The 57173-nt window shown below is 46.2% G+C and carries 61 protein-coding genes, 11 tRNA genes, 1 pseudogene and 1 other annotated feature (1 of these 74 running past the window's edge); of the genes and pseudogenes, 21 read left to right on the top strand and 52 right to left on the bottom strand.

What is annotated here, in order from left to right; translation table 11 throughout:
- On the top strand, nt 1–112 hold the end of the coding sequence (locus M3661_RS17410) for a toprim domain-containing protein (RefSeq protein ID WP_065290695.1). The gene continues 239 nt to the left of window position 1, outside the view; the window shows 112 of its 351 coding nt (coding positions 240–351); the start codon falls outside the window, past its left edge; it ends in the stop codon at nt 110–112.
- Between the two features lie 4 nt (nt 113–116).
- Here M3661_RS17410 and M3661_RS17405 read toward each other — a convergent pair whose 3' ends face one another.
- The 3 genes from M3661_RS17405 to M3661_RS17395 form a co-directional block, all read right to left on the bottom strand.
- Nucleotides 117–716, bottom strand: a complete 600-nt coding sequence (locus tag M3661_RS17405; protein WP_065290668.1) for an SCO family protein — start codon at nt 714–716, stop codon at nt 117–119.
- 70 nt (nt 717–786) lie between these two features.
- Entirely contained in the window at nt 787–1719 is a 933-nt protein-coding gene (gene cyoE, locus M3661_RS17400) for a heme o synthase (RefSeq protein WP_251487029.1), read from the bottom strand.
- Nucleotides 1720–1885: 166 nt separating this feature from the next.
- Nucleotides 1886–2170, bottom strand: coding sequence for a hypothetical protein (locus M3661_RS17395; protein WP_065290670.1), 285 nt, complete (start codon nt 2168–2170; stop codon nt 1886–1888).
- A gap of 113 nt (nt 2171–2283) precedes the next feature.
- On the opposite strand from M3661_RS17395, the gene M3661_RS17390 reads away from it, so the two are divergent.
- Nucleotides 2284–3267 carry a metal-dependent hydrolase gene (locus M3661_RS17390; protein ID WP_251487027.1) on the top strand — a complete coding sequence of 328 codons (984 nt, stop codon included), beginning with the start codon at nt 2284–2286 and terminating at the stop codon, nt 3265–3267.
- 158 nt (nt 3268–3425) lie between these two features.
- Here the strand turns inward: M3661_RS17390 and M3661_RS17385 are convergent, their stop codons facing one another.
- The gene (locus M3661_RS17385) at nt 3426–3644 is read right to left on the bottom strand and encodes an alpha/beta-type small acid-soluble spore protein (protein ID WP_005551143.1); all 219 of its coding nucleotides are present in this window, start codon (nt 3642–3644) and stop codon (nt 3426–3428) included.
- Between the two features lie 119 nt (nt 3645–3763).
- On the opposite strand from M3661_RS17385, the gene M3661_RS17380 reads away from it, so the two are divergent.
- Complete coding sequence (locus tag M3661_RS17380) at nt 3764–3964, top strand: DUF5325 family protein (protein WP_021254259.1); 201 nt, start codon at nt 3764–3766, stop codon at nt 3962–3964.
- A gap of 29 nt (nt 3965–3993) precedes the next feature.
- Here the strand turns inward: M3661_RS17380 and trpS are convergent, their stop codons facing one another.
- Nucleotides 3994–4980 carry a tryptophan--tRNA ligase gene (trpS, locus tag M3661_RS17375; RefSeq protein ID WP_065290672.1) on the bottom strand — a complete coding sequence of 329 codons (987 nt, stop codon included), beginning with the start codon at nt 4978–4980 and terminating at the stop codon, nt 3994–3996.
- 78 nt (nt 4981–5058) lie between these two features.
- Nucleotides 5059–5353 (bottom strand) — a binding site (T-box leader).
- 214 nt (nt 5354–5567) lie between these two features.
- Between trpS and M3661_RS17370 the strand changes: the two genes are divergently transcribed.
- Nucleotides 5568–6533, top strand: a complete 966-nt coding sequence (locus M3661_RS17370) for an aldose 1-epimerase (protein WP_251487025.1) — start codon at nt 5568–5570, stop codon at nt 6531–6533.
- Between the two features lie 149 nt (nt 6534–6682).
- On the top strand, nt 6683–6916 hold the full coding sequence (locus M3661_RS17365) for an alpha/beta-type small acid-soluble spore protein (RefSeq protein ID WP_005551150.1): 234 nt from the start codon (nt 6683–6685) through the stop codon (nt 6914–6916).
- A gap of 147 nt (nt 6917–7063) precedes the next feature.
- Here the strand turns inward: M3661_RS17365 and M3661_RS17360 are convergent, their stop codons facing one another.
- Nucleotides 7064–7471, bottom strand: coding sequence for an O-methyltransferase (locus M3661_RS17360; RefSeq protein ID WP_251487023.1), 408 nt, complete (start codon nt 7469–7471; stop codon nt 7064–7066).
- Nucleotides 7472–7699: 228 nt separating this feature from the next.
- Here M3661_RS17360 and M3661_RS17355 point away from each other — a divergent pair, with 228 nt between their 5' ends.
- Nucleotides 7700–8956, top strand: coding sequence for a methyl-accepting chemotaxis protein (locus M3661_RS17355; protein ID WP_251487021.1), 1257 nt, complete (start codon nt 7700–7702; stop codon nt 8954–8956).
- 146 nt (nt 8957–9102) lie between these two features.
- Here the strand turns inward: M3661_RS17355 and M3661_RS17350 are convergent, their stop codons facing one another.
- Together M3661_RS17350 and M3661_RS17345 are read right to left on the bottom strand one after the other, a co-directional pair.
- Nucleotides 9103–10290, bottom strand: coding sequence for an MFS transporter (locus M3661_RS17350; protein ID WP_251487018.1), 1188 nt, complete (start codon nt 10288–10290; stop codon nt 9103–9105).
- Nucleotides 10291–10353: 63 nt separating this feature from the next.
- Entirely contained in the window at nt 10354–12144 is a 1791-nt protein-coding gene (locus tag M3661_RS17345; protein ID WP_021254265.1) for a M3 family oligoendopeptidase, read from the bottom strand.
- A 133-nt stretch (nt 12145–12277) separates the two neighbouring features.
- Here M3661_RS17345 and M3661_RS17340 point away from each other — a divergent pair, with 133 nt between their 5' ends.
- Nucleotides 12278–12457: a YycC family protein gene (locus M3661_RS17340; protein ID WP_021254266.1), complete on the top strand. Its 180-nt coding sequence runs from the start codon at nt 12278–12280 to the stop codon at nt 12455–12457.
- A complete protein-coding gene (locus M3661_RS17335) occupies nt 12454–12684 on the top strand; it encodes a hypothetical protein (protein ID WP_065290677.1) in 231 nt (76 codons plus the stop codon). Before M3661_RS17340 ends, M3661_RS17335 begins: the two co-directional genes overlap by 4 nt.
- Before the next feature lie 91 nt (nt 12685–12775).
- Here M3661_RS17335 and M3661_RS17330 read toward each other — a convergent pair whose 3' ends face one another.
- Together M3661_RS17330 and M3661_RS17325 are read right to left on the bottom strand one after the other, a co-directional pair.
- Nucleotides 12776–13480 carry a DUF2225 domain-containing protein gene (locus M3661_RS17330; protein ID WP_251487016.1) on the bottom strand — a complete coding sequence of 235 codons (705 nt, stop codon included), beginning with the start codon at nt 13478–13480 and terminating at the stop codon, nt 12776–12778.
- 101 nt (nt 13481–13581) lie between these two features.
- Nucleotides 13582–13971, bottom strand: a complete 390-nt coding sequence (locus tag M3661_RS17325; RefSeq protein ID WP_065290679.1) for a globin domain-containing protein — start codon at nt 13969–13971, stop codon at nt 13582–13584.
- Between the two features lie 533 nt (nt 13972–14504).
- On the opposite strand from M3661_RS17325, the gene ylbJ reads away from it, so the two are divergent.
- Nucleotides 14505–15794, top strand: a complete 1290-nt coding sequence (gene ylbJ, locus M3661_RS17320) for a sporulation integral membrane protein YlbJ (RefSeq protein WP_251487013.1) — start codon at nt 14505–14507, stop codon at nt 15792–15794.
- A gap of 121 nt (nt 15795–15915) precedes the next feature.
- Nucleotides 15916–16752: an NAD kinase gene (locus tag M3661_RS17315; RefSeq protein WP_021254271.1), complete on the top strand. Its 837-nt coding sequence runs from the start codon at nt 15916–15918 to the stop codon at nt 16750–16752.
- 141 nt (nt 16753–16893) lie between these two features.
- Here M3661_RS17315 and M3661_RS17310 read toward each other — a convergent pair whose 3' ends face one another.
- Entirely contained in the window at nt 16894–17580 is a 687-nt protein-coding gene (locus tag M3661_RS17310) for a YutD family protein (RefSeq protein ID WP_285853078.1), read from the bottom strand.
- Nucleotides 17581–17766: 186 nt separating this feature from the next.
- Nucleotides 17767–18669, bottom strand: a pseudogene (lipA, locus tag M3661_RS17305) (lipoyl synthase); the annotation flags it as partial.
- Between the two features lie 157 nt (nt 18670–18826).
- On the opposite strand from lipA, the gene M3661_RS17300 reads away from it, so the two are divergent.
- Nucleotides 18827–19924, top strand: coding sequence for a M23 family metallopeptidase (locus M3661_RS17300; RefSeq protein ID WP_251487010.1), 1098 nt, complete (start codon nt 18827–18829; stop codon nt 19922–19924).
- A gap of 202 nt (nt 19925–20126) precedes the next feature.
- On the opposite strand, the gene yunB is transcribed toward M3661_RS17300, so the two are convergent.
- The 11 genes from yunB to M3661_RS17250 all read right to left on the bottom strand — a co-directional run bounded on the left by yunB (nt 20127) and on the right by M3661_RS17250 (nt 30476).
- Nucleotides 20127–21137, bottom strand: coding sequence for a sporulation protein YunB (gene yunB, locus M3661_RS17295; RefSeq protein ID WP_065290682.1), 1011 nt, complete (start codon nt 21135–21137; stop codon nt 20127–20129).
- Between the two features lie 236 nt (nt 21138–21373).
- Nucleotides 21374–22975, bottom strand: coding sequence for an S-layer homology domain-containing protein (locus M3661_RS17290; protein WP_251487007.1), 1602 nt, complete (start codon nt 22973–22975; stop codon nt 21374–21376).
- A gap of 93 nt (nt 22976–23068) precedes the next feature.
- Entirely contained in the window at nt 23069–23374 is a 306-nt protein-coding gene (locus tag M3661_RS17285; RefSeq protein ID WP_260612441.1) for a DMT family transporter, read from the bottom strand.
- Between the two features lie 126 nt (nt 23375–23500).
- The gene (locus M3661_RS17280; RefSeq protein ID WP_065290684.1) at nt 23501–24310 is read right to left on the bottom strand and encodes an alpha/beta fold hydrolase; all 810 of its coding nucleotides are present in this window, start codon (nt 24308–24310) and stop codon (nt 23501–23503) included.
- A gap of 1045 nt (nt 24311–25355) precedes the next feature.
- On the bottom strand, nt 25356–27113 hold the full coding sequence (locus M3661_RS17275) for an ATP-dependent nuclease (protein ID WP_251487004.1): 1758 nt from the start codon (nt 27111–27113) through the stop codon (nt 25356–25358).
- A gap of 83 nt (nt 27114–27196) precedes the next feature.
- A complete protein-coding gene (locus M3661_RS17270) occupies nt 27197–27784 on the bottom strand; it encodes a hypothetical protein (RefSeq protein ID WP_065294295.1) in 588 nt (195 codons plus the stop codon).
- Nucleotides 27785–28308: 524 nt separating this feature from the next.
- The gene (locus tag M3661_RS17265) at nt 28309–29217 is read right to left on the bottom strand and encodes a hypothetical protein (RefSeq protein ID WP_065294294.1); all 909 of its coding nucleotides are present in this window, start codon (nt 29215–29217) and stop codon (nt 28309–28311) included.
- Between the two features lie 84 nt (nt 29218–29301).
- Nucleotides 29302–29520 carry a hypothetical protein gene (locus tag M3661_RS17260; protein WP_065294293.1) on the bottom strand — a complete coding sequence of 73 codons (219 nt, stop codon included), beginning with the start codon at nt 29518–29520 and terminating at the stop codon, nt 29302–29304.
- 133 nt (nt 29521–29653) lie between these two features.
- Nucleotides 29654–29872, bottom strand: a complete 219-nt coding sequence (locus tag M3661_RS17255) for a hypothetical protein (RefSeq protein ID WP_065294292.1) — start codon at nt 29870–29872, stop codon at nt 29654–29656.
- Nucleotides 29872–30150, bottom strand: coding sequence for a TnsD family Tn7-like transposition protein (locus tag M3661_RS30805; RefSeq protein WP_397376528.1), 279 nt, complete (start codon nt 30148–30150; stop codon nt 29872–29874). The genes M3661_RS17255 and M3661_RS30805 overlap by 1 nt, the downstream gene beginning before the upstream one ends.
- Nucleotides 30147–30476, bottom strand: a complete 330-nt coding sequence (locus M3661_RS17250) for a TnsD family Tn7-like transposition protein (protein ID WP_251487001.1) — start codon at nt 30474–30476, stop codon at nt 30147–30149. The genes M3661_RS30805 and M3661_RS17250 overlap by 4 nt, the downstream gene beginning before the upstream one ends.
- A gap of 422 nt (nt 30477–30898) precedes the next feature.
- On the opposite strand from M3661_RS17250, the gene M3661_RS17245 reads away from it, so the two are divergent.
- From M3661_RS17245 to M3661_RS17230, 4 genes are all read left to right on the top strand, one after another.
- Nucleotides 30899–31078 (top strand): transposase, encoded by a 180-nt coding sequence (locus M3661_RS17245; protein WP_251486999.1) that lies wholly within the window; start codon nt 30899–30901, stop codon nt 31076–31078.
- A 183-nt stretch (nt 31079–31261) separates the two neighbouring features.
- Nucleotides 31262–31708 carry an IS3 family transposase gene (locus M3661_RS17240; RefSeq protein ID WP_139070789.1) on the top strand — a complete coding sequence of 149 codons (447 nt, stop codon included), beginning with the start codon at nt 31262–31264 and terminating at the stop codon, nt 31706–31708.
- Nucleotides 31709–32080 (top strand): IS3 family transposase, encoded by a 372-nt coding sequence (locus tag M3661_RS17235; protein WP_139070788.1) that lies wholly within the window; start codon nt 31709–31711, stop codon nt 32078–32080.
- 193 nt (nt 32081–32273) lie between these two features.
- Nucleotides 32274–32786: a DUF4145 domain-containing protein gene (locus tag M3661_RS17230; protein ID WP_065294290.1), complete on the top strand. Its 513-nt coding sequence runs from the start codon at nt 32274–32276 to the stop codon at nt 32784–32786.
- A gap of 451 nt (nt 32787–33237) precedes the next feature.
- Here the strand turns inward: M3661_RS17230 and M3661_RS17225 are convergent, their stop codons facing one another.
- Together M3661_RS17225 and M3661_RS17220 are read right to left on the bottom strand one after the other, a co-directional pair.
- Complete coding sequence (locus M3661_RS17225) at nt 33238–34098, bottom strand: TrmH family RNA methyltransferase (RefSeq protein ID WP_251486996.1); 861 nt, start codon at nt 34096–34098, stop codon at nt 33238–33240.
- Entirely contained in the window at nt 34095–34763 is a 669-nt protein-coding gene (locus tag M3661_RS17220; protein ID WP_021254279.1) for a potassium channel family protein, read from the bottom strand. The genes M3661_RS17225 and M3661_RS17220 overlap by 4 nt, the downstream gene beginning before the upstream one ends.
- Before the next feature lie 158 nt (nt 34764–34921).
- On the opposite strand from M3661_RS17220, the gene sspI reads away from it, so the two are divergent.
- From sspI to M3661_RS17205, 3 genes are all read left to right on the top strand, one after another.
- Nucleotides 34922–35149 carry a small acid-soluble spore protein SspI gene (gene sspI, locus M3661_RS17215; RefSeq protein WP_028533687.1) on the top strand — a complete coding sequence of 76 codons (228 nt, stop codon included), beginning with the start codon at nt 34922–34924 and terminating at the stop codon, nt 35147–35149.
- 184 nt (nt 35150–35333) lie between these two features.
- The gene (locus M3661_RS17210; RefSeq protein WP_065293726.1) at nt 35334–36410 is read left to right on the top strand and encodes a MerR family transcriptional regulator; all 1077 of its coding nucleotides are present in this window, start codon (nt 35334–35336) and stop codon (nt 36408–36410) included.
- A 5-nt stretch (nt 36411–36415) separates the two neighbouring features.
- The gene (locus M3661_RS17205) at nt 36416–37291 is read left to right on the top strand and encodes a class I SAM-dependent methyltransferase (protein ID WP_251486993.1); all 876 of its coding nucleotides are present in this window, start codon (nt 36416–36418) and stop codon (nt 37289–37291) included.
- 29 nt (nt 37292–37320) lie between these two features.
- Here the strand turns inward: M3661_RS17205 and M3661_RS17200 are convergent, their stop codons facing one another.
- The 9 genes from M3661_RS17200 to M3661_RS17160 all read right to left on the bottom strand — a co-directional run bounded on the left by M3661_RS17200 (nt 37321) and on the right by M3661_RS17160 (nt 48057).
- On the bottom strand, nt 37321–38907 hold the full coding sequence (locus M3661_RS17200) for a peptide chain release factor 3 (RefSeq protein ID WP_021254283.1): 1587 nt from the start codon (nt 38905–38907) through the stop codon (nt 37321–37323).
- A gap of 251 nt (nt 38908–39158) precedes the next feature.
- The gene (locus tag M3661_RS17195) at nt 39159–39614 is read right to left on the bottom strand and encodes a hypothetical protein (protein WP_021254284.1); all 456 of its coding nucleotides are present in this window, start codon (nt 39612–39614) and stop codon (nt 39159–39161) included.
- A gap of 127 nt (nt 39615–39741) precedes the next feature.
- Nucleotides 39742–40731 (bottom strand): ABC transporter ATP-binding protein, encoded by a 990-nt coding sequence (locus M3661_RS17190; RefSeq protein ID WP_251486991.1) that lies wholly within the window; start codon nt 40729–40731, stop codon nt 39742–39744.
- Complete coding sequence (locus M3661_RS17185; RefSeq protein WP_036667646.1) at nt 40724–41737, bottom strand: ABC transporter ATP-binding protein; 1014 nt, start codon at nt 41735–41737, stop codon at nt 40724–40726. Before M3661_RS17185 ends, M3661_RS17190 begins: the two co-directional genes overlap by 8 nt.
- Nucleotides 41738–41855: 118 nt before the next feature.
- Nucleotides 41856–42701: an ABC transporter permease gene (locus M3661_RS17180; RefSeq protein WP_021254287.1), complete on the bottom strand. Its 846-nt coding sequence runs from the start codon at nt 42699–42701 to the stop codon at nt 41856–41858.
- Nucleotides 42702–42706: 5 nt separating this feature from the next.
- On the bottom strand, nt 42707–43657 hold the full coding sequence (locus M3661_RS17175) for an ABC transporter permease (protein WP_072730716.1): 951 nt from the start codon (nt 43655–43657) through the stop codon (nt 42707–42709).
- Between the two features lie 80 nt (nt 43658–43737).
- Nucleotides 43738–45336 carry an ABC transporter substrate-binding protein gene (locus M3661_RS17170; RefSeq protein ID WP_021254289.1) on the bottom strand — a complete coding sequence of 533 codons (1599 nt, stop codon included), beginning with the start codon at nt 45334–45336 and terminating at the stop codon, nt 43738–43740.
- A gap of 243 nt (nt 45337–45579) precedes the next feature.
- Nucleotides 45580–47124 (bottom strand): glucose-6-phosphate dehydrogenase, encoded by a 1545-nt coding sequence (zwf, locus tag M3661_RS17165; RefSeq protein WP_065293732.1) that lies wholly within the window; start codon nt 47122–47124, stop codon nt 45580–45582.
- 159 nt (nt 47125–47283) lie between these two features.
- The gene (locus M3661_RS17160) at nt 47284–48057 is read right to left on the bottom strand and encodes a YwmB family TATA-box binding protein (RefSeq protein ID WP_251486989.1); all 774 of its coding nucleotides are present in this window, start codon (nt 48055–48057) and stop codon (nt 47284–47286) included.
- A gap of 142 nt (nt 48058–48199) precedes the next feature.
- Here M3661_RS17160 and M3661_RS17155 point away from each other — a divergent pair, with 142 nt between their 5' ends.
- The gene (locus M3661_RS17155; RefSeq protein WP_251486987.1) at nt 48200–48556 is read left to right on the top strand and encodes a hypothetical protein; all 357 of its coding nucleotides are present in this window, start codon (nt 48200–48202) and stop codon (nt 48554–48556) included.
- Nucleotides 48557–48630: 74 nt separating this feature from the next.
- On the opposite strand, the gene M3661_RS17150 is transcribed toward M3661_RS17155, so the two are convergent.
- The 7 genes from M3661_RS17150 to M3661_RS17120 all read right to left on the bottom strand — a co-directional run bounded on the left by M3661_RS17150 (nt 48631) and on the right by M3661_RS17120 (nt 53394).
- Nucleotides 48631–49275: a response regulator transcription factor gene (locus tag M3661_RS17150; protein WP_174807476.1), complete on the bottom strand. Its 645-nt coding sequence runs from the start codon at nt 49273–49275 to the stop codon at nt 48631–48633.
- Nucleotides 49259–50362 carry a sensor histidine kinase gene (locus M3661_RS17145; RefSeq protein ID WP_021254294.1) on the bottom strand — a complete coding sequence of 368 codons (1104 nt, stop codon included), beginning with the start codon at nt 50360–50362 and terminating at the stop codon, nt 49259–49261. Before M3661_RS17145 ends, M3661_RS17150 begins: the two co-directional genes overlap by 17 nt.
- Nucleotides 50363–50397: 35 nt before the next feature.
- Entirely contained in the window at nt 50398–51048 is a 651-nt protein-coding gene (liaF, locus tag M3661_RS17140) for a cell wall-active antibiotics response protein LiaF (protein ID WP_065293735.1), read from the bottom strand.
- 109 nt (nt 51049–51157) lie between these two features.
- A complete protein-coding gene (locus M3661_RS17135) occupies nt 51158–51847 on the bottom strand; it encodes a PspA/IM30 family protein (protein ID WP_021254296.1) in 690 nt (229 codons plus the stop codon).
- Between the two features lies 1 nt (nt 51848).
- On the bottom strand, nt 51849–52349 hold the full coding sequence (locus tag M3661_RS17130) for a PspC domain-containing protein (protein WP_021258624.1): 501 nt from the start codon (nt 52347–52349) through the stop codon (nt 51849–51851).
- Between the two features lie 8 nt (nt 52350–52357).
- Complete coding sequence (locus M3661_RS17125) at nt 52358–53032, bottom strand: PspA/IM30 family protein (RefSeq protein WP_021254298.1); 675 nt, start codon at nt 53030–53032, stop codon at nt 52358–52360.
- A gap of 53 nt (nt 53033–53085) precedes the next feature.
- On the bottom strand, nt 53086–53394 hold the full coding sequence (locus M3661_RS17120; protein ID WP_021254299.1) for a LiaF transmembrane domain-containing protein: 309 nt from the start codon (nt 53392–53394) through the stop codon (nt 53086–53088).
- A 259-nt stretch (nt 53395–53653) separates the two neighbouring features.
- Between M3661_RS17120 and M3661_RS17115 the strand changes: the two genes are divergently transcribed.
- Both M3661_RS17115 and M3661_RS17110 read left to right on the top strand, forming a co-directional pair.
- Nucleotides 53654–54193: an NfeD family membrane protein gene (locus M3661_RS17115; protein WP_251486985.1), complete on the top strand. Its 540-nt coding sequence runs from the start codon at nt 53654–53656 to the stop codon at nt 54191–54193.
- Nucleotides 54194–54310: 117 nt separating this feature from the next.
- The gene (locus M3661_RS17110; RefSeq protein ID WP_285853077.1) at nt 54311–55831 is read left to right on the top strand and encodes a flotillin lipid rafts scaffold protein FloT; all 1521 of its coding nucleotides are present in this window, start codon (nt 54311–54313) and stop codon (nt 55829–55831) included.
- A gap of 329 nt (nt 55832–56160) precedes the next feature.
- Here M3661_RS17110 and M3661_RS17105 read toward each other — a convergent pair.
- The 11 genes from M3661_RS17105 to M3661_RS17055 form a co-directional block, all read right to left on the bottom strand.
- Nucleotides 56161–56243 (bottom strand) — tRNA-Leu (locus M3661_RS17105).
- Nucleotides 56244–56255: 12 nt separating this feature from the next.
- Nucleotides 56256–56332, bottom strand: a tRNA-Arg gene (locus tag M3661_RS17100).
- A gap of 10 nt (nt 56333–56342) precedes the next feature.
- A tRNA-Cys gene (locus M3661_RS17095) sits at nt 56343–56417 on the bottom strand.
- A 5-nt stretch (nt 56418–56422) separates the two neighbouring features.
- Nucleotides 56423–56497: transfer RNA gene (locus M3661_RS17090), tRNA-Gly, on the bottom strand.
- Nucleotides 56498–56500: 3 nt separating this feature from the next.
- Nucleotides 56501–56575: transfer RNA gene (locus M3661_RS17085), tRNA-Gln, on the bottom strand.
- A 9-nt stretch (nt 56576–56584) separates the two neighbouring features.
- Nucleotides 56585–56660, bottom strand: a tRNA-His gene (locus M3661_RS17080).
- Nucleotides 56661–56680: 20 nt separating this feature from the next.
- Nucleotides 56681–56754: transfer RNA gene (locus tag M3661_RS17075), tRNA-Trp, on the bottom strand.
- Between the two features lie 3 nt (nt 56755–56757).
- Nucleotides 56758–56843, bottom strand: a tRNA-Tyr gene (locus tag M3661_RS17070).
- Nucleotides 56844–56847: 4 nt separating this feature from the next.
- Nucleotides 56848–56923: transfer RNA gene (locus M3661_RS17065), tRNA-Thr, on the bottom strand.
- 10 nt (nt 56924–56933) lie between these two features.
- Nucleotides 56934–57009 (bottom strand) — tRNA-Phe (locus M3661_RS17060).
- Between the two features lie 40 nt (nt 57010–57049).
- A tRNA-Asp gene (locus tag M3661_RS17055) sits at nt 57050–57126 on the bottom strand.
- Between the last annotated feature and the right edge of the window lie 47 nt (nt 57127–57173).

Below are 57173 nucleotides of genomic sequence, written 5' to 3'. Positions count from 1 at the left end.
CCGAGGGTATGCTGGAGTAGAAGGCACGCCAGATGAGTATTTAATCCAACAATTAGAAAAAGCGGGGTTAGACGAATACATCGTGTATCCGGATCTTCCCCCGCTTAACTAATCTTTTATTTAATTAATTTCATGACATCTTCGGCAATGATTTCAGGCGTTGTTCGCTCCCGATCATTCGCGTTATACGCTTTGCGAATATTGCCCTTCTGATCGACCAGGGTAATGACATTGAGATGTGTAAAGTTGCCATCCTGATCCTTCATCACAGCAGAGTCCAGCGCTGGCATCATGTTGGCCACATCCTCTTCTTTTCCGCGAAGGAAATACCAGCCTGAGTAGTCAGCGTTGAATTTCTGCGACCACGTCTTAATCGCATCCATCGTATCCCGCTCCGGATCGAAGGAGATGGATACGATACCTGCCTCTTTACCAAATACGCCTTTCTCCTGCAGTAAAGTCTGTACTTCAGACAGCATAAATGTCGTCGGCGGACAGACGTCCGGACAATTCGTGAAATAGAAATAGAAGAGCCTTACCTTCCCGTTCGTACTATCAAGACTTACTGTGCTTCCATCCACATTTTGCATTGAAAAATCCGGTGCCTTCTTGAAATCTTCACGCGGCCAGTATAACCAAGCAGCAATAATTGCAAATACCACAACCAGTGACATTAAGAAGATTTGCAAAGAATACTTCTTCGCCCATTGAGACATCGTCTGTTCCTCCCGTTACACTCCCTTTAGTGGTCAGGCTGAATTCCAATTAATTCGATTTGATGCGATATTACATTTTCCCCATCGTATCCAAGACAAGAATGAACAAGTGCAGCAATAACCAGTTAATCGAAAACAAGAAGTTGCGCTTCGCCCAAGCTTCATTGTCCTTCGCCTTGAAGCCCGAGATGCAAATATACAGCCAAATCACATTAAGAATGGTTCCTAATACCCCGTAAATCCAGCTTACATAGCCATACGAATAGAACAGCCAAGTAACCGGCAGAAGCAGCACAACATACGGGATCATTTGCTTCTTCGTCCGCTCGATTCCTTTGACTACGGGAAGCAGCGGGTATCCAGCGGCACGATATTCTTCAACACGTCGAATGCCTAGCGCCCAGAAGTGAGGCGGCTGCCACAGGAATAGAATGAGGAACAACAGGATAGCCCCTTCATCCACTTGACCTGTCACAGATGTATACCCCATAACGGGTGGCATTGCTCCCGAAATGGCTCCAACAGAGGTGCTCCATGTCGATGTTCGCTTCAACCACAGTGTATAAATGACTACATAAACAAACATGCCCAGAACGCCAAACCATCCTGTCAATGGATTGGTCATCAGGAACAAGACCGACAGACCTGCAATACCAAGAATAATGGCATACCAGAGCACAATATTCGGCTGTAAACGACCCGTAGGAAGCGAGCGATTGCACGTACGTTCCATTTTCATATCGAAATCTCGATCAAAATAGTTGTTGAACACGCATGAGGACGACATCGTAAGTGCTGTACCAATTATCATCCACAGCAAGGTCATCCAAGGAATATCCCATTTGGCTGCCACCCAAAACCCTGTGAATGCAGCCATTAAGTTGGAGCGAATAATACCCGGCTTCGTTAACTGAACAAACTCTTTCCATAATTCGACCCGCACCGGTTCCGGCGATAGCGGGATAGAGTCGGAAGGAGCCTGGTACGTATATTGTTTATCCAAAATGACCTGTTCCTCCTTGTGTTGTACAAACAAGAGCAGAAACTTTGTGTTTCCGCTGTAATTTTCATCATATCAAAAACGTCCAATTGCTGACAATGTCTCGTAGCATCGTTCATCATTTTGACAATCTATTGGATCTTCCTCACAATAGCGTGTGTGGCTATACTTATTTGGAAATTGATGCGAACTCCCAGATATGCAATTTGGATCTGCCGCCAGGAATGCAAGCGGTAATAACGTCCCATTCACTTGTTTCCTCCAGACGAATCCGTCTTAGCTGCAAATACTCTTCGTGTGTGGTATCCATCCACTGCTCCACGAATACGTTAGGTTGGTCAGTTCCTTCATATAATACGACTTGAGGAAAAGGCCGCAGGCGCTCTGTAATCTGTTCTAAATATGCTTCTCGCTTGTCCGGATCAATTCGATACTCGACAAATATAATGTTCATGGTTGATTCCCCCTCTTTCTTATGTTGCCCCCACTGAATCCTTCTTGTGAATTGTACTCATGAGTCATATTCTGGTACATAATTGCTCACAATACAAGAGGGTGATTACGAATATGGATACAAGCACACATGCTGTTATTGGATTGGGGCTTGCCGGACTCTCACACATTGATCCTGCCGTCATGACCCATCCTGCTACGGCTTCGGCCGTCTTCTTCAGTGTTCTGCTCGGATCACAGGCTCCAGACGCGGATGTTGCACTCAAGCTGAAGGACAACACCACCTATATTCGTCAGCATCGAGGCATCTCACATTCCATCCCAATGCTGCCAATATGGGCACTGCTTATCGCAGGTCTAATGACTTTGCTGAACAAGGGTGCCTTGTTCTGGCACGTTCTGCTCTGGACCGCTCTCGCCGTAGTCATACACGTCATTACTGATCTGTGTAATGCCTATGGAACCCAAGCGGCGTGGCCTGTTACAGACAAATGGCTGTCCTTTGACTTCATCTCGCTGTTCGATCCGATTATTTTCTCTTCCCACCTCGTAGCTGTAGCATTGTGGGGATTGGGTGTCTTGTCACCAAGAATAGTATTTCCCGTGCTGTATGCGCTGCTCCTTGTGTACTTCTTATGGAGGGCATCTGTACACAAGAAGCTCAAGGATCAGATGCTGCTCTTCGATGAAGAGTACGTCCATTCGGACACGTATACACTTATTCCGACCGTATCGCTATCCAGATGGAATGTAGTCAAGCCTCTTCCAGAAGGGGCATACCGAATCGGGAACTGGAATCACAATCGTCTCCATTGGACAGAGACGGCCTACTGCGATAAGCATCCAGCAGTAGAAGCTTCCAAGGAGCACCCTGCTGTAGAAGCGCTCCTGTACATTTCACGCTACGCTTGTGCAACGGTAGAGCCAACCGGTTATGGATATGCCGTTCGCTGGGCCGATGTCAGGTATAGGCATCGCAAGCAATTCCCCCTCGTTGCTGTCGTCATGATGAACGCCAAGTATGAGACGCTTGATTATTTCGTAGGCTGGCTGAACAAAACTCACTCCGGCAAGCAATTTGGATTGGAATACGAATAGAAACGGCGTGTAAGGGCACTTAGAAGAAGAAGGTACAGGGAATCTGTGAAGACAGGATCCACTGTACCTTCTTTTTTGACCAAATGCTGTTGATGCTCACTTATCATAATAAAAGGCTACCCCGCGCGCAGGGTAGCCAAATCATTAGTGCATTTCGATTAGCGGGAACCGCCGGAAAGCGATTGTTGTGCCATTTGCACCAAACGCTTCGTCATGTATCCCCCGATAGAACCGGTATCACGGGAAGTGTAGTTCCCGTAGTAGCCGTCTTGTGGAATTGGAACGCCCAACTCCTGAGCAATTTCGAATTTCATTTGCTGCAATGCAGCAGTAGCCTGAGGAACAACCAAGTTGTTGGAACCAGAACGATTAGACATAGGTGAATCTCCTTTCGCAATTGGCGCTTCTAGTTGTGCAAGCTTGCAAACTTATTTTATCCGGCCTGCAAAATGTTATACTTATCTGTAACATTATTTTGCGAAAAGGAGTCTTCCCCATGAACAAATGGTTATCACTATGGTTCGCATGCTCTTCCATCGCCCTGCTGATCGCAACAGCGATCTCCATCAGCCAAAGTGTCTGGCTTGCTCTTCTCTTTACCATACTTGCTATCGTGAATATGGGATGCGGCTTCATTGTGAAGGCCAAGCTTCGTCGGCGAAGCTTAGCCCAACAAGATCATACATCAGGCCAGTAGGCAAGCAGGCTTAACAAATCGTCCTAGATTTATTGCGGGAGCACGAAGCCCATCCGGCGTTTCACTTCCGTCAATGTCTGCTCTGCCGCTTCACGTGCTCGCTCAGCACCACGACGCAGCGCCTCGTGATGTTCACCTGTGCGTCTTACTTCATGATAGCGGGCCTGAAGCGGCTCGATGAGCGCAGCGACATGCTCAGCCAAATCTTTCTTGAACGGCCCGTACATTTGGCCTTCGTATTTCGCTTCAATTTCAGTTATGGACATACCAGCGGCATGTGCATAAATGCTCATCAGGTTGCTGATTTCCGGCTTATTCGCAGGATCATACTTCACAAGTGCCTCTGAGTCTGTCTTGGCACGACTGATTTTCTTGCGAATGACAGCAGGATCATCTAGCAAGGCAATATAGCTTCCAGGGTTCGGGTTGCTCTTGCTCATCTTCTTGGAGGCATCATCCAATGACATAATCCGTGCGCCGACTTCCGGGATATACGGTTCTGGAACAGTCAGGAAGTCGCCGAAGCGCCCGTTGAAGCGTGCAGCCAAGTCCCGAGTAAGCTCCAAATGCTGCTTCTGATCATCGCCAACGGGAACAAGATCTGCTTGATATAATAAAATATCTGCAGCCATAAGAGATGGATATACGAACAAGCCCGATCCAACTGACTGCTTCCCTTCCGACTTATCCTTAAATTGCGTCATCCGCTCCAACTCACCCATATAGGTGAGTGTGGTCATCAACCATCCAAGCTCTGCATGCTGATGAACATGAGATTGGAGGAAGATGTTCGACTTGCTTGGGTCGAGGCCTGCCGCAATATACAAGGCAGCTACAGATTCTGTCTGCTCACGCAATTTTTCCGGATCCTGCGGTACAGTAATGGCATGCAGGTCTACCACCATGAAGAAGCACTCATGTTCTTCCTGCAGCTTCACGAAGTTTTGGATTGCTCCGATGTAGTTGCCAAGTGTCAATTGACCGCTTGGCTGAATACCAGATAGTACGCGTTTCATCACGCAACACTTCCTTTTCCACAAATATCATTATTCTTGTATCGTCATACTCGAGAACGCAAAAAAGGCCCTTCATCCGCAAGGGACGAAGAACCGTGGTGCCACCCTAATTCGCCTGCATAATCGTATGGCTGTGATTTCTTACAAGCACAATCCTACGAATGTTAGGAAGCATCAGCAAACTATGCTGACTCCCTCATTGCAAGCCTTGACCTCTGTAACGCAGAGCTGCGGCTATGTCTACTTCATGCACTTCACCGGTTCAACACAGCACTCCGAGGCCCATTCCAACTATGCATTCGCGCCGGTTCACAGCGACCACCGACTCTCTGGAGCTACCGCATAGCGTACTTATCCTCATCATCATTTTACACGAATTCAATTATATCCTATCACTTATGCGAGCTCTACATAACTAGGAATTAGCCATAAGGATAGCGAAGATCATTGTATTTGTCAATCTATCTCGTGCCCTTTATCACCCGCTTGAATTAGACCTTGTGTGCTTCAATGACTTTAATGCGTGAATTTGCTATCATGAAAATAACAAACCATTACATAACTTCACGAGCAAAGGGGCAATTCGCATGTATCAGATTACGAGAGGCAAATGGAACGATCATGAGACAGTTATTCTTCACAGTGACACGCTTGAGGCAACATTGCTGCCTTCCCTAGGCGCTAATCTCATTCGTCTGTGGGACAAAGTGCTTGAACGCGATATTTTGCGTACGCCAGCTGAGAGCGATCTGGATTATTATATGACCAAACCTTACCACTTCGGCATCCCTATGCTTATGCCGCCTGGACGGATACGCCGCGGACAATTCCAATATGCAGGAGTGTCCTATCAGTTTGATCAGAACACAGCCAACAACAATCACATTCACGGCTTGCATCGTTTGCAATCGTGGCAAGTTACATCTGCCGAAGCAACCGAAGATCACGCTATCGTCACGGTTCAGTTCCATTCTTCAGAAGATAAGCACTGGATGGAGCAATATCCAACACCTCTCCAATTCGAGCTTACTTACGAATTGAAGGGAAGCCAACTGACACAACAATTGCAAGTAACCAACGTTGGTGGGCAGACTGCACCATTTGGCTTCGGAACACATACGTGGTTACAACTTGATGGCGAACCGAACCGCTGGACCCTGCAGGTTCCTGTTACAGGTGTGTATGAGCTGGACGAAGAGCTTATTATGACAGGAAATACGTTGCCTCTAGGTGATAACGAGAAGCTGCTCACCGGAATGAACTTAGAAGGAACCGACTTCGATACGGTATTCAGCATAGGCGAGCATAAGCCTGAAGCTTGGCTGTCCCGCGAAGACGGTTATCGTATCCGCTATACAGGCAATGAGCCCTGGTTCAAGCATTGGGTTCTCTACACTCGAGGCACTGCGAATGAAATTATCTGCATAGAGCCTTATACTTGGCTTCCTGATGCGCCAAATCTTCCATTCGGCAATGAGGTTACAGGTTTGATTGAACTTGAGCCGAACAAGCCAGTTATCCTCAACTTAGAGCTTGAAATCCAACATCCATAACAGGGGAGGCGACAAGCCTCCTTTTTGCGTTCCTCCCACGATTGCCAGATCAGGACAACTTGGCATTATTTACATTTCACAACGAGCACTTCCTCTCGCATATTTCATCTCTATCTCTCCATAATAACTATCACAAGGAGGTGAACAACATGCCAAATCAACAACAAGGAAGCGGAAGCCGTTCCAACAATCTCGTTGTTCCTCAAGCAACAGCAGCACTTCAACAAATGAAATTTGAGATTGCTCAAGAATTGGGTATTCCAATTTCTCAAGATGGTTACTACGGTAACTATACTTCTCGCGATATGGGCTCCATCGGAGGCTACATCACGAAGCGTCTTGTACAAATTGCTGAACAGCAATTGGCTGGCCGCGCTCGCTAAGCTTAGCTGTTGAACCTTTTTAAGCTAGTTACGCAACACCCCATACTTACGAAAAAAAGCAGGACGTCCTACTACAACCAACTGGTGTTAGAAGGGACTCCTGCTTTCTTATTTACAAATAACATTCGACAATTGCAAATGAACACATTAAGATACATTTCTGTAAGTATGTAGATTCTCTTCCTTCTTATCCAAAATATGAACCATATTATGATTCGATTCAAACCATGTGCTGACATGCAGCTCCCCATGCCTAACTGTAAAATCGTACACAATCTCCCCATGCGTCCAATGCTTTTTATGTTTCAGCGCATCAATCGCCGTTTGCAGAAATTGGGCAATCTGCTGCCTCGACAATCCTTGTCGAATCGGCTTTAGTTCACCAGCACAGCTTTCCAACGCATCGTGCTTCACACCGAATTTCCCAATGATATCATTGCGAAGACAAACTACAATTGTTCCACCTGTCAAACCAATCAGCTCTGATTCTAATTTCTCAAAAACTAGGCTTATTTGCCTAGCTAATGGAATCGAGACAGACTTCATCTTATTCATTCCTCCCTATTTTGACAGAAGCTTAGCTTCAATTTTATGGTTCTTTAGTCACAGTATAAGGGATTATTTTCCTTTAATCAACACATTTTTACATCATGCAAAATCGTCTTGACGAATTTCGTCTAATCGTGTTGAATTTACTAACATTTTCATAGACCATCCTCACAGCCGATGCTATAATGATTTCAAATTCTAAATTTTGGCATGACAGGGGAAAGGAGCGGTCCTATGAACTGGTTCTACAAGTTAAACTTCAAACAAAAGCTGCTGTTCGGCTGTTACAGTATCGTCGGCCTATTCGCATTAGCGACAATAGTCCTACTCCTAGCTGATGTATCGCTTACAACCGGGATAATCATTATCGCCATTCTAATCGGTGGTAGCTATCCCATTATTAACTTTCTGGAAAGTTCATTGAGTGCCCCGATCAAAGACATTGCCCAGTCAGCCCTGCAAGTATCGAAGGGTGACTTCTCCCAAACGTTGAACGTGACAACGAATGATTCACTTGGCGAGTTAGGGCATGCTTTTAATTCTATGATCATTAAGCTTCGTGAAATTTTACGCCAAACGACCGATATTACGCGGCACGTATCCGAATCAAGCAGAGAAATGTATCATATGAACCACAATTTAAAGCTCGTTATGGAACAGGTGACAGCTTCATCAAATGAACTTGCGATTGGAGCAGCGGAAATCTCCGAAGATGTCGCATCGATGTCGGATTCCGTCAAGCAAATTGAGCAGAAGGTTGAGTCCTATACATACTCTACGAAGGAAATGAATGAGCGCTCTGCCCTTACAGTCGGTCTCGTTGCTAAGGGAAGAACGGCAGTCGAGACACAAAGCGCAGGCATGCAGCGCAACATCGAGGCAACTGATCAAGTAGCTTCGACAATTGAGGAACTTGCACGACAAGCAGATGGCATCTCCAAAATTACACGCACCATCTCTGACATTGCTGAGCAGACGAATTTATTGTCCCTTAATGCCTCTATCGAGGCGGCACGTGCTGGCGAGCATGGCCGTGGCTTCGCAGTCGTCGCACAGGAGGTTCGCAAGCTTGCTGAAGAATCTTCCGCTTCGACGAAGGAAGTATTTACTCTGGTGAAAAGCATTGAGTCAGGCATCCGCCAGGCAATTACGAATATTCAAGTCAATGAAGAGGTCGTTCACGCCCAAACGGAATTAATTAAAGAAACAGAGCGCATCTTCCTAGAAATTGTAGATAGCATTCAATTTATTACCGAACAAATTGCCGCCTTCGCGAATGAAAGTGATACGATGCTGGAGGGAGCTGTAAACATTTCAAGCTCCATCGAGAACATCTCAGCAATTACACAGCAATCTGCTGCGGGAACAGAGCAAGTATCTGCTTCTATGAATGAACAAATTACATCCGTCCAAGCGATGGCCGATGCTACGGAGCAAATGCAGCAAAAGGTGATCCAGCTGCAGCGCACGATTCAAGTATTCAAATTCTAATATTGCATATAACCAAAACAAACGGGGCAGCCACTAGTAGAATGCTACTAAGGGCTGCCCCGCTGTTATTGGATTACCTATTTACCTACCTTACAGCTATTCAGCACTGTAAATGATAAGTTTAATTTCCAATTCCATTATACAAGTTATACGGTTGCTTCTTGTTCAACTGCAAGTGTGCGCTTGCGATCCTTGCGGTTCCACAACATGAAGCCAAATGTTCCAAGAAGGGCAAGGACAAAACCAATGCTGTACATGACATTACCGCCATACGATTCCTGCAGTGCTCCGCCAATAACTCCTCCTGCTAATCCGGACAAGCCAAAGAACACCATACCGAGCAGCGATTGTCCTGTAGCTGCTAATTTCTGCGGGAGAAGCTGCACTACGAATTCGATTGCTAAGGCCCAGAAGCAAGCATACGTAATCGAATGCAGTCCTTGCAGTACGATTAGCATCACCGGCTCCGTCGTTATGGAATACAGCAGCCATCGAAGCGCATATAGCATGCCTACGGCGGAAAGCAATGTCAACATTCGATAACGCTTCATGATTCGTCCCATAATGATGAAGCCAAAAACTTCACTGAATCCTGCAACAGCCCATGCAATCGATACCTGCCCGGAGGTTGCGCCCAAATCGCTCATATGCAGCGATAGCAGCGCATCATTCATCCGGTGGGGCATCCCGATGACGAAAATAAGAGCAAGCAATACAAGCAAGGAAGGAATGGTGAGCGCCTTTTTCAAAATGGTCATGGTCACCGCTTCATCCGGCTCGCCATCATCATATCTCGGTTCCTTCAAAAAGAACATGCCGATAAAAAAGCTGGACCAGACCGGCAAATACATCCAGAACAGTGAATCCACTCCGCCCACCAAATCAAATACCTGTGCTAGCGTTACAGCCGTTATGGTGAAGCCAACTGAACCCCAAAGGCGAACAGCTCCATATGATTGCTGCATAGAATTGGCTATTTTAACTGTTAACGTATCAAGCAATGAAATCGATGGAAGATAGCAAATATACAAAATCAGAATACTTACCGCGACAAGGATACGATCCGTTGTCAAAAAAGCTAATGACGCTGATATTCCCAATACAATCCACAAGCCGATTAGTAGCGGGCGAACCTTTCGGATGCGGTCGCTAATCAGACCTGCGGCAGGCTGTGCAAACATCGCCAGAAAAGGCCCCAACATTAATATGGTGCCTACTTCAAACGGTTCGAAACCCCGCTCCCGCAATAGAAGCGGCAAATAAGAAAGCAGAACGGCATTCGTTGAGTAAAACAAAGCATGGAACAGCTTAAGAAGCCTAGTTGATGTCGCCAAGTTGTTTTTCCTTTCTATGTAAGCCTCATTTAACTTGCACGGTCTATCCGTTGTCACTCTAAATTATTCAGTCATTTGCAGGAACAATTCCACGTCTTGCAATGTCACATCTATCGCCGATTGCCAGAAATCTGGCTTCGTCAAATCTACGCCAAGGTGCTTCTGTGCAAGATCCTCTACCGTCATTACCGCTGTATCCCTCAGCAATGCATCGTACTTCGCTGCGAAGGATTCGCCTTCTTGCAGAGCTCGCGCATACAATCCCGTACTAAACAAGTAACCGAATGTGTAAGGGAAGTTGTAGAACGGCACACCCGTCATGTAGAAATGCAGCTTAGACGCCCAGAAGTGCGGGTGGTACGAATCAAGTGCACCACAGAACGCTTCCTTCTGTGCCTCTTCCATAAGCGAGCATAGTTCCTCAGAGGACAATACGCCTTGCTTGCGCTTCTCGTAGAAGCGAGTCTCGAACAGGAAGCGCGCATGGATATTCATGTAGAACGCAATTGACCGCTGAAGCTTATCTTCCAGCAGTGTCAACTTCTCTTGCTCATTCTTCGCCTGCTTCACCGCAGAGTCAGATACGATCATCTCGGCAAAAGTGGAAGCCGTCTCTGCTACGTTCATCGCATATGACTTTGCAAATGTAGGAAGATCCTCCATCACATGCGTATGATAACCATGTCCAAGCTCATGGGCAAGGGTGGACACGTTCGATGGTGTGCCGGCATAAGTCATGAATATACGCGTTTCTTTGCTAACAGGCATCGACGTACAGAACCCACCTGGACGCTTGCCAGAGCGATCTTCCGCTTCGATCCAGCGCTTCTCGAATGCATTCACTGCGAACTTGGACATACGCGGGCTGAACTTCTCGAATTGCTCGACAATCGTACGCGCACCCTCATCGTAAGAAATCTTGGATTGCGTGTCGCCGAGTGGAGCTTCTACATCACACCATGTGAGTTTCTCTACACCAAGCAGCTTTGCTTTTCGCTCCAAATATTTCACGAACGGCTGCTTATTGCGAACGATCGTATCCCACATTGCATCCAGCGTCGCCTGCGACATCCGGTTGTAGGCAAGGGGCTCCTTCAACACTTCGTTCCAGCCACGGTTCTCATACAGTTTCAAGCGGAAGCCTGCAATTCGGTTAAGGGCGTCAGCACAGTAGTCCGCACGCTCTTCCCATGCTTCTTCCCACTTCGCGAACATGTCCTCGCGTACCGAGCGATCAGCATCAGACAACTTGTTGTCAGCTTGTCCTGCAGAAAGAAGCACTGTCTCCCCATTCTCTTCATGCTTGATACGGAAATGGGATACGATAGTGTTATAGTTGGCACTCCATCCGTGATAACCATCTGTTGCCAAATCCCCAACAAGCGCTTCCTTCTCCGGTGACATTTTCTCCTTTGCCCATTCTCGGCGTTCAGTCAAATTGAAACGAATGCCTGCAATTTCAGGCAGTGCAACAAATTCAGACCATACTTGCTCATCCATGCCGCGCAAAAGCTCATCATACAGCGTATCCAAAGTAACCAGTCGGGCACCGATTGTACGTACACGGTCGGATAATTGAATCGCTTTCTTATCCTTTACATTTTGTGCCGTCAAGCACCCTATGTAAGCACCTGCCTCACGTAACTCTGCAATCAACTGCTGAAGCTGTTCAGTCAATTTGGCAAGCTGTCGTGCCTCCTCAACAGATTGAGGAATAGCCATTGCCTTAAGCTCACTCGTGATCGAAGAGATCTTCTGTTCACCGGAAGACAGTGCAGCCTGAAGTGCTTCAGATTCTGATCCACCTTCAAAAATAACATCCAAATCCCACGTTTGACTTAACGGTTGTTTCATCGTGCACACACCTTTCAATTGGCTTAATTTGTCCACACCTATTCAACCTTGCAAAGTTTGAGTTTTGCACCTTGACCGTGTATAACTAAACTATATCAAAATTTATAGGAACTCGCATAGGGAGGAACGTGAGATGAGACCATTACCAATCTCCGCAGACACCGCTGTCAAACTGTCTAAGGCGCTTAATGTCCCCTTAGAGCAGCTCATGCATATGCCGCAGCACATTCTTATACAGAAGCTTGCCGAGCTTAACAAGGCAGAACAGAGTCCTTCTGGCACAGAACAAACATCGGAGAGCACCAAGGAATGATACCATTTGAAAATACACTGCCGTATGATCAGCTAATGGGCGACCTGTATATATCAACCTGCCCGTTTTGTAAGAAAGACAATGTCCTTCTTCCCATTAAGCCAAATGAGCTTCCTGATATCCATGACGGCAAGAAACGGCTCCTTGTATTCCCTTGTTGTCGCAACCGCCTCGTCATCGTCGACGCGGATAACGATTATTTGCTCGCAGACCGCGCGATTCGATAGAATGCATGGATCAGTGAGGATTGATTTTCACTGGTCAAGACAAAGACGTGTACCCCACTTCTGCCGGATACACGTCTTCTTGTCTCCTCATTCAATCGGCCATACTTGATGTAGCGTTTTCAGTTGCTTCTCTCATTTCCTCACGAATTAATGTCCACTGCTCTCTAGCAGCTCGGATCATTGCCGCATCCATGATCCTTTTATCATGAATAATTTTACTGAAGCATTTCACAGCCTCATTGAATTCGCCTAATCTGCGATACAGCTCCCCGATAATAAAAATGAGCCGCGCATCGTTCTGATCGCGCCACTCCTGCTCCAGCACGGCAACATAGGCGTCAAGTGCATATTGCATATATCGACGCTCTTCTACCACATCATTGCGATATCGATACAACCATGCGATATGGTGAAGAAGACCAGCAACCACACGATGGCTCTCGCCAATAGTCTGAGCTGTTAACAGAGCCAGCTGGTACGTTGCAAGCGCATCCTCCCAAGTCCGCTCGCCACCGTAATCACGGTTCTTCCACTGGTTCGCGATGCGTGCTTCGAACTTCCTACGCTGCGGCTCGTACCAATGTTTTAAGGAATTTTCTGTGGATGCACATCCACATGAAGGACATACCCGAACTACATAATAGTCCGGATTCACCTTGCCCTCGTCATAATGCGTACAAAAATCACTGTCAATGCGTGAGGGCTTCTTGAAGCGAGGCCGTACACGCGAAGTAACAAATACCTGTTCACAGTACGGACAGCCTACCTTCACCGTAAAAAGCGGTTCAACCTCCATAAATCGTTCCTCTTTTCTGCTGATCGATTATGTGAGTCGCACGAAGTCCATGAAAACGAATCTATTATGGAATACATGAGCCGTTCTATTTGAACAAGGAATTAAGCCTCATCATTCGTATTAATAAAGTGATACGCTGGGCCCGATAAGCGATCGATAACCATCGTTGCCAGCCCTGGCTCCATTCCAATCTCATGAAGCGCTTCCCGCATGCAGCCTAACCATGCATCTGCACGATCACGCGTTATCGGAAATGGTAGATGACGTGCACGCATCATTGGATGTCCGAACTGATCAGAGTAGAGAGATGGTCCTCCGAAAAACTGCGTCAAGAACATGAATTGTCGTTCCATTACCGGCATAATATCCTCTGGGAATAGTGGCGCAAGCAAAGGATGAGCCTGGACTCGTGGATAGAAAGCCTCCACCATCTTCCGAACCGTCGCCTCTCCGCCGATCGCCTCATATATTGTTTGACTGTACCGTTCCATAATCGCTCCTATCTATTCTCCATCATGCGACTGCCATCAACAGCCAGCATTTCGTCAATAAAGTAGTCCTTGTTCAACACTTTATTACAAACGAGCAGAAGTTTCAATCAAATGAATGGTGAACGCGCAAATAAGCACAAAAAAACGCTGAGCATCTGTTCAGCGTCTGGCCGTAGTTGTAGTCTCTTCTTACCTTGTCTTTACCAATCTTCTTCTGGTGATCCCATTAACGATTCCCGAATGACATAAACAAAAGCGCAAACAAGGATGCCTGCAATAATGCTCACACCAATCACCCCTAACGATCGGATACGCATTTCATCTTTCTTGTATTTTTAGTGTACCATAATGCTTCCCGAAATGACACGGATAAATGCAAGCGTTTCCTTTACGTTTTGATTACAGAATAAAGACAGAATTGTATCATCACAGCGCTGTTCTGAAGGTGAACAGCATGATTGTTGTCCCTTTATCATATGTTGTATTGCAGTGGTCGTCCCATTGACTGAAGAAGTAGAGGGAGTGAATATACAATGAGCCGCTCTCGGACAAGCTCCTCCATCCAGATTGTACTCATCGCAGCAACGATTGGTCTCTTCATTTTATTAATGATCATATATCCTGACACCGTATTATCCGCTTCGACACGGGGATTGGCCATCTGGTGGGACGTCCTGTTCCCATCCTTGCTCCCGTTCTTTATTATATCCGAAGCTCTGCTTGGTTTCGGCATTGTACACTTCATTGGCACCTTGCTTGATCCAATCATGCGCCCGATGTTCCGCATTCCTGGAATCGGCGGGTTTGTGGTCGCAATGGGGTATGCATCCGGTTACCCTGTTGGAGCCAAGCTCACTACTCAGCTGCGAATGCAGAGGTTCATTTCCCGTGAAGAAGGGGAGCGCCTCGTCGCCTTCACCACGTCATCCGATCCTATATTTCTAATAGGTGCTGTATCCATCGGATTTTTCGGAGACGCCAGCCTAGCTCTTACGATTGCACTTGCTCATTACGGAGCGGCATTTGTCGTCGGGCTATTAATGCGATTCCATGCTCCGCATGCTCCTATGACACCCATAGCAGCAGCTGTCGAGCCGATCTCCTCCCATGGACAGACGAAGCGTGTCAGGCAGACTCCCCTCGTTGTCCGCGCCTTCTGGGCCATGCATGAGGCAAGGCAGAAGGATGGCCGCTCCCTCGGCACCTTATTGCAGGAGGCTGTTGCCTCTTCTTTAAAGCTTATGATCGTTGTAGGAGGGCTGGTTGTCTTTTTCTCCGTTGCGATGGACTTACTGTCCGCAATTGGGGTTATGCGTGTATGGGAGACTGTGCTGCAAGGGCTGCTTCAGACTGTTCAACTCCCCGGCTCCCTCTCTTCCGCCTTTTCCGGTGGAATATTTGAGGTCACTCTTGGCGCTAAGGGCGCTGGAGCCGCGGACTCAGCTGGCACTCATGCACAAGTGGTAGCCGCAGCTTGGATTTTGTCATGGGGCGGATTGTCCGTCCATGCCCAAATCGTAAGTATTATGAATCAGTGCGATTTACGATATATTCCTTTCTTTGTTTCCAGACTCATTCACAGCTTCCTTGCCGCATTCGCCGCTTTTATCCTGTATCCGCTGCTCCATACAAGAACGATACAATCCTTGCTCCCTACGTGGCTGTCTGACTTAGACAACAGCATAATCCCAACGAAAGTATGGAATACAGCATGGTCAGCCACACATACTGGTCTTCTAGCAGCCTTCGCCATTATCATTATATTGAGCATCGGATCAGCGGCTGTTGGATTGCTGCGATACTTCCATCGAATGGGCAGATAAGGGAACGGTAATCTGCTTCAGATGAAATGGCGATTGTATTCCAGATGTGGAACGTATAATATGGAATTGGATATACTTCGTTATAAATCTTAATGAAAAGCAGTGCAAAGGAGCCAACGCCTTGAAGTACGCAGTAATGAACCGGGGAGACGACGTATCTGCCGCATTAGCTGACACGTTCCACCAACTGGCCAACGATCGGGGCCTAGTACGTGATGATGACGAACCGAATATTGTATTATCCATAGGCGGAGACGGCACGATGCTTCAAGCGTTCCATCGATACATCGATCAGCTTGATCAACTTGCATTTGTTGGCATCCATACCGGCCACCTCGGGTTTTACGCGGATTGGAAGCCAGATGAAATTGAGATGCTCGTTCAGTTGATTGCAGATAATCGAACTCAAGATCAAATATCACCGCGCATCGTCAAGTATCCGCTAATTGAGCTGCAAGTCGCTACTCATGACAACGGCTCCAACAAGACATACATCGCATTGAATGAGTTTACGCTTAAAGGGGTAGAAAATACGCTCGTCGCTCAAATTGATATTAATGACGAACTGTTCGAAATGTTCCGTGGAGATGGGGTGTGCGTATCTACTCCGTCTGGAAGTACAGCTTACAATAAGAGTCTCGGCGGGGCTATGGTTCATCCCTCGATCCCATCGATTCAACTTGCTGAGATTTCATCCATCAACAACCGTGTGTATCGTACGCTTGGATCGTCGCTTATTTTGCCGAAGCATCATCATTGCGACATCCATTCTCAGAAGAAGCAGAAATTGCTCCTGACGGTTGATCATATCAACATTCCGTTGGAGCAGCTGTGCTCCATACGCTGTAGAGTCGCCGATCAGAAGGTAACATTTATTCGCTATCGTCCATTCCCGTTCTGGAATCGGGTGCGTGAAGCCTTCCTCGGATATGACGAGCACGGCTGTTATAACGTATAAGTTCAACTTCACAATGCCCGCTGTTCACTGGACGGCGGGCATTGCTATGTCCTATTCATGCAAACGGCACCGCTTCTCGTCTTGAACAGATGAGAAGCGGTGCCGGTAAGTCCATCTACTATGGTATTATACTGTGTCCGCTTAGGAACGCACTTCTTTAGGTGCGCGTTCTACCCGCTCTGCCCGTTCCTTCGATTCCGCAGCAGGTCGTGGCTGCACACCTGCCTGATTCGGTGTACCGCCTTTGCCATGATTCTGCTTATTGCGATTGCGCGAATGACGAGGCTTACGCTCAGACGAGGATGGCTTCGCAGCTGGTTCCGCTGCAGCATCCTGATTATTTTGCTTCGGCTGGAGTACGATCCCCTGCTTCGGTTGCTGCGGCGGCAAATCCGCAGTAGGCGCTTCCAATGCTGCTGCACCTTCTTGTTCTGCTTCATCACCCTGATCTCCAGCAGTCCTTACACGGACATCCTTGTTGCCTACCCTCTCCAATATGAAATAGGCGCATCCGAAATTGCAATATTCATTAATGTAATCCATCATTCCGGACAAGGCGCTATCCTTAGTGGATTTCGCATGAGTGTCACGGAAGAAGCCTTTGAGGCGAAGCTGATTGTATCCCCAATCCCCTAGAATGTAATCATACCGTTCTAGTACTTCGCTATAGCGACCCTTGAATGCTTCCGGATTCCATGCGTTCTTGTACTCATGAATGATTTCGTACGATCTGCCTCCAATTTGAATCACGTCCGTGATTCCCCCTTCCCCTGCCGCAGCAGGCTCAAGCACGAACGGAGGAGCGCGCTTTATCGAGGTTGTTCCCATAACATAGAGGCCTGCATGCTCCCTCTCCTCCCGATTGCCGCCGCTGCTCCTTACAAGTCGCTAGCAACTTGTAAGGAGACTGGGACATCGAGTAGATGATGCATTCTTCCCGCTGCTGAACATCGGCTTCTCGAACGGTCACTCTTTAGGCGAACTCCGTCTCATCGCCAGCGGCTAACAACACGATTACGCTTGTGTAGCCATGGACTTATGAGCGGACTGGACTTGTTCATGCGCATGGTAGGAACTGCGGACAAGCGGTCCCGATTCCACATGGCTGAACCCACGCTTCAATCCTTCGTTCTTCAGCTCTGCAAATTGTTCTGGAGTGTAATATTTCTCAACGAACAAGTGTTTCTTCGTCGGCTGTAAATACTGTCCAATTGTCATAATGTTGCAATCAACGGCGCGAAGATCGTCCATTGTCTGCAAGATTTCATCCCATTCTTCCCCTACGCCAAGCATTATGCTGGATTTCGTAGGAATGTTCGGCTGCATTTCCTTCGCACGCTTCAACAATTCAAGTGTGCGTTCATACTTCGCCTTCGCACGTACACGGTCGGACAACCGTTCTACCGTCTCGACGTTATGATTGAGAATGTCTGGCTTTGCGTCCATAACCAACTTAAGTGCATCCCAATTACCCATAAAGTCCGGGATAAGCACTTCCACACTACAGAGTGGCAACCGGCGACGTAGCGCCCGGATCGTCTCTGCAAAGATTGATGCTCCTCCATCATTCAAATCGTCTCTGGCTACGGATGTAACGACACAATGGCGCAAGCCCATGCGCTCTGCAGCTTCTGCTACGCGTTCTGGCTCCTGCAAGTCTAATTCCGTCGGCATGCCGGTATTGACCGCACAGAAGCGGCAAGCACGAGTGCAGATGTCTCCCAAAATCATAAACGTCGCCGTACGATTTGCCCAACATTCATAAATGTTCGGACAACGTGCTTCCTCGCACACGGTGTGCAACGTTTTGGAGCGCATCATATCTTTAATCTCGGAATAGTTCTCTCCGGTAGTCAGCTTGATGCGTATCCAATCTGGTTTCTGCTTCTGCTCTCTCGTTTTCATGGAGTCTACCTTCCTTCTTGTTCGCTTAACCTTGACCTAATTCTGTATTATACCATGAACCCTTCAAAATCTATACCTACGTGTCCATTGCTTGGATAAAAAGGCCATTTACGCACATTCTAACATTAAATCAACCTTTTCAGGTATGGAATAAGGAGGAAATGAAGACATGAGACAAGCTCCATCTTATCTATGTGCAGGACTTGCCTTATGGCTGGGGCTGATGACACCACATTCGGCGGTGTCGGTTCATGCCGCTCCGTCTGGTTCACAGCAGCAGAAGATTCAGTCTAGCCAGCAGTCTGGAGCTGCCAAAGATTCTGGTCAGGCACCATCCCCGGCAGGGGATGTATGGAAAGAGCGTCGAAATTTATATGAGCAAATGTCGATACTGACCGGAATCCCCTGGTACCGATTAGCTGCCATCGACCAGTACGAGCGGGCGTTGACCAAAGCCAACCCAAAACAGCGTAAACATCCAGATCGACTAACAGGCGTATATGTGGATCCCCGTAAATGGGCTGGCATGCTGAACCCGGATATCAATGATGACAACCCGAAGTCGATATCTATCTTTAGAGGTATTGGACGCGACGGTTCCGGGGACAATCGTGCGGACGCCTCGAATGATGTGGACTTGCTCTACAGCGTCGCTTCGATCATTGGAGCCTATGGGCCTAATGTCGAAGATTTCGGCAATGGACTGTGGCATTATTATTCCAATCCACGTGCTGTTCAGCGTGTCCAGCAGTATGCGCGGATTTTCGAGCATTTCGATAAGGTAGATCTGTTCGAGTATACTTTCCCATTGCCTCTTGGAAGCTCCTATTCATATCGAAGTACTTTTGGAATGGGACGGCATTACGGGGGATATCGTATTCATGAAGGCACCGATATCTTTGCCGGATATGGGGTTCCTGTGCGCAGCACCTGCTATGGCATCGTTGAGGTGAAAGGCTGGAACCGTTACGGCGGCTGGCGGATCGGCATACGTGATCTGAATAACATTTATCATTATTACGCCCACCTTTCTGGTTATGAAAAACATATTAAGGTTGGCGATATCGTCACCCCAGGTCAGACAGTAGGATGGGTTGGCAGCTCTGGATATGGCAAGCCTGGCACATCAGGCAAGTTCCCTCCGCATCTCCACTATGGCGTATATCGCGATCGCGGCTTAGTCGAGTACGCGTTCGATCCGTACCCGCTTCTGTACCAGTGGGAACAATCCGATAAGCGCAAGCGGCTGAATTCCAAGCGGCGCTAACGATTGGGTTCTAAATAAGGCAAAAAGGGCACATCTTTCGGCCGTACCGATGAATGTGCCCCTTCTTCATATACGAATCCCATACACATTCCATTACACATCTGATACAGATGCATGCGCCCTTTATCATACAGAATTGATTTTTTATCGCTTACAGCCTCATCATACTTTTCATTTCATATCTTTGTGCGCCATAATCCGATCACGATCCAGTATTGCCGTTACCGCCATGCTGCTGCACATCACCAGTCTCGGCCGGAGCTGTCGGATCAGCATGCGTTTCCGTCTGTGCTGGAACTGTTATCCCTTCCTGCTTGCTGCCGGAAGTAATACTCCCGCTTCCTCCGCTGCTTGGAACCGACTGCATAGGCAGCGACAAGGCAGGGGCTTTCTCCCGATTCGCTCCCACTGGCTGGCCCTTGCCATCATAATAGTACATTGGAACATCCCCTACGACGAGCAAATAGGAGATTGGAATTTGAGTTTCAACCACTTCAGGCTCCAGATCGAATGGAATGACAATCGCGACCTCTTCCGTCACCTTGATATACACCTCAACCAGTACCATATTGATGCCAACGTCCATAGGGCGGGTATTCAACTCCACCTTAACCGCACCCTGCGGCTCCATCTTAACCGGTATCCGTGGGCCGAAGGAAGCGATCAGTGGACTGCCCAGCGCTTGACCAAGCGGAATCTTGTCACTGATTTCATGAATATTCTTGAGCGAGGACTCTACAATATCTACCGTTTCAGAGGTAATCCGCATATGCTCGTTGTAATTCAAGACGAAGCTTGTCACTTTACCGCGTGAATCGGTTTTCCATTCAATCAGCTTATCGAGTTCTCGCCCACGCATCACCTGATCGGTAATCGCTCGGTTAATGGCCTGCGTCGCAATTTGCTTTACACGAATTTTAGCCAAATGCATGAGCGGCCCCTTCACATTTCTATCCACGTAGACGAACAATTGCACTGTCAATAGGGTGAAAATAACGAGCGCAATGAAGAAGGCTCTGCGTTTTCGCTTCGGCTTCGCTTGTCTGCTGCTCCAGCCTGTTGATACATTTTTGGCTTCTGATTGACTTGCAACTGGCATCCTCGGCCGTGGACGCCACCCTGACGCTCTCCAGCCTGGACGGCGTTTGCTCCAAGATATTTTCGGCCATCTCCATCGCCGCGCACGGAACCCGCTCGAACGCCACCTGTTCACATCCGATTCCCCCTTCCGGTCGGTGCAACGAGCAGCCTGTACGTTCTCAGTGTATGCTTGCCCGAGGGAAAAAAGAAGAAATCAACCGTGTAATGTATTGCAGGACAAAAAAACGAGCAACCAGATTAATTCGGATTGCTCGTTCGATATGAATGATAAAAATAGTTGTCAGAATTTCGATCTGCTCCATTACTTTTTCATTCACCATTCGATTTACTACGTACATGTAACCTGTATCAAAATGTTAACGAAGAATATCTCCACTGATTATCTAGTGCCTTCCATACATCGTTCGTCTCAGCACCTACATACCAATAGGCAAATCCCGCCACATTGCGTTTGCTCGCCATTGCATACTTCGTACTCAAGGAGCGGCTTTCTTCTGCCCACACTTGATGTCTTATTCCTCGATCCATGAAGTCAGCGATATACTGTGATGTTCGGTCATCCCATTTGACCTTGCGGGAACGAAGCAACTCACCTTGCTCATTCAATGTCATTTCACGGGAAGTAACACCTTTTTCTTTGATCGCCCAATCTCTCGTATAGAAGGGAAGTGCTACGATGACTTTGTTAGCCGGCACCGACTCCACAAGTTTATCCAGCGCGCGCTGCACCCATGGCAGCGATGACACGGATCCCGCATTCGGCGCACCGTCCCAGTGCTCATCGTAACTCATCAGCACCATATAATCCGCAGACTTGCCAAGTGCTGCATAGTCAAACGCCTCCGTCCAATCTGTCCCCAAGTCAGGAGACACATCAATAGATAGGACTGCCTTCTGTTGATGCAGCTTAGCCGCCAGTTCCGACACGAACACGGTTAAGGCCTGTCTATCATCTGGTCGCACATTTTCAAAATCAAGATTTAAACCATCTAACCCATATGTCTTCACAAAGCCCGACAGCTTCGCAATGACCGCATTCTTCTTCGTTGGATCCGTAAGCACCTGATGCGTCAAATCCGCATTGAAGCGATTGCCTACAAGCGCCCACACCTGCTTGCCATGCTGCTTCGCCCACGATAGGAGCGCCTTGTCGGTTTGATCCGAAACCGTCTGCTTCGCATCAAGGAAATACCATCTTGGCGATAATGTATTAACGGTTGAGCCCGAAACCTTCTCTATATACTGCTGCGTCGAAAGCTCATGCATCCATCCCATCTCGATGCGCTTCGGCGGGGTCTTCGTCAGAGCCTTCGACCAATCAGGACGTTGAAGCGCCCGATTCAATACGACGGCCGTCTCCTGCCGGGTCAGCGGATCATTTGGCCGGAACCCTTCATCGTCACCGGTCATAAGGTTCAGCTTTTGCATGATGCTTACATACGGTACTGCCCATTTCGCAATACGCGATGAATCTGGATAAGACAATACTCCAGAGCCGGATATCGCTGATTGCTTGAAGGCACGTACAATCATTGCAGCCGCTTCCTGGCGAGTTACAGGCTGCTGCGGCTGGAAGCTTCTCTCCCCTGTTCCCTGTACCAAATGCAGCAATGACCCAGCTTGAACCGCACCATAGTACCAAGCGCTGCGCGGCACGTCATCATAGGCAGAAATGTCACTTGCCACGGGGTGCAAATTAAACATTCGATTGATCATGCTGATTAACTCCGCTCGGGTCACAGATTTCTCCGGTTCATAGCGTCGATTACCAGACCCGTTCACAATGCCTTTCTTATATAAGGTGACAATATCCTGCTGTCCGTATATGCCAGCAATATCATCGAATGGCAAACCTGAACTTGCACTCTTTGATTCTCCCCATGCCAAACTTCCGGTTATAAACATCGCGGCCACAGCCGTTAACAATACAATTTTGCGTCGAAAGGTCACTTCGATATCCTCACTTTACTAGAGATGATAGATTGCGCTATCTTCCATCCTAGCAAAAAAAGACTCTTTAATAGCCACTAAAATAATGGAAAATTACATATTTGTATGTTTATAGGACGCGAAACTCCCAATAAGCAACGAAACCAATATGATAAATAAAGCTAGCCACGTATTCATATCAAACTGATCCCCCAACAAAATTGTACCGAGAACAACACCTATCACGGGAACAAAATAATTAGTTAATGAGGCAAAAGCAGCTCCGGATTGTTTAATGAGTTGGTTAAAAATCATATAGACGATTCCCGCATGAAATATTCCGAGAATAAGAAGGGACAGGATTTGAGAGAGAGTTAGCTCCATGCTTAACGGACTTTCCATTAAAAAGCTTGCTGGAATGAGAACAAGACATTATATACCCCCTCTGCAATTGACATTCGGTAAGCCGGATCACTTACTGTGTGCGGATGCACCGCCCTTGATTGTGGAGTTTGGAAAGGACGTATTGTCTCACGATTTCACGCTTTATTGACCGCGAACTTCGCCAAAGAAGGAAATGACAGCTTCATTGAATGCCGCAGCCGAATCCGCATTGGAAATATGTGCGGCACCCTGAATCTCGACATAACGCGCATTCGGAACGCGATCCGACATGCGGCGGGAAATAACTGGCGGTGACATGCGATCCTGCTCGCCTGCAATGAACAGGACGGGCATGGTAAGGGAGTCCATACGCATGATTGCATCGAAGCCGACAATTCCCTCCGCCACATAAGCGAGCGATTGTCCGTCGGCTGTCGCTGCTAGCCCATGCCATACCTGATAGGTTCTCATCCCTTCCGCACTGGCACGGAAAGCTTCGTTGACATTCATAGGCCAGATGCCTTCAAACCGCTTGACTGGACCGTCCTCACCTCGGAACATTCTAGCCCATCCTTCAGCCATGTTTCGGAACTCCTCTGTTGCCGTCGTATCGAAGCTGTTAGCGACGATTAGTTTACCGACGCGCCGAGGCTGTGTGAGCGCAATCTCGAGCGCCACCATCCCGCCCAGTGACAGGCCGATGATATCGGTAGCTTCGATCGAAAGATAGTCGAGTAGCGCAAGCACATCTATGGCAATATCAGATACGCCCAATGGCCGGTCGAGCCTTGCCGAAGCACCATGCCCGGCGTGGTCAGGCACAATCACCCGATATCCCGCTTTGACCAACGGCGCAATCTGTGGCGCCCAGGCGCGACCGGAGTTGCTGATGCCATGCAATAGGATGACAGGACGGCCGATCCCAAATTCAATGTAATAATTCCGACGGTTACCGTTAATGTAGTAAGCCATGATTTCATCTTACCTCCTTGTATCAATCACAATAATGCTCCTTGCCACTTCATTGTAATGGCGAGTTCTAAGTGCTACAATTCATAAAAAGTAAAACTGTATCGGTACAGATTTGAACGAAATGCGGGCATTAATCGTAATTCAGTGAGCACTTTCGAGTGATAACTGTCTTATCTGACTATTGCTTTTTCAATACAAAAAAAGATCCCCCAATCCGTTTTCACGGCTTGATGGAACCCTCATCTGTTGTCTTATTTCGAAAGGCTTCTACCCGATTTCCGAGATAATAATTAGTGTCCAAATAGCAGGTTAAATGACTGGGTAAAAGCTGAGATCAGGTTCTCTAAAGTCAGGGTAAAGGCTTTAGAAAAGCCAAAGCCCACATCACCAAACCCTTGTACAGTCTGGGATTCTGCTTGAGTTTTAATTCGGGATTCATCAGGGAAATCCCTGCTTCTGATCGCCGCGGAGGATGAAAAAAGACTGGAGAAACGCTTGGGGAAAGGCCCGTGCATTTTCCAGTCTTCAGTCTTGTATGGACACTATTTTTTATCCCTGGACACTTATTTAGGGTCGTGGACAGGAATTATTATTGTTTGAAAATGAAGAAAGTGAAGGAAATCTTTTGAATAGGCTATATAGCATTGAAGGAAATTACACAAAATTAACTTTTAAATCTCTCCTATAGCAACCTCAAAAACTTTTCCAAAATCTCTAATACATCTCCCATCTTTACAAGTAGAACATCATAGGTCATTACTTTTATATTTCTCGAATCATTTTTTGTTCCTTTCTTCTCTTCAATTGATTCTTCGTCATTCTTCGCCACCCAAATAAGCATCTCTACCGTTTATTATTAGACAATCGTAGCTTAAATTATCAACGATCCCCAATTCAAAAACCTCCTCTTATCATGTTAAGTTGTAGCACCGGGTTAAGAAAAAATTTTATTATCCTATGCGGGCATAAAGTATTTTTAAAAGATATTGATTAGTAAATGAAAAATCTGGAGGAGAAAGGATGTATTAATAATTCAAGTGAAATATCAGACTCTATTCCCCATCTCTTCCCACCACGATAAAATCTCTTTTACGAGGGGAAATTCCTTAGCTTGATTAGATGGAATCTCTTTAACCACACGCTCACCGATATTGACTTTGTTCGAAGAGGGGATCTCAGGTATAGCGTCATAATTACTGTATCTTAATTCATCAACATCCTTGCCAATAACCTTAGCTAATATCTCTGGAGGATACATATTTTCTAAGGTTCGATATTGGGTCAACATTACAAACCTAACTGAATTTTCAGTACATCTTACTCCGTATTCTGTTTTTATCTTTTTTATCGTTCCTCCATTCTCTACTGACTTGGTTAAATCACTATCGATTATAATCATACTATTTTCATGTATTTTTTTTATATCCTTTGGATCGATTTTAAAGATGTTCTCCCCCCCAAGTGGAATAATCAGTATTTTTTCCCTGTCAATATCTACTCCCGCTTTTTGCAATAAACCACTTAAAACAACTACTTCCGTTTGTCCCTCTACAAATATTACACCGTTTGAAGAGAAGGTAAGGGGTAAATATGCACCTAAAGCAACAAAGACTTCTTGTTTATTTGTGATCTCTATCTCTCTACTCTTAGACTGTATACCGTCATGTTCTATTAAATACAACTTTTCTGCACTTTTTAAACTTTGGAGAATAAAAGGTGAATGTGTACTAATGACCCACTGAATTGAGTTAATATTTGCCAACTTTCTAATAAGTTTCATAAATCTTTGTTGCAGTATTGGATGTAACCCAGTTTCAGGTTCATCTACAAATACTATATTTATGTTGCTTTTTCTAATGAAAAACTTAGAAATAAGGAACAGAACATTAAAAATACCTGAACCACTTCGAGACAAAGGTTGTGATCTTTCATTTCCATTCCTACTCCAAGTTAAATATAAATCTTCATTCCTACCATTACATTCATGAGGAATCAACTCAATTCTATCTAACTCAGGAAGAACTATTCTACAATACGTGAGATAACTTGAGTAGCTACCATCTCTCCTTCCACTTTCCGAACTAATTTTTTTAAAAAACTGTAGTAATTCCAGGCCAGGATCACTTCGCTCTGTAGCTCCCGGTTCTGGTTCTTTTTCAATATAATTAATTTCCCTTGTAGCACTCGGTAAATACATACATGTCATACTTCTAATCGACTCTTCAAAATTAGCTATAGATGAAATAGTCTCAAATAAGTAAGATGTGAATTCTTCAACCGGATTCCCATCAAATCCAAAAAACTTATCTACTTGATCATTCCAGAATACTTGATCGATAAACATAGAAAAATAACCGAAAAAAACTTCAGCTTCACTCAATGGAACTTTCAATAAAATGAAAGTATTATTTATAAAATTTCTAACCTGATCTGGTGTAACAGCGAATCCCTTTTCCAATAAAATCGCCAAATGCCTATTCAAATCACCTTTATTAAATATTTTATCAAATATTTCACTTGATTCTTCAGTCGTACATTTAGTGTATACTTTAACCAATTGCTTACCGTCTACAGCATTAAACCCAATATGATGCAAGCTGTCATTATATATCGAAAACTCTTTAGAGTTAAATGTACTGTATCCCAATAAATGTAAGATTCCGATATATGATGCCTCCAAAAACGATGTTTTCCCAGAATCATTAGCTCCAGTAATAACTACTATATCAGCAAGATTCACTCTAACTGGAAATTCATTCCCAATTGATTTGTGATTGCTTACTTCTATGCTTTCCAGTCTCATTATAGATCCCCTACTTTATTTTTTTATGATATTAAATCATTTTGGTATAAAAAGACACGATATCGAAATTTATATCCCCTACATTACTCCTTACAGAGTATTGGCCAGCCATATATCGTCCTCCAATATTGTTCAATTGCGACCCTTCCTCTTTTAGTTTCCAGCAGTCTTCTTACAACCTCTTTATCAGTTTCCTTCAAATCATCCATTTCAAATTTATGATGAAATATCCTTACCCTCAAATCATATTGAGACAAATTGTACGTTCTAAAACCAATTGCAGTGGTTAGGTCGTTATTTAATGCAAAATGCGACCTTATTCTTGTAAATACATTCTTCTCATGCCCGTTGTATATAACCAAAAGTCCATTTTCATCAGAATTACATAAGTTTTCTCGAAAGATTTTCAGATTATCTTTCGAGGTTTCAACTATGTTAGTTCCCTTTTTAGGTAATTCCACAGGTGTTTTAACTTTAATAAGATTCTGAACAGTCTTATCTTTAATCATAAACCAATAAAGCCCACTTGCTCCTCCTTTTTGCCATAGGTTAGGGTAATTTTCATCGAACCATTTGTGTGTAAACGTTTTTTCATCCCAATTATTTTCACCTCCAAATCTCAACTCAATGGAGTTTCCCCAAGCATATGATGTTACTTCATTTAATTTCATCTTAACCCACCAGAATGTATTTTTTGCTAACATTGATTTTTGTGGAAACCACAATTATTTGCACGTTATCTCACTATTACTGAAAAAGAGACCCTCAAGGTCTCTCTAAATTAGTGCAATTCAATTCTAAACATATATGTAGTCATGTTTTCTCTTAATCATTTCAGTAATCTCTAAAAGTGCATCTTGTTCATTTTTTGCAACAAGGTTATTTAGTTCAATTACCTGTTGTTCAGCAACGCAAATACGTCTATAACCGCCGCAAATATATAATTTCATTATCAATTCCTGGATATGTCGCTAACTGTACTTCGTAGACATGCATCACTTGCATTGGCTTTGATCCTGTTTCGAAATTTATAACAAAACGAACTATCTTTGAAATTATTGATCCTGTTTCAACAGAGGAAAAAGTAGGCAAGATCATCTCTCCTTTTTTTTACAAAGTATACTAAATTATAGACTTAAAAAGCTTTCAGGGACCAAAGGAAAATCCGATTCACAAAATATCGGATAAGTCCCCATCACCTCTTAAAGTATTGATGATTTATGCTCTCCTCAAAATAATGTTTTCTCTTAAGCCAGATGAGACCATCACCTTTAGTAATTACAGCAACATCTATGGGACCTCCAACGGTCTCTTGTTCTTTAGAGACTTTTTTCTTAAATGAGGAGAGATTTACAAGGGTTTCGGCAAAACTCCCAAGTTCATTGTGCGGTAAATTCATTATAATATCATGCATTGGGTTAATATAACTTTCCTTTTGATACTCCGATATTCCTGCATAAAAAGCATCAACCGCCCTATTTTTTAAATCAACAAGAAAATTATCTTCATTATCAATATTATAACGATCTCTTACTAACTGATTATAATATTCAAGTAGTTCCATCATGTGATTCCTTGAAAACTGCTGTAAATCTGGGTCGAAGCCCAGTAAGTACCTGTATACAACATCCTGTTGAGCAAACGGAACTACAGATGAATTGGTAGTAATTCCGTCGATATTTACTGACTTATTGTTTTGTATTTTTAAACGATCACCGAGAACCAATCCAACTGTATATGAATACAATGCAGGGAATATCTCTTCATCCCCAAAACCTGTGATTACTAATCCAGTATATTCTTCATAAGAGAAACTGTCAGTGTAGATATAGACAGAAACAATTCTTTTTAGATTCAATCGGTCATCTTCAGTTAACTGATAACCGTTAAAAATGATGTTAATAGTTTCGGTCAGCAGATCGTCATTTTCAATACAAAAAAAATGCAATTCATCCGATGAGCAGTTAGGAGATAATGTCCAATTATCGAGTTGACTCAATGAATTAATATAATCTGAAAATGTCTCTTTATTATCCAATTGAGGCTCGGTATTTTCATAGTTATTTAGGAGATCTTGAAAAAGATTAAGTGCGGTAAAGCTCAAACGATTTTTCTGAAGGGCTACTGGAACAATACCACTACGAAGGTAGCCAATAAAATCTTCACAATAATCTTGTACATAATCAAATCACGTATTATCAAGCTGTTTCCTGTAGGATTTAATAATTGTTTCCCATGGGATCCCCATAAAGGTCGATGTATTGTATATCATAATTCCAATCGGATGCTTGTATGACAATGGTAGTATTTTAATAGCAGAGTTGTAGACCTTATCGCCAACCGTAACAGCACTATCTGCCGCCAGTGCCACCGCTGACCTATTTAGAATGGCTATTTCCGCAGTCATTGTTCCTCCTTGTAAACGGTATATATAGGAAATATCATATCATTATTTATTCCGAAAAAGTATCTTTTCACCTTAATTTGAGCAGCAAAAAAGGCTTTTGGATTTTTACTTCCATAAGCTTTCATGAAGAGATTTATTTAGGAGTAATTGAAATAAGCTCATGCAAACATTCCTCTGGAATTCGACTGACTCCAGCTTTTAACTTTACCCTGTTCAAAGTTAATGGTTCATCATGCGATTTTAGCTCCCCTAACGCCCACATTACTCTGCGTTTTCTGAACGCTTCTGCATCTTCTACCACCTGTTCAAGAAATGCTTTGGTTAGCTGCATCTTCTTCAAATGCTTAGGCATTAGGCATTGCATCCCCATAGTTTCTTGAATCGTTTCAATGTTAAACGTCGAGGCTTCCCTTCCTCGATCATCATCTGTTTCACAAATTGAGTGACTTGATCAAGAATTTCCTGATCCCTTGTCTCCCAATCGTATCGCGTGGAACCAGCCTTCGGCAGCATCTTTTCGGGCATATGTTCCATAAGAAATTGTCGGTCGTATAGGTAGAGCCAATCGTAAACCTTGGGGTCGAGTTTCCTCAGTTCTAATCTTCCATGATAGGGATGCTGACTTCTCATTTGCAACCAAGCTTCTCGCCTTTCCTTTTAGCCTGCTCTCTATATTCTGGTGTCATCGTTTTCTTCATTATTTTTCGTTTGGAACGATGCGTGTTACTTTCAGTTTCACTACACGGCTCAGAAATTTCATTATAGAAAATGTCGTCAAGTGTATGACCCAAGAATTGCATTATGAGCAAATGACGAATTGGATGAGACCCTTTTCGATGCTTTTGAAAAATCAGCTTTAGCCAACTGCTTTCACCGCCCACTGAAGAATGAAGGAAGCCCAACAACTCGTCCCCATAAAAATCAACGAAGTCTTTTTGGACTCGTTGATGATCCACTCTCCCTTCTCAGAAACATATCCTTTCCGCATCAACTGATTCTTGTAGTGATAGTAGAACCAATGCAGCGGACGATTTGGGTATTTAAATTTTAGCAACTGCTCAATATTGTTCACGATGCAACTGTATTGCTCTAACATTTTCTTGTCCTCAATCATTTGAACATGAAATCAGAGCAATTGTCCCGCGTCGGAGCTGCAAAAACATACTTTCCAGGGATAAAATCGGGACAAAGGGTCAGAAATAACTTGGGTAACAACCTGAGCAAATGCCTGAGTTAGACGCCTGTGAAAAGCCACTGTGATACGATTCAAGAAGAACCCTGCATTCTCCCAATCTGGTATTATCCCCTTCAAGTAGACACTCAATAAAAACCGTCATGTTATCATGGAGGTTGGAGCGCCAATTGGAGGGGATATTTTATGGCTAAAAAAGGACAAACATTCTATACGTATACAGAAGAATTCAAATTGAAAGCGGTTAAGGCTTATTTGGAGGGCTGTGAAAGTTACAAGGTAGTAGCCAAACGAGAAGGAGTTCGTAATTGTACACAGTTGAAGGTTTGGGTGAAGAAATGGTCAAAACGGGGAGTCATTCGATGAGCGGAAAGGCAACGGGTCAAATCCACTGAAAGGGCGTACTCGGACGTCGTTTGGAAGCGTTGAAGAAGAACGAGATTACCTGAAAGTGCAGGTGGATTACTTAAAAAAGCGGTATCCAAATCTAGTAAAGGAGAAGCCCTCAGTCAGCAAGCTAACTATGAAATAGTGGAGGAGCTACGTAATATGCACGGCATTTCATGCCTACTAGCCATTGCGGGAATACCACGATCCAGTTATTACAAATGGCGAGCCACGAAGCTAGTACGCGAGGCAAGACGAGACAAGGACCATGAAATTAAGGAACACATGATGGCTATCCATTTTGTAAACCCAGAATTCGGTTACCCTCGCATGATGACCGCCCTGTGGGAAGCTGGATACAACGTGAATCATAAAAAAGTATGGAGAATCATGCGTGAGATATCGATCCAATCGGTTATCCGGAGAAAGCGAAAACAGTCCAATTACACGCCTTCTGTCGTGTATCCGAATCGCTTAAAGCGCCAATTCCATGCCACAGCACCTCAGCAAAAAATGGTCACCGATATTACCGATATTTCTGACGGAATGAAATTTTATTACTTGTCCGTTATCCAAGATTTATTCAACAACGAGATTGTTGCTTGGTAATTGTCAGAACGGAACGATGTGAAGCTCGTGCTAGATACGGTAAAACAATGGGCAAGAAAAAGAGACGTCTCGAAAGCCGTGCTCCATTCGGATCAGGGCTTCCAATACACGTCTCAGGCATACAACACGCAATTAGAAGCACTCGGCGTTAAAGGCAGCCACTCTCGCAAAGCAACCTGTCTCGATAACGCTTGCATCGAATCCTTCTTTTCGCATCTCAAGACAGAGAAGTTGTATATTAAACAGTGTAAATCAGGAGTAGAAATTCAGCAAGCGGTGGAAGATTACATTTATCATTATAACTTCCACCGCTTTCAAGCCAAATTGAAACAACGCGCACCGATTGAGTATCGGTGCGCGCTAGCTGCTTAGCTTTTTTCATCTGTCTACTTGACAGGGGTATGTCTAAATCTCCCCCCTGCCCCAAAAAGAAAAGCTGAGCAAAAGTCAGGAAATAATCCTGAATTGCTTGACAACAAGTTATTGTTCTAAATCAGTTTTTGCTGGTGAAGGATACTTTGTCAACAGCTCTCTGTTACAATAATCAATGGAGGGAGGTAATTATATGAAAAAGATAACCTTTGAAAACTATTACTCTGCTGATGAAACCATTCATTTTTTTGGGAAGTTGAACACTGTAGCGGGAAATTTAGAGCCAATCACTGAGAAAAATTACATAGAATCCATTCAAGACATATGCCTTAATGAAAAAGTTCCAGACAACATTAAATCATTATTTGAACCAGCATTAGCATTGTATGCCTATGGATATTTGTACTGGGCCTTTTTCACATTAGCAAATGAACAAGCAATTAAAGCCTTTGAAGCGGCTATATCGTATAAACATGAAGAAGTTATTGGTACAAATATGGATTCCAACGGAAGAGATGTTAGATTGTCTAAAAAAATTAATAACTTAGTTAAACGGCGAGTAATAGATCGAAGTAGAAAAGATTACTACCATGCTTTACGAATGTTTAGAAATATGTCTTTCCACCCTAATGAACAACATATATTGGGACATAACAATGAAGCATTAAGGAATATTGCGAATGCAATAAATGAGCTATTTGTATAAATGCCCTTCCTGTTTTCCTCTCCCCAAATCCCTGTTACTTTGTAATCAACAAAAAATTACCGTCTCAAAACTTGCCCATCTCCAACACCCTAAATCCCTTTCCCTACAAGGCTTCCACCCGATTTCCGAGATAATAATTAGTGTCCCGTTATGTCAGGTTCCAACGGCGAAAAACTGGTAAAGAACTGGTTCAATTGTGAACGGAACGAGATAAAAATTCGTGTCGAAAATGCAGGGGAAAAGCAGAGAAAAGATTGAGAAAGAGCTTGAGTAACGATCGAAGAAAAAATCGATAAATGCCTTGATAGGCTTGGGATTATGATTGAGGGAACGGCTTGAGGAGTGCTTTAATGAGCAGTGAAAAAGACTGGAGCAAGGATCGAGTAATAAACAGATCCCTTCCCAGTCTTTGGTCTTGTTTGGACACTAATTTTTATTCCTGGACACTTATTTAGGGTCGTGGACAGGAATTATTGTTGTTTGAAAAATGACGCTGTCTCATTGCCTCATAGAGCAGCACTGTAGTAGCCATGGCTACATTCAGCGATTCCGCCTGCCCACGCATTGGAATAATAATCGTATCATCCACGAGCGATTGCACGTTCTGAGAGACACCTTGCCCCTCATTGCCGACGACAAGCCATGTCGCTAGGCGATAGTCATAGCTATAGCAGGAATGCGTTGCCTGCAGGCTCGTGCTGGCTAGTCGAACTCCACGTGCTTGCGCAGCAGGAAGCAGCTCAGCTAAATCCCCCTCTACAACCGGCAAGTGGAATAGCGAACCCATCGTCGAACGAATCGTCTTCGAATTATAGAGATCAACGGTCCCTCTGCCAATGACGACACCATGTGCGCCAACTGCATCTGCGGTACGGATAATCGTCCCTAGGTTGCCAGGATCCTGTACGCCATCCACAACAACAACGAGCGAGTTCGGTGATGCCAGCAAGCTGTCGACCGATGCAGCAGGCTTATGGACAATAGCGAAGACAGGCTGCGGGGTCTCGGTATCACTGCATTTGCGTATGATCGCATCCGTCACTGCAATCCACTCCGTGCCCGGAGCACGATCAGAGGATGATAGTCCCCCCTCTTCTTGCAAGTGGAATGGCTCCAACTCCTGCGGTATTCCGCTGTTCATGTCATACGCCACGACATCCACCTGCATATCAGAGCGCAGTGCCTCCAGTACGAGATGGATGCCTTCCACGATGAACAAGCCTTCACGGTTGCGGTGCTTTCGTTCTTTTAACTGTACCCAGCTCTTTACTTTATTATTCTGTATCGATGTAATGCTCAATGGTTCTCTCATGATTCCGAAAATGCCAGCTCCATCGTATTCAAATGTTCGTTCTGCCCAATAATGACAAGCACGTCTCCTTCTTTAATGCGATCTTCTGCATATGGAGAAATGTTAGTCTTGCCGTTGTTCTTAATTGCCATAACGTTGCATCCATACCTCGCGCGGATATCAAGTTCCTTCAAGTTCTTGCCGATCATAAGCGGCGTCGCACGAATCTCTACAATACTGTGGTCATCAGACAACTCGATGTAATCCAAAATATTCGGCGAAATCAGGTTGTGCGCAACGCGCATCCCCATATCACGTTCAGGGAATACGACCTTGTCAGCACCAATTTTGCTTAATACCTTGCCGTGCAGTTCATTCTGCGCCTTGGCAACGATCGTCGGCACACCTAGATCCTTCAGGATGAGCGTAGTCAGGATGCTTGCCTGTATATCTTGCCCGATGGCAACAACGACTACGTCAAAGTTGCGGACACCAAGCGCTTTCAGCGCTTCTTCATCCGTACATTCTGCGGACACCGCATGCGTAACCATATTCGCTACATCCTGAATTTTCTGCTCGCTCGAATCAATCGCAAGCACTTCAAATCCCATTTTGCTTAAGCTGTTCGCTATACTTGTGCCAAATCGGCCCATACCGATAATGGCAAATTGTTTTTTGGCAGCCATAGGTTCACCTTCCCCATTTTCCGACAACATTCTATACCCTTCATTATAGCATGCCCATCTACGTAGGTGAAACGCGAATCCCTTCCTTGAATGACTGTCCTCATCTCAGGGAATGTTATAGCATGAAGCAAGCACACGCGAAGGAAGGAGGACTGCCTGTGGCCGTCACATTGAATTTGCGTCAAGCCATTGTGCAAAAGGTAAAAAACAAGCCCGATGAAGATATCGTAGATATGATTGAGGGCTCCATCGATTACGATGAACGCGCATTGCCTGGATTGGGTGTGCTGTTCGAAATGATCTGGAAGGCGAGCAGCAGCGAGGCTCGTCAGCAGCTTATCGACACTCTTCAGAGCAAACTGCAAGACGAACAAGCTGGCAAATAATCATCAAATCTACATTGCCCGCATCCACGAAATGCAATTATGCATATCCACATTACAATGACGCAGAACCCATTACCCTTGAATAGAGGGATAACGGTTCTGCGTCTTTTTTACATATCGCTTTACATTGACGCTGCGTCAAACTATACAATGAAAGCATAACCAAGCAAGGAGCCGATGCCCCATGAAAATTCAAGAAGCTGCAGAGCAGCTTGGGATGACAACGAGAGCAATACGCTTCTATGAGCAGAAAGGTCTACTGCCTCCGCTCGCCAAAGAACAGAATGGCTATCGCGTATTCAATGAAACGGATATAAACCGGCTGCGGACAATAGGCGCACTGCGGGAGATGAATTTGTCAGTCGAGCAAATTCGCTGCTGTATTGATGATGCAGCTCAAGGGAATATGGCGTCTGTCCATCCCTTTTTATTAGAAAAGCGGCAAGAGCTAGCCCTGCAATATACCGAGCTGAAGCGGCTCCTCGGCCAAATTGACAAGCTGCTTAACGGCTATGATTCCGATCAAGCGAATCAAGGAGAGATGATGATGAACGATTTACATGCCATAGGCGAACAATCACGACGCTACCAGAAGCTGCGCAGTGATTGGAGCGACCGCTGGAATTTTGACAAGCAGGCAGGACAATATGATCACGCTGTAGCGAACGGTACGGGGCCATTGGATGTCCACGCCGATTATGAGGCCATTCTTGACAGGGTGTGTCTTGAGGCGATTCAAGAGTCAAAGACCGGAGAAAGAGGACTTGAAATTGGGATTGGTACGGGCAATCTGGCTGGCCGCTGCTTGCGCCTGGGGGCAGATATGACCGGCATTGATCAGTCAAACGCGATGCTCGAGCGATGTCGGGAGAAATGGCCGAATATTCGGCTGCTGCAAGGCAACATGCTGGCTTTGCCGTTAGCGGATGAAGCATTTGACTTCATAATATCAACCTATGCGCTTCACCATGTAACCGATGATCAGAAAGAAATCGCCCTTGCCGAGATGACCCGATTACTCCATCCTGATGGACGCATTGTAATCGCAGACCTAATGTTCCGGGATGAGGCGCATCGCGCTACCTTTATTAACGAGCTGACAGCTGCAGGGGACGTGCAGGGGATTGAAGCACTCCACGACGAATATTTCGCCGATCGTTCCAGATTGATTTCATGGTTGGAGCAGCAAGGTTTCAAGGTAAAGGCGGAACAGTTGAATCATTTAATGCACATGCTGACGATTTCCAAAGAGAGGGTGTAAGAGCCGTGACAATCGAATCAGCGCAGGATGGTACCGCCCAACCCCGAGATCGCAAAGTGACACTTGTACCTCAATCGGATGAAACCAAGCAAGCGAACACGAAAATGAAACCGGATCATGACACCGTCTACGCCCAGCAGGCTGCCGATTATGACCGTATGATCCAGTACGAAGATATCGAGCAGGAATGGCGGCACTCTGTACAGCAGGTGCTCAATAAGCGGCATTATGAGCGGATTATCGAAATTGGTGCAGGAACCGGAAGATTTACTCGAGTTGTATTAGCTGACATGTCCAACAGAGATTGGCAATCTGGTTCCTATGTAGCCTGTGACGCATCTGAAGCGATGCTAGAGCAGCTAAAGCACAATATATGGCTTGATGTATCCTTGGGACGAATAAGCGCCCCTACAGCCGCTAAGCTGTCCACACATGAAGCACTGCACCACAAGCTTCCGCTTGCTGATCATTCTGCTGATCTCATTCTAGCAGGCTGGACAATCTGTTATGGTGCCTGTGAAGGGAATACAAGTGAAGAACAGAGCAGTTTACTAGATCGCATCATGCACGAGCTGAGACGCATATTGCGTCCCGGTGGATGTATCGCGATTTGGGAGACACTTGGAACGGGGGTAGCCGCTCCCGAAGTTCCCCCTGGATTGCGGACGTACATTCGAGACTTAGAAGAACGTTACGGGTTCGAGCGCACGGAATTAAGCACGCATTTCCGCTTCCCTTCGATGGAGGAGGCCAAGCAGATCACAAGCTGGTTTTTCGGTTCCGCCGCCTGCAGGTTCCTCACGCCAGAAAGTGATGGCAGTGTCGTACTGCCCTCCTATACAGGCCTGTGGGTCTGGGATAATGACAAAGCCCGCCAATAATCTGGCGGGCTTCTTGTCGTCTATTTTCCTTAAGGAGCTGTCTCCATAAACTTCAAATCCGGCATTTTGTCCATAGCTGTACGCATCGCATACTCGTTCTCAAACAATGCGACAAAATTGCCGTTCTTGTCCTTCACGAGCTGTGAATTGATACGGAACTTCGTTGGATCAATATCCTTCGGATTGCCTGTTACCCATCTTGCGAACTGGTACGTTAGACGCTGCATCATCACATCAACGCCGTACTCCGCCTTCATCCGATATTCGAATACCTCGAATTGGAGCTGACCTACTACGCCCAATATCGTCTCATCAAATACGCCTGCGGAATGGAATACTTGAATTGTACCTTCCTCAGTCAACTGATCGACGCCTTTTTGATACTGCTTATGCTTCAATGCATTCTTAACCGTCACCCGGGCGAAAATCTCAGGAGAGAAGGTTGGCAGTTCATCGAACACCACTTCTCCACCTTGACTCAAGCTGTCTCCAATCCGGAAAATGCCTGGGTCGAACAGTCCGATAATATCGCCTGGGAATGCCTCCTGTACGATATCCCGATCCTGGGCAAGGAATTGCTGTGGCTGCGCAAGCTTAATCTCCTTGCCTGCCCGTACATGCTTAACGGACATCCCGCGCTCGAATTTGCCGGAGCAAATGCGCAAGAAGGCAATGCGATCCCGATGGGCAGGGTTCATATTTGCTTGAATTTTGAAAATATAGCCCGTAAACTTCTCGTTCGTTGGCTCAATCGGCCCTTCCGTCGATTGGCGCTGAGCTGGCTTCGGAGCAAGCTGAAGAAAGTTATCCAAGAATGTCTGCACGCCGAAATTGTTGACCGCACTTCCGAAGAAGACGGGTGTCAATTCGCCGCGCTTTACCTTCTCATAATCGAACTCGTCTCCCGCTACGTCTAACAATTCCAACTCTTCACACAATTGATCATGCAAATAGTCCCCTGCAATTTGGCGAATGGCCGGATCGTTGTAATCCTCAACCTTCTTCACACTAATCTTCGTGTTATCATCCTGGAACAGCTCGACTTGGTTCTTCATGCGATCATAAACACCGCATAGACCGCGCCCCATACCAATCGGCCAGTTCATTGGCACAGATCGAATTCCGAGCACCTGCTCGATCTCTTCCATCAATTCGAACGGACTGCGACCTTCACGGTCGAGCTTGTTGATGAACGTAAAGATCGGAATACCGCGCTTCGCACATACTTGGAACAGCTTAATGGTCTGTGCCTCGACACCCTTCGCAACGTCGATCAACATGACAGCAGCATCCGCAGCTGTCAATGTGCGATACGTATCTTCACTGAAGTCTTGGTGACCTGGTGTATCCAAGATATTAACCCGATGCCCATTATAATCAAATTGCATTACCGATGACGTAACCGAGATACCACGCTGCTTCTCGATTTCCATCCAGTCACTCGTTGCATGCTTGCTCGCTTTGCGAGCCTTGACCGTACCTGCGAGACGGATGGCGCCACCGAACAGGAGCAGCTTTTCTGTCAATGTCGTCTTACCGGCGTCTGGGTGAGAAATAATCGCAAAGGTACGACGCTTCTCTACCTCTTGCGCTAATTGTTCGGATAATTTACTCATATCGTTAGCCCTCTCATCACAAAATCACGTAAGTCCTATTGTAACACAAAATAAGTAAACCTATAAATGGGTAACGAGAACAACCTTCGAAGAATATGAAATATCTCTAATCCCTCGTTACTGCATCCCTGCTATCCTAACAGCTATCCCCTATATTAGGAACTCATTCACTTTACAACTAAAAAACCGCCCATCCTCTCATCGAGAGAATGGACGATTCCGATTATATCACAATACGTATTATTAACTACTTATGATTGCTCAAGCAGAGCACGGACAACCAGTGTTACCGTACCCGCTCCATCCGCAGCGGATCCTTCAACTAATGTCCAGTTCAAGGCCAATGAAGAGCGAATTACTTCGACATCAGCTGCACTCAGCTTCAGTCCTGAAATACGACCCATTTCCTTGGTATAATGCTCTCCCTCTTGCACATCGAAGCGCTCTTGCAGCCATATCGACAGACCATTGTTCGTGTTAAAAGTCATCCGATATCCCTCTGCAATTGCTTGAGCGAGCGGCTCATCATGTTCGTTCGCATAGGATACGAAGTCATCATACGTATACCACTCTTCATTAATCGTAATGAGTTCGCTAACATCTCCTGTGCGTGCTGCATGCAACAGCTGCTCTTCGGTAATGCCCTTACGACGAGCGCGTTCTATCATAATCGCGGTACTTTGCGATACCCGAGTCTCTGTAGACATCTATTCCACTCTCCTCACAATTGTGCATTGGCATAGATTAACAAATATCTAGCATTATATCATACTAGCTATAGGAAACCTAAGCCTCTCTCGTAATTGCTATACGAGCTTAAATTAATAGCATCACTTACACTTGACCATCATTCAAATGGCAAGCCGCATAATGCCCAGAGGAGATTTCCCGCCACTTCGGCTCCTCCTGACGGCAGCGTTCCGTGGCAAAGGGACAACGCGATGCGAACTTGCACCCTTGCATATCTGCGAGCGGACTTGGCAAATCTCCCTGAAGCATCGAGATCGCTGAACCAGCCTGCTTCGGATCCGGTACAGGAATTGCGGAGAGCAGCGCCTGCGTATAGGGGTGTGCAGGATGGTTGTACAACTCATCGCTAGGAGCGACCTCGACCAGCTTGCCCAAGTACATCACGCCGATCCGATCCGAAATATGTCTTACCATGGATAGGTCATGCGCGATGAACAGATAAGTCAACCCGTACTCTTCCTGCAAGTCCTCCAGCATATTCACCACTTGGGCTTGTACGGATACGTCAAGCGCCGAGATTGGCTCATCGCACAAGATGAACTCAGGCCGTACCGACAGTGCGCGCGCAATACTGATCCGTTGACGCTGACCGCCGCTGAACTCATGCGGATAACGCTCCGCATGCTCTGGCTTCAGTCCTACCTTCTCCAGCAGAGACAATACCATATTACGCTGATCCTTCCGGTTCACGACGCCATGGATCGCCATCGGTTCACTAATGAGTTGAGTCACGTTCATGCCAGGATTCAACGAAGAATAGGGGTCCTGGAATATCGTCTGCATTCGCTTGCGGAACGGCTTTAGCTGCTTCTCGTTCATTGTCGCGATGTTTTGACCGTCGAACAGAACTTCGCCATCCGTTACATCATATAGTCTTACAATCGAACGTCCTGTCGTTGACTTCCCGCAGCCTGATTCTCCGACAAGTCCGAACGTCTCCCCTTTATGAATTTGGAAACTGACATCATCTACTGCTTTCAATACTTTCTGTGGACGGCCGAGCAGTGATTTGGAGGCTGGGAAGTACTTTTTTAGTCCACGCACGTCTAGCAAAATTTCTTTTTGGTTACTCATTTGACAGCCCCCTCTCCAATCGTTCCAGACGCTGCTCTTCTTCTTCATGCACAAGCCAGCATAGCGAACGATGACCTGGATCGGTCGTAACAACCGGAGGCATTTGTCTGCACTTGTCCATCGCAGAAGGGCAGCGCTCCATAAATGGGCAGCCTTCCGGCGGATGTAGCAGGTTCGGCGGCGTTCCCTCAATCGTAGCGAGACGCTCGCGTGTTCCTGTCGATACTTTCGGAATCGAGCGAAGCAATCCCTTCGTGTATGGGTGACGAGGACGCTCGAAGATATCCTCAACCGTGCCTTCTTCCATAATCAACCCGCCATACATGACGATAACCCTCGTACACACTTGCGCTACAACGCCCAAGTCATGCGTAATGAGTAGAATGGCGGTCCGCGTCGTATCCCGGAGCTCCTTCATCAATCCCAGAATCTGTGCCTGAATCGTGACGTCGAGCGCAGTGGTCGGCTCATCTGCAATAAGCAGCTCGGGCTGGCAGGAGAGCGCCATTGCGATCATGGCCCGCTGACGCATCCCACCGCTGAATTCATGCGGGTACTGATCGATGCGCTGCTCGGGCGAAGGAATACCAACCTGACGCAGCAGTTCGATTGCCCGCTTTCGTGCTTCCGTCTTCGACAGCTTCTGATGACGCTGCAATACCTCTACGATCTGTGCGCCTACCTTAACTACCGGATTTAGCGACGTCATCGGATCTTGGAAAATCATCGCAATCCGATTACCCCGAATGCGCCGCAATTCCTTTTCTGACATATCTAATAGGTTATCTCCGTGGAACAGCACTTGACCGCTCTTAATCTGTCCCGGATGTTGTATTAATCCAATGAGAGACTTCGCTGTCACGCTCTTGCCGCTGCCCGATTCACCGACGATGCCGATGACTTCGCCTTCATGAACATCGAAGCTGACGCCCCGGACAGACTGCACTTCTCCGTCGCGTGTATGGAACGAAGTTCTCAGTTGTTGAACGGATAGCAGTTCATTCATAAGTCTCACTCCGTTGTATAGTATCGTTAGCCCTGCATCTGTATCGTTAGACGATCCAACTATCTGCTCTCTACAGTGCACACACTGCATCCTAGAACCTAACCCAGCTTATAATGGACTAACGTTGATTCGCTTTTGGTTCAAAGGCAACACGCAGCACATCGCCTAGGAAGTTGAACGACAGCACTGTAACCAAGATAAGCAATCCAGGGAACAAAGCCATATAAGGCGCCTCCCCGATATATCCTTGTGCGCTGTTCAACATACTTCCCCATGACGCATTCGGCGGCTGTACCCCGAGTCCAAGGAAGCTTAGTGACGACTCCATCATAATTGCCCCTGCAATATTGATCGTCGCCGTAACAATAATCGTAGGCATAATATTCGGAATGATATGCTTCCAAATGATGCCGAACGTGCTCTGGCCTGATACTCGCGCATACAGGACATATTCCCGCTCCTTGACGGACAATGTCTCCGCACGCACAATTCGGGATATGTTCATCCAGCTAAGCAGGCCGATGATCAGCACGATCGTGGTAATCCCTGGCTTCAAGTAAGCATTCAGTATAAGCATTAAGAAGAAGGATGGTATCGACATTAAAATATCAACGATACGCATCAACGTATTATCAATCCAGCCGCCAAAATAACCACTAATTGTACCTACAGCTGTTCCTACCAGCACTGCGATAAACATCGACAAAAATCCGACACTAAGTGAAATACGTCCGCCATACAATGCCCGTGCGAACACATCGCGCCCTTGGTCATCTGTACCGAACCAATGAGATGCGCTTGGGGACTGAAGTGTCTCCGTCACGACCATCTTGTCGGGATCATGCGGGCTCAAAAATGCCAAGGTGGAAGCGATAATGAGAACCGCGAGTAGAATCAATGCTACCAGAGCCAGCTTCTGTTCTTTCAATTGTGTAGCGATATTTCGCCATATCATTCGGTTCATCTGACTCACCCCGTTGTCTTAATTCGTGGATCTACTACGCCGTACAGCAGGTCAGCAACCAAGTTCCCGACAACCAGCATAACGGAAGAGATCATCGTAATGCCCATGATGACAGGGTAATCCAGCTGAAATACCGAAGTAATCCCGAGTGCCCCCATCCCTGGCCATGAGAATACCGATTCCGTAATGAATGCTCCGGCAATCAGTTCAGGGAAGGACATACCGAGAATTGTAATGACAGGCAGCAGAACATTTTTCAGCACATGACGGCGCAATACCGTGCCGCGAGTAGCTCCGTAAGCGTACTGAATTTGAACGTAGTCCTCTTCCAGCTGACTTATCGTATGCGAACGAATGTAACGCATATAGACCGATACATTCATGAAAGTCAGTACCGTACAAGGCAGAATTCCGTGCTTCAAAATATCAAGTGCGGAATCTACCCCGATTGTTCGCATCCCCATACTTGGGAGCAAGTTTAATTTCAACGCAAAAATATAAATCAGCATAATGCCAAACCAGAAGCTCGGGATCGAGATTCCGATATAAGACAGCAGGCTAAGGCCGCGGTCACTAAGACGATTTTTACGTGACGCAGCGTACATGCTAAGTGGTACCGAAATGAGAAGTGAGATCAACATAGCGGATCCCATAAGGCCAATCGTCGCAGGCAGCCGTTCTAAAATGAGCTCCGTCACCGGCCGATGGCTCATCAGTGAATAACCTAAATCTCCTGAAAATACATTTTTAAGCCAGTTCCAATACTGCACAATAATCGGTTCCGTCAATCCAAGGTCATGACGGATTCGCTCTACATCCTCCGCGTTCATGTTCGGTGTGACGAACGAAAGCACCGGGTCTCCCGGTGCTAGTTTAATGAGCGCGAATGATACGATTGAAATAAACCAGAGCAGTGGAATGGCTTGCAGAACGCGTCGCAAGATGTATTTCTGCAATTCAATTCCCTCCGTGCAGACGCCAGCCCTTGCTGGCGCCTGTATTCTGGATGTTTATGTTCGATAACAAATTATCGTGCTTAGTTCAGATAAAGTTTGGACAAATCTTCGAACATGAAGACCGGCTTCGCAACCGCTTCATCAAGACCGCCATAACGTTTGTCTACCGCGATGATCGCTTTGTCGTTTGCAATCGGATATACAACCGCCTCGCTGGCAATCGTTTGTTGAATTTGCTTGTACAGTTCGCCACGCTTCGTGCTGTCCATCTCTACAGCAGCTTGTTCCCACAGTTTATCGAGTTCTGGGTTGTTGTAATGGCCGTAGTTGTACAGTTGATTGCTCAAGTAGAGCGATTTGTACGAATCCGGTTCAGTTCCCATTACATAACCATTGAAGGACAAATCGAATTTCGTGTTGTTCGGATCAAGCGACATATTGGAGAACGTGCCGGATTCAAGCGGCAGCAATTCAACTTCAATACCTACTTCTTTCAGCTTTTGTTGAATGTAGAGTGCTTGGCTTGTTTGAATCTTGCTTGCATTCGAGTACGCAAGCTTCAGCTTCAAGTTGCTTACGCCAGCCTGCTTAAGCAATTCTTTGGCTTTCTCCGCATTGTAGTCATACTTCTCAACATCTGCTGTGTAATACGTTGTATCCGGTGTAAAGATGGACGCCGCTGGGTCTGCAAATTCTGCAGAGCCATAAGCTAGCGGAATCAGTTCTTGCTTGTTAATTGCATAGGAAATCGCTTGACGGACTTCCTTCTTCTTCATCGCATCGATGTTCATATTGAACACCAGATAGTTCAAGCGGCCTTCAGGGTATACAACCATGTTCAGCTTGCCGCTTGTATTCAACTTGTTGTAATCCGCTGGTTCAACCTTGCGCATATTCAATTCACCGTTCTGCAATGCCAAGTTCGCTGCATTCGGATCTTTCGCAATGCGGTAGATGACTTGGTCCAGATGACCCTTGCCTGCGAAATAATTATCGAAGCGCTCCAATGTTACATATTCGCCTGGGCGATATTCTTTGAACTTATAAGCGCCAGAACCAATTGGAGCTGCATTCTTCGTGCTCTTCTCAATATCAGCTTCGCCTTCGAAGATATGCTTCGGAATCGGCTTGAACGAAGCAAAGATTCCTTCAAAGGAAGCAGATGGCTGTGGAAGAACCAAATCGACAGTTACGTCATCCACTTTCTTCGCTTGCAGCGGCTTGCCATTGAAGATGTAGGATTCACGATCCGTGCTGTGCTGCTTCTCATCCAAGATGCTGTTGATTGTGAAGACAACATCATCTGCTGTAAGCGGCTTGCCGTCATGCCATGTCAATCCTTTGCGAAGCTTCAGCGTGTACGTCAAGAAATCCTTCGATGGAGTAATGCTCTCCGCGAGTACGAATTTCTTCTTGCCTCCGTCTTCCACCGTATACAACGGTGCATACAAGGTTTGATTTATCGTCAACGTAACACGGTCATTCGAATACAATGGGTTCAATACACGAGGATCCTCTTGTACTGCAATAATAATATTGCCTCCATCCTTCGGTTGGCCTGTCCCTTCCGCCGTAGAAGACGTTGAATCCTTCGCAGGAGTAGAATTGTTACCGCACGCACTCACCACAAGGACGATAAGTGTGAGCAGCCCGATAATCCATAATTTGTTGCGTTTCATGTTGATTCCTCCCGATAGATGGTTAACAAGACTATGGAATCTAGTATAACTATATTTTTTTCAGAAGACAATAGTTTTTCCGAGCTTTTTGATAGGGATTAAAATCATCCTGTTTTCACAGTCACGAGATCGACACACGAAAAGGCGAAGCAGCCATTCGCTAGAACGCTGCCTTCAACCTTCAACAAAAAAAGCTGTGCCCCTATAGAGGGCACAGCTGATTATCAATCTATGGGAAACGAATTACTTCGTCCAGACAACTTCACTTTCTTCCTGTCCATTAACAGGCCACCAGTGGAATCCATCCTCTTGCAGAAGCTTGTCTGCTTGCTCAGGGCCCCAAGAGCCTGCTGGATAAGCAAACAGATCTTCGTTAGATTTCTTCCATGCCTTCGCGATATTATCAACGAATGACCATGCAGTAGCCACCTCGTCCCAACGCGTGAAGTACGTGGAATCGCCGCGAGCAGCATCAAAGATCAGACGCTCATACGCTTCTGGCGTATTGATGCCGACCATGCAGCTTTGGCAGAAGTCCATCGCAAGCGGTTGAATGCCGCCTTCCGCTCCAGGCTTCTTACCATTAAGCTTCACATAGATGCCTTCCATCGGATTTACGCGGATAACGAGCAAGTTCGGCTCCAGCTTATGCTTCTGTCCGAGGTATACATTCGTAGGCATGTTCTTGAATTCAACCACAACTTCTGTCGTCTTCACTGGCAGACGCTTGCCTGTCCGAATGTAGAACGGTACTCCCGCCCAGCGGAAGTTGTCAACGAATACACGTGCTGCAAAATATGTCTCCGTTACAGATGCAGGATTCACCTTATCTTCCTCACGATAGCCAGGAAGCTCCTTGCCATTCATCGAGCCTGCGGAATATTGTCCACGCACGACATTGCGGTGAACATCCTCTTGCTCTGGGTATTGGCGCAAGGAACGAAGCACCTTCACCTTCTCATCGCGGATATCTTCCGGATGCAGGCGGCTAGGCGGCTCCATTGCAATCATCGTGAGCATTTGCAGCATATGGTTCTGCGCCATATCGCGCAATGCACCTGCATGATCGTAATAGCCTCCACGCTCTTCAACCCCAACTGTCTCAGACAGGGAAATTTGAATATTCGCGATATGCTTGTTGTTCCAGAGCGGCTCGAAGAATGCATTCGCAAATCGAAGAACTTCAATGTTCTGTACCATTTCTTTGCCCAAGTAATGGTCGATACGGTACACTTCTTCTTCTTTGAATACTTGACGAATTTCTTCGTTCAGCTTCTCTGCTGACGGTAGATCGTAACCGAACGGCTTCTCAATTACGAGGCGGTGCCAGCCCTCGCTCTCCAGCATTCCGCCATCACGGAGATTGTGCGATACACTGCCGAACAATTCCGGAGCCAGTGCCAAATAGAACAAACGGTTTCCTGGAATATCGTACTCGCGTTCGATATGCTCGGACTGCTCACGCAGTTCGCGGAAGCCGTCTACATTGTTAATATCTAACGGCTTGTACTCAAAATGCTTAGCAAACCGGTTCCATTCCTCATCATTCTGAACCGGGTAACGGCAAAATTCGTCGATAGACGCACGCACATCCTGACGGAATTCTTCATGCGTACGAGCACGGCGGGCTAGTCCGATAACTGCGAAGCGTTCTCCTAGCTTGCCTTCGCGATATAGACTATATATAGCCGGGAACAATTTGCGGCGAGCTAAGTCGCCAGTAGCACCGAATATATAGAATACGGCGCCTTCTGCCAATTGGGATTCATGATTTTGCATCACAGTCATCTCTCTCCATCATCCTTACACTCGTTTATAGATCTGATATAGTTCCTATTTCGGATGTGATGCCATTTTAGCATACTTAACGTATAGATTCCATTCTTTCCTTGACGTCAAGTATAATTCTCATTGCCTTGCCCAGCTGCAATTCTCAATCCATTCTCATTAATATTCACCGGCAATCAGCGGTGTACCGAAAGATATGCGAGTTTCTCCCTTGTCCCTGTTTTCATGAACAGCAAGCTGCAAATTTGCATTTCCATGCTTCATTTGCACACCTGAACCCATATAGTCCGTCTGATAAGATACACTGATTGTACGCTCATCCTCATAGCGGTCAAGCGGTTCTGCTTGTCCCCATTCCCGTAGCGATCGCTCAGCCCTCTCGAAGCTGTCCTTCAGCGATTGGCTCGCTACTGTCTGAACGGTCGCCGTCCATTCTGCCCTGTAATGAGATGACAGCTTCTTCATCAGTTGTTCCCCTTCTGCAGCTGACTGAGTCATACCGATTCTGGCTGATCCCTGTATGGATATCGTATAGCATACGCGCCCATCCTCTTCTTGAAACCACAGAATCGCTGCTTCTATCGAATCCGATATATAGATTCCGCGATACGCCTCCTTGCCTTGTTCTTCCTTGCGTATCAGGTGCGCTGTGATCCCTGCATCCTTCTGCCACTGTTCGAGGTTCTTCTCCTTGCTGCCATCAGTTGCATAATTCCCTTGAATGAGCACCGTAGTCTGGAATTTCCCGGATCCGACCAATTCAGCAAGCACCCACAGCATGTTCACCCGCTTCACAAGATCAAGCTTCTCGACCGATTCCCGACTTCCAGGCAAATGCCATCGATCATTGCTTCCGATGAGCGCAATGGCACCGCATAACGCTAACAACACCAATCCTACTGCCGCAACGGCAGAACGGCGTACTGCATGCATCCTTCCATCACCTTACCTTATCGAAGTGTAGCACCTCTTAGAATTAGGCGGGCTGATTCTAGGTGTATGACCATACCTAGCATTCGTTCATGGAATAGACTAGTGACATATACATTCAACCAAGAATGGAGGCTGACCAACCGTGGTTCCCGTTCCGATAGACGAGACATTCATTCGATTGCTGTGTGGCCGCCCGGTCCGTGTTGTGATGCAGAATGGAGATCAATATATAGGACGGCTTACCTCTTGTGAGGGGGGGAAAGTGATATTGAACGGCGATATTGTTACTACCTCGCACGCTTCTGCTGCATCCGTTGAACCTTCCCCAGTTAAGAAGCGCAGAGGGAAAAAGAAAAACAGATCGCTTCAAATTGCTGACACTTCAAATCAAGTATATACAAGCGCATTCGATCCATATAGAGCCAGTCCCTTCTTCCCTGGTGGACGCCTCGCTCTTGATTTGGGTCTGGTTTCCTTATTTTTTCTGCTTTTTATCTAGAATTCCTGCATCCTCTTCTCAGTTCATTCGAAAAAAACCCGAACACTCTCCTAGGAAAGCGCTCGGGTTCTCGGCTATTCAGCCAATCCGTTCTTATAAGCGTAAATCGCTGCCTGCGTGCGATCCTCCACACCAAGCTTCGCCAATATATTCGTAACATGGAATTTAACCGTCTTAATCCCAATAAACAGATCATCCGCGATATCCTGATTGGATTTCCCCTGCGCTAATAAACGAAGTACGTCCATCTCACGCTCTGTCAATTGTTCATGCGCCGCAGTTGGCTGTGCTGGCTGGCGGAATCGATTCATCATCTTGGAGGCTACCTGGGACTCAAGCACAGATTGGCCTCTTGCAGCCGCCCGGATGGCTTCAGCAATCTCTGTAGCTCGGGACGTCTTCAGCAAATAACTGAATGCTCCAGCTTCAATGACAGGATACATCTTTTCATCATCCAAATAACTTGTAAGTACGATCACTTTGCAGTCAGGATACAACTGCAGCAGCTTGCGGGTTGTCTCTATACCATCCATACCATCCATCACAAGATCCATAAGCACAACATCAGGCTTATACTCTTGGGCAAGACGTATTCCGTCCATCCCGTTGCTTGCTTCCCCTACGACCTCAATGCCTTCTTCTGTATTCAGTACTGCAGCAAGGCCGATGCGAACCATTTCATGGTCATCTACCAACAATACTTTAATAGGATTGTCCATCATCGATGTTTCCATCTCCATCGTTCAACTCTTCCTCCTTCAGACCAGGCTCTTCTCTCATGACAGGCACTCGAATTTCGATCCGGGTTCCTTTGTCAGGTGCGGTAATGAACTGAATGGAGCCACCCACTTCATTTACCCGCTCTTGCATCGTACGAAGGCCATAGCTTGCTTGCTTCTTATCGTCCCAATCAAATCCTATCCCATTATCACGAAGGAGTAAACGAACGAAATCCCCTCGATTTTGCAGTTTGATCTCCATCCGTGATGCCTTCGAGTGCCGCAGTGTATTCGACAACGCCTCCTGAACAATCCGGAACAGATGATTCTCAACGCCCTTCACTAATCCAATATGATCATCCATCTCGCAATGGATTTCAATTGGAATTTTGGACTGAAGCTCGCGGATCAGCTCCGCCAAGCCTTGAGTCAAGCCTTTTCCCTCCAAATGTACAGGCCGCAAATGAAGCAGCAGCGCTCGCATCTCAGACTGGGCAACGGAAGCCATTTCTTCAATCAGCTCCACCTGCCGCACCGCTCGATCAAAATCAACATCCAGTGTTCTCCGTACAGCGGTAGCTGTCATTGATATTGCAAATAACTGCTGGCTTACCGCATCATGCAACTCCCGCGCCAAGCGTTGCCGCTCTTCTATAATCGCAGATATCCGAGCCTGCTCTGCCAATTGCGCATTATTCGTGGACAAGCGCTGCATCGAAGTCACTTGTTCTTCCCAACGCTTGCTTACTCGCTCCAATTGTTCAGCTAGCTGGCCGATCTCGTCATCGCCGAGATCCGGCATCGGCCGCGATAGATTCCCCTTCTCCAAGAGCAGCATCGATTCGCGCAGCAATTCCACCCGACGCTTCATTCGATAACCTTGGTAGAACGCAAATATCGACGTAATGATTGCAACGACAAACAACACCGATAATGTCGCCTTCACTCCGTCGATCCAAGTCTCAAATGGCTGCACATAACCATATGATTGCATCAAATAAATGATGACAAAGAATAGTATAATAGAAAGGAGAAGCGTCTCGCCCATTAATCGTACTACCATATTCACATGCTTTTTCGGTTCCATACCGGCCTCTGCATCTCCTTTCTCCGCTAACTGTCCTACATGTGCAACCTGACATCAATATCTCCTACAAGGTAAGAAATATGGAGTTTCACCTTTTGCTCCGTAAACTCGTAATTCGCCGATCGCCACGTCCACTTGTTCAAAAATCCGGTTTCTTTGTCGCGTCCCACATCAATTTGTCCAAATATGACCGTAGCCTCGATATATACACCAATGTCATCTGGAATCATAATGTCCATGTCACCTAATACACCTTGAAAGATGAGGGTGGTTTCCGGTTCTTCCAATATCGCTAAGGACAAATCAATATCACTTTCCCCAATGAAATGCCACATGCTCTGGCTATGCAAAATATACGGAACTCGATCCCACTTCAGGCTGGACGTAATATTCTGGCGCTTTTCGACATGATCATGTTTCTGGTCTTTGCGAGCACGCGAATAGAATATCCCTAACGATATCAAGATGATTCCGACGAATAGCATTAAATGTTCCAAAAGTAACAGTGTTCCGCCGATACCTAGCAAGGTGTACCCTACACGCAATTCTGCAGCACGAACTTTGCGTATGCCCAAATACAGCATTACAAGTGCGACAAACGTTACGAAACTAAGCCACTTGCCAATTAAAATGAGCAACCCGAAGACGATAAGAATATATGCAAGCAAACGGTTGTTTTTATTCATGTCGCACCTCCTGTCACAAATATTCGCGGATAGCACTTACGGCGATGCTAGCGCATCGCCGTAAGCTACCTATGTTAGCATATCACAACCTTGGACATCCCCCAAGGATTTATTGCTCCGTTTGACCCAATTTTTGCTTCAATGCTGCCAATTGCTCGTTTACCTTCATTTCCTTCTCTACATCTACTGGCGGCTGGTAATTGGATGAAGTGCCTGCATATCCGCCGTAAGGGACACGCATGACTTCAGCTTCTGCTTCCAATTGCATAATCTTCTCTTCCATGCGATGGAATCCGCGAGTTGCAGAACCTGATTCGATGGAATGGTTGCTTGTAATAGAAGACATCTGCTTGCGTGCCTTCGCCATTTGTGCACGTGCAGCCAATTCATTGCGTTTGTTGCGCAGCTTGTAGAATTCATCCTTCATCGAGCGCAGCTGATGCATTAACTCTTCCGCATGGCCCTGTGCTTGGGCATGCAAGTCGCTGTATTCAGCAACTTTTTGATCATAGTACAGTTTTTCTTCCAGGAACTTGCGTGCCATTTCCTCTTGGCCTGACTTCAATGCGCGTTCTGCCTGTGCTTCACGGTCAGCTGTAAAGCGAATAGCTTCATCATAACGATGCTTGATTTGGCGCTCACTTGCCATTTGCTTGGCAACTGTTACTTCCGCATCATGGATTTCTTCCTCCATGTCGCGCAGATATTGATTCAACATTACCACTGGATCTTCTACTTTATCCAACAACTCATGTACAGAAGCCTTAGTCATATCTTTAATACGTTTGAATACACCCATCTTATTTGTCCCCTCTCTCGTACTTCGCTACTTTTTGGCGAAGTTCTTCGATTTCTTTTTTCAATGCTTTTTTCTCAATATCCATCATCATCGAATCGATGGAAGAATCATTAGAAGATGCATAGTTCGCATCATAACTGTTGGTTTGCTTCACTCCTCCATATGTGGAGGAGCCGTATGGATTCGTCGGCCCTGCAGCTCGTGGTCCGTTGTAATAGTTCGGATCATTGGAGTAGCCGCCTTGGTAACCTTGTTGGCCTTGATAGCCGCCTCCGTATGGGCCTGCACCATAACCGGTAGGTCCAAATGGCTGGTACGGCTCCTTAGGTACTACTAGTGATACTACAAAGTATACGGCGATAAGTGTGAACGCCGAGAAGAATACTCCGATTACAAACAGGACACGCAGCAGAGTGACATCGAATCCAAGCCATTCACCTAAGCCGCCGAGGAGACCGCATACTTTACGATCCCGTGTCGAACGGTACAACTTTCTGTTCATGGCTTACTTCACTCCTTTGCTGAATCTAATTTTTGTTTCAGGCGCTCCATTTCGCGCTTCAAAGCCATATCCCGTTCCGGGTTGATGTTGCCCATCGTTTGGCCGCTCATGCGGCGTACATCTTGAATGCCTTGCGTTTCCCATTCCATCCCGGACACTCGATCCTCTAGTCTGCGGAACATGCTGTCCACTTGCCCCACACCGTATTGTCCGAAGCGCTCGTTCATTTGCTGCTGCAAGCGAACGGTCTGCATTCTAGCGATGTAATATTGGCGCTTGTCATATACAGCTTGATATTCGCTCTTGAGCATATTCAATTGCTCTTCCAGCTCAAGAATCGCATCCTTGCTCTTTTCGTACAATTCTGAATACTGCTGCACCTTATCCTCATGCATCAGCTTCTCTTGCAATGCAATCTTGGCTGCGAATTCCTCACCCGCCTTTAAGGCCAGCATCGCTTGCTGCTCTCTGCGAGAACATAATTCTTGTGCTTGATTCATTTGATTTCTCATTTGATTCGCATGCATGACATATTGTTGATAGAGGCGGTCTGCCTCATTAATATCATGGCGTGTACGCATCAGGAACTGGTCAATCAAGCGGACAGGATCTTCAACCTTATCCAAACGTTCATTCAATGTTGCCATCGTAATGTCGCGAACCCTTTTCAAAATACCACTCATTCAGCCTTACCCTCCTTGAACCGACTATTTGCAATTATTAATAATCACCTTTGTTAAAACGGATGGCTCTTGTTGCGCTTGCCTCCCAACATCGATATCCCGAAACCAATCAATCCTACGGCAACGATGATACCGATGATCCAGGACAACTTGCCAATCAACGATATCGCTCCGATAATGATGAAGATCCATCCGAAGAATGAATTCCCTGCCTTCACTCCATAGTAGCCAAGCGCAATCAGAATGAGAGGGAACAAGTAGCCAAACCAGCTGCCCAGATGAATCCCGAACTTGCTTAGTAATATGATTCCTCCCAGTGCGATCAGTACAAAAGCGAATGTGTTACCTTTGTTCGTTTGCATTCGGTTCGTCACCACCTTTCGTCGTGTCTTGCTTATGTCTTTATTTTAGGTGGAAATGCACTTGCCCAAAACAGGCCGGGGACGGTTTTTGATCCTAGACTCAAGTCGGGGGACCTGACCGACCTTTGATCGAGCCTATACTGGACTGGTCTGAAGTCGAAGTTGAAACAAAGTTTCGCCAATTACGTATATATTTCCATAACTGCCCATTCGCTGCAGGCGTCACTTCCTTCAAGCGATGAGAAAGGAGCGCATCGTCATGCACACGTTATATTGGGGATTGCTGATATTCGGCGTTTTGTACGCCATCGTCTCACTTCTGATTGGAGAGGTGCTCAGCCATGTATTCGATGGTTTAGTTGGCGACAGTCACCTTGCGGTACTTCAGCCAACCATACTCGTAAGCGGCTTAACCGCACTTGGCGCAGTCGGAGTCCTGCTTAGCCGTTATACAGTTTGGGCTTCTACAACCATTCTCCTCACCGCTCTTGCTGGTGCACTTGTAGTATCCATTGGTGTCTATTTTCTATATGTAAGGCCTATGGAGAATAGTGAGAACTCCATTGGATTCTCCATTACAGAACTTGCAGGTAAGGTTGGGGAGGTCAATGTTCCGATTCCGGCTGCTGGCTATGGTGAGGTCATTGTTCGAATCGGAGCTGGAGTAACGAATCAAATTGCAGCCTCCTTCGACAAAGAAGCCATTCCTTCCGGAACGACCATCGTCGTTGTTGAAGTAAAGGGAGATACGCTGTATGTATCCCCGCTCAACGAGGAAACACTCCGTCCAACCCATTAACATCATTGCTCTTCTGTTCCTGGACTTATATCCTACATTCTCACTTCGATTCGATTTATGGATTCATGTGTATTCAGGCATTGCCTATACAAATATATATAGAGGGAGCTGTATCTTATGGAGTTTAGTGAAGCATTGATCATCCCATTAATCGTTATTGGCGTCATACTCGTACTTGGCCTTGCATTCTGGGCACGCTACAAGACCGTCAGCCCAGACGAAACAATGATCGTCACCGGTTCTTATCTGGGACGCAAGAACGTATCCACCGACGAATCCGGACGCAAAATGAAAATTGTCCGCGGCGGTGGTGCATTCATCCTGCCAATCTTCCAGCAATCACAATTTCTATCCCTACTCTCACACAAGCTTGATGTAATGACACCAGAAGTATATACCGAACAAGGTGTACCCGTCATGACAGACGCTGTAGCGATCATTAAGGTAGGCGGTACTGTAGAAGATATTGCAACCGCTGCAGAGCAATTCCTTGGCAAGCCTACCGAAGCGCTGAAGAGTGAGGCTCAAGAAGTACTCGAAGGTCATCTGCGCGCGATCCTTGGTTCCATGACCGTCGAGGAAGTATATCGCAACCGTGATCGATTTGCTCAGGAAGTACAGGGAGTTGCCGCTAAAGATTTAAAAAAGATGGGTCTGCAAATTGTATCCTTTACGATTAAAGACGTGCGAGATAAGCACGGATACTTAGATGCACTCGGCAAACCACGTATCGCAGCCGTTAAACGTGATGCAGACATTGCTGAGGCAGAAGCTGTTCGTGATGCCCGTATCCAAAAGGCCAAAGCGGAAGAAGCAGGAATGAAAGCCGAGTTGCTCAGAGATACGAACATTGCTGAAGCTTCCAAAGAAAAAGAATTAAAGGTTGCTGCTTTCAAAAAAGACCAAGATCTTGCTCGTGCGGAAGCAGACCAAGCATACTTCATTCAAGAAGCACGTTCCAAGCAAAGCGTTGTTGAGGAACAAATGCGTGTCGAAATTGTTCGCAAAGAACGTGAGATTGATCTGGAAGCCAAAGAAATTCTCCGTCGTGAGAAACAGTATGATGCAGAAGTGAAAAAGAAGGCCGATGCGGATCGCTATGCCGTTGTTCAATCTGCCGAAGCTGAGAAGTCACGCAAAGTACTGGAAGCGGATGCTCTGCAGTATCGTATCGAAGCTGAGGCCAAGGCCCTCGCTGAACAGAAACGCTTAGAAGGTCTGGCGATTGCCGATGCTGAACGTGCGCGTGGTACGGCTGAAGCTGAAGTCATCCGCCTGCGTGGTCTAGCCGAAGCAGAAGCGAAAGAGAAGCTTGCTGAAGCGTTCGAGAAGTTCGGCGAAGCTGCTGTACTCGATATCGTCGTTAAGATGATGCCAGAACTCGCTGGAAAAGTCGCAGAGCCACTCAAGTCCATCGACAAGCTCACTGTCGTTGACACAGGCAATGGTGAAGGAGCAGCACGGGTAAGCAACTATGTCACACAACTCATGGCGACTGCTCCACAAATGTTAAAAGACGTATCCGGTCTGGATATTGAGAAAATGATTAAGCGATTTACCAACGATCCGGAACATAGCAAGCAGATCAAGCCAGCACTCGATCTACCTACGAACGAACCAACTAAACAGCCCGAGTAAACCTTGAAACACTTAGGTCTTATTCATAAAAACAGCCTTGCAGAGCAAACTCTACTCGTTCGCTTTGCAAGGCTACTCTATTTGTCCACTATCCCAGCTACATCTAACCGTGAAGCATGATCTACATCCATCTGATGCTCGTTCCTCTATTATGGACATCCTATGTTCGACTTAATAGGTTCGACTACTTCGCGTTTTATTTTTCCTGTCCTCATGATTCAATTTGCTGTTAAACTGGCTCAAGCAACTATGTAATCGTCTTATCGTATTCTTTCATTTCCGAGAATAACAAAAAACCTTCAATCGCTTGAAAGTCTTGTTCATAAATATGGTGCCGGTGAGAGGACTCGAACCTCCACGGTTTCCCTCACGATTTTGAGTCGCGCGCGTCTGCCAATTCCGCCACACCGGCTTATGAAATTAATGGCGTGCCCTGAGAGATTCGAACTCCCGACCTTTTGATTCGTAGTCAAATACTCTATCCAGCTGAGCTAAGGGCACAAAAGATGTTTGGAGGCGCCACCCAGATTTGAACTGGGGAATAAAGCTTTTGCAGAGCTTTGCCTTACCACTTGGCTATGGCGCCACATCTGGAGCGGACAACGAGATTCGAACTCGCGACCCTCGCCTTGGCAAGGCGATACTCTACCACTGAGCTATGTCCGCAAATGGCTGGGGATATAGGATTCGAACCTATGCGTGACGGAGTCAAAGTCCGTTGCCTTACCGCTTGGCTAATCCCCAATGTGGTAATGGGGCGATCGAAGGGAATCGAACCCTCGAGTGTCGGAGCCACAATCCGATGCGTTAACCACTTCGCCACGACCGCCATATTACATTAGAAATTGTTGGCAGGGGCAGCAGGAATTGAACCCACACCAAAGGTTTTGGAGACCTTTGTTCTACCTTTAAACTATGCCCCTACATGGTGGAGGATGATGGATTCGAACCACCGAACCCGGACGGGAACAGATTTACAGTCTGCTGCGTTTGGCCACTTCGCTAATCCTCCAAGATGGTGCCGGCGAAAGGAGTCGAACCCTCGACCTACTGATTACAAGTCAGCCGCTCTACCAACTGAGCTACACCGGCGAAATTTCTATGGTGGCTTGGGACGGAATCGAACCGCCGACACAAGGATTTTCAGTCCTTTGCTCTACCGACTGAGCTACCAAGCCTCATTGAAATCTTATTAAATTCAAGCCATTCGAAAATAAATGGCGGAGCTGACGGGATTCGAACCCGCGGTCTCCTGCGTGACAGGCAGGCATGTTAGGCCTCTACACCACAGCTCCATATTTGGTTGCGGGGGCAGGACTTGAACCTGCGACCTTCGGGTTAT

The organism is Paenibacillus sp. MER 180 (assembly GCF_023713665.1).
Lineage (GTDB): Bacteria > Bacillota > Bacilli > Paenibacillales > Paenibacillaceae > Paenibacillus_B > Paenibacillus_B suaedae.
Note: the sequence above shows the minus strand (reverse complement) of the source record. Positions and strands in the feature narration are given on the sequence as shown.

Coding starts and splice junctions, on each gene's coding strand:
- M3661_RS17150 (WP_174807476.1), bottom strand. CDS start 49,275: ATGGACAATCCTATTAAAGTATTGTTGGTAGATGACCATGAAATGGTT.
- M3661_RS17260 (WP_065294293.1), bottom strand. CDS start 29,520: ATGACTGCGGAAATAGCCATTCTAAATAGGTCAGCGGTGGCACTGGCG.
- M3661_RS17405 (WP_065290668.1), bottom strand. CDS start 716: ATGTCTCAATGGGCGAAGAAGTATTCTTTGCAAATCTTCTTAATGTCA.
- M3661_RS17255 (WP_065294292.1), bottom strand. CDS start 29,872: ATGCCTAAGCATTTGAAGAAGATGCAGCTAACCAAAGCATTTCTTGAA.
- M3661_RS17225 (WP_251486996.1), bottom strand. CDS start 34,098: ATGAGAGAACCATTGAGCATTACATCGATACAGAATAATAAAGTAAAG.
- M3661_RS17135 (WP_021254296.1), bottom strand. CDS start 51,847: ATGGGTGTATTCAAACGTATTAAAGATATGACTAAGGCTTCTGTACAT.
- M3661_RS17390 (WP_251487027.1), top strand. CDS start 2,284: ATGGATACAAGCACACATGCTGTTATTGGATTGGGGCTTGCCGGACTC.
- M3661_RS17190 (WP_251486991.1), bottom strand. CDS start 40,731: ATGAGTAACCAAAAAGAAATTTTGCTAGACGTGCGTGGACTAAAAAAG.
- M3661_RS17335 (WP_065290677.1), top strand. CDS start 12,454: ATGATACCATTTGAAAATACACTGCCGTATGATCAGCTAATGGGCGAC.
- M3661_RS17385 (WP_005551143.1), bottom strand. CDS start 3,644: ATGTCTAATCGTTCTGGTTCCAACAACTTGGTTGTTCCTCAGGCTACT.
- M3661_RS17120 (WP_021254299.1), bottom strand. CDS start 53,394: ATGCAAACGAACAAAGGTAACACATTCGCTTTTGTACTGATCGCACTG.
- M3661_RS17130 (WP_021258624.1), bottom strand. CDS start 52,349: ATGAACAGAAAGTTGTACCGTTCGACACGGGATCGTAAAGTATGCGGT.
- M3661_RS17355 (WP_251487021.1), top strand. CDS start 7,700: ATGAACTGGTTCTACAAGTTAAACTTCAAACAAAAGCTGCTGTTCGGC.
- M3661_RS17370 (WP_251487025.1), top strand. CDS start 5,568: ATGTATCAGATTACGAGAGGCAAATGGAACGATCATGAGACAGTTATT.
- M3661_RS17180 (WP_021254287.1), bottom strand. CDS start 42,701: ATGAACCGAATGATATGGCGAAATATCGCTACACAATTGAAAGAACAG.
- M3661_RS17395 (WP_065290670.1), bottom strand. CDS start 2,170: ATGAACATTATATTTGTCGAGTATCGAATTGATCCGGACAAGCGAGAA.
- M3661_RS17275 (WP_251487004.1), bottom strand. CDS start 27,113: ATGAGACTGGAAAGCATAGAAGTAAGCAATCACAAATCAATTGGGAAT.
- M3661_RS17125 (WP_021254298.1), bottom strand. CDS start 53,032: ATGAGTGGTATTTTGAAAAGGGTTCGCGACATTACGATGGCAACATTG.
- ylbJ (WP_251487013.1), top strand. CDS start 14,505: ATGAGCCGCTCTCGGACAAGCTCCTCCATCCAGATTGTACTCATCGCA.
- M3661_RS17110 (WP_285853077.1), top strand. CDS start 54,311: ATGGAGTTTAGTGAAGCATTGATCATCCCATTAATCGTTATTGGCGTC.
- M3661_RS17220 (WP_021254279.1), bottom strand. CDS start 34,763: ATGGCTGCCAAAAAACAATTTGCCATTATCGGTATGGGCCGATTTGGC.
- M3661_RS17240 (WP_139070789.1), top strand. CDS start 31,262: ATGCACGGCATTTCATGCCTACTAGCCATTGCGGGAATACCACGATCC.
- M3661_RS17230 (WP_065294290.1), top strand. CDS start 32,274: ATGAAAAAGATAACCTTTGAAAACTATTACTCTGCTGATGAAACCATT.
- M3661_RS17200 (WP_021254283.1), bottom strand. CDS start 38,907: ATGAGTAAATTATCCGAACAATTAGCGCAAGAGGTAGAGAAGCGTCGT.
- M3661_RS30805 (WP_397376528.1), bottom strand. CDS start 30,150: ATGAGAAGTCAGCATCCCTATCATGGAAGATTAGAACTGAGGAAACTC.
- M3661_RS17160 (WP_251486989.1), bottom strand. CDS start 48,057: ATGCATGCAGTACGCCGTTCTGCCGTTGCGGCAGTAGGATTGGTGTTG.
- zwf (WP_065293732.1), bottom strand. CDS start 47,124: ATGACTGTGATGCAAAATCATGAATCCCAATTGGCAGAAGGCGCCGTA.
- liaF (WP_065293735.1), bottom strand. CDS start 51,048: ATGAATAAAAACAACCGTTTGCTTGCATATATTCTTATCGTCTTCGGG.
- M3661_RS17300 (WP_251487010.1), top strand. CDS start 18,827: ATGAGACAAGCTCCATCTTATCTATGTGCAGGACTTGCCTTATGGCTG.
- M3661_RS17330 (WP_251487016.1), bottom strand. CDS start 13,480: ATGGAGGTTGAACCGCTTTTTACGGTGAAGGTAGGCTGTCCGTACTGT.
- M3661_RS17365 (WP_005551150.1), top strand. CDS start 6,683: ATGCCAAATCAACAACAAGGAAGCGGAAGCCGTTCCAACAATCTCGTT.
- M3661_RS17115 (WP_251486985.1), top strand. CDS start 53,654: ATGCACACGTTATATTGGGGATTGCTGATATTCGGCGTTTTGTACGCC.
- M3661_RS17345 (WP_021254265.1), bottom strand. CDS start 12,144: ATGAAACAACCGTTAAGTCAAACGTGGGATTTGGATGTTATTTTTGAA.
- M3661_RS17145 (WP_021254294.1), bottom strand. CDS start 50,362: ATGGAACCGAAAAAGCATGTGAATATGGTAGTACGATTAATGGGCGAG.
- M3661_RS17210 (WP_065293726.1), top strand. CDS start 35,334: ATGAAAATTCAAGAAGCTGCAGAGCAGCTTGGGATGACAACGAGAGCA.
- M3661_RS17340 (WP_021254266.1), top strand. CDS start 12,278: ATGAGACCATTACCAATCTCCGCAGACACCGCTGTCAAACTGTCTAAG.
- M3661_RS17185 (WP_036667646.1), bottom strand. CDS start 41,737: ATGAATGAACTGCTATCCGTTCAACAACTGAGAACTTCGTTCCATACA.
- M3661_RS17325 (WP_065290679.1), bottom strand. CDS start 13,971: ATGGAACGGTACAGTCAAACAATATATGAGGCGATCGGCGGAGAGGCG.
- M3661_RS17280 (WP_065290684.1), bottom strand. CDS start 24,310: ATGGCTTACTACATTAACGGTAACCGTCGGAATTATTACATTGAATTT.
- trpS (WP_065290672.1), bottom strand. CDS start 4,980: ATGAAACGCGTACTATCTGGTATTCAGCCAAGCGGTCAATTGACACTT.
- M3661_RS17170 (WP_021254289.1), bottom strand. CDS start 45,336: ATGAAACGCAACAAATTATGGATTATCGGGCTGCTCACACTTATCGTC.
- M3661_RS17245 (WP_251486999.1), top strand. CDS start 30,899: ATGGCTAAAAAAGGACAAACATTCTATACGTATACAGAAGAATTCAAA.
- M3661_RS17380 (WP_021254259.1), top strand. CDS start 3,764: ATGAACAAATGGTTATCACTATGGTTCGCATGCTCTTCCATCGCCCTG.
- M3661_RS17360 (WP_251487023.1), bottom strand. CDS start 7,471: ATGAATAAGATGAAGTCTGTCTCGATTCCATTAGCTAGGCAAATAAGC.
- M3661_RS17310 (WP_285853078.1), bottom strand. CDS start 17,580: ATGGGAACAACCTCGATAAAGCGCGCTCCTCCGTTCGTGCTTGAGCCT.
- M3661_RS17270 (WP_065294295.1), bottom strand. CDS start 27,784: ATGAAATTAAATGAAGTAACATCATATGCTTGGGGAAACTCCATTGAG.
- M3661_RS17195 (WP_021254284.1), bottom strand. CDS start 39,614: ATGTCTACAGAGACTCGGGTATCGCAAAGTACCGCGATTATGATAGAA.